This is a genomic window from Anoxybacillus sp. P3H1B (genome assembly GCF_001560855.1).
GTDB classification, from domain to species: Bacteria; Bacillota; Bacilli; order Bacillales; family Anoxybacillaceae; genus Anoxybacteroides; species Anoxybacteroides rupiense.
The window spans coordinates 57,672-113,464 of record NZ_LPUG01000018.1 but is presented as its reverse complement, the minus strand read 5'-3'; the positions used below and the strand labels follow the sequence as shown (position 1 = coordinate 113,464).

The following is a 55,793-nucleotide window of genomic DNA, read 5'->3' as shown; positions in this document are numbered from 1 at the left end:
ACGATAGCCGAGCCAATGAATCAGAAAACATTTTGCCGCCGATTACTTTCGGAATAATGGCATACCAAACCATATAGGCTGGCAACAGCCAGAAGTAAACGAGAGGGTGACCAAAATACCAAAACAAGGTTCGGCTGACAAGTACGTTGATTTGATCGACGAGTCCAAGGGACCATGGTAATAGTTGAATTAAAACAGTAGCTGCTACTCCAAGCGAACAAATCAACCATAGCATCATGTTGACAACAGCCATAAACGAGAGAAGCGGTCCGACCTGGCCTGGATTCGCTTTTTTCCAGCGAGCATAATGAACAAATAAGACGAATCCGCTGATCCAGCTGCCGACGACAACAAGGGTTAAGCCGAGATAAAAGCCAGGATGCGCCTGCAGCGGGGCATAAAATGTATATAAAACAGAGGCTTCCCCAATTAAGATAAAAAAGGCTGTTACGGCTGTACCGATGGTCATCAGCCAAAAACCAATCCATCCCCAAAAGCGGTTGCGGTCGGAAAATGCTCCAGTCGTTCGACTGACAGCGGCGAATTGAAATCCAATAATAAAGAATGTGGTTAAAACAAGACCAAGCAATACGCCGTGAGTGGTTAAAATGGTATAATAGCTAATATTTGCAGGTAAATTAAACTTTCCGGAACGAACTAGCGTCTGTAACAGACCCGCTAAGCCGCCGAGAGCTAGTGCGATAAATGCTACATAAATATGGGCCAGCGCCAATTTAGCGTCGCGACGATCGACCTTTAGCACATCGTTCATTACTTATCCACCACCTTGATTCGGGCTGTCATCATATGATGACCAGCTCCGCAATATTCGTTGCACAAAATGGTATATTCGCCGGTTTTGTCAAATGTTTTTGTGAATGAGTTCACATATCCGGGTTCTACCATCATATTTATATTTGTTCCCACTACTTCAAAGCCGTGAATGACATCTTTTGTTGTAATATTAATCGTCACTTTTGCTCCTTTTGGAATTTCAACCTGAGCCGGCGTATAAGCGAATGCTGATGCCACCATGTTGAGCTGATATTCATTATTTCCTGTTTTGACTAATCCCGGTTTATCAAATGGGGGCGTTTGATCCACTTTCTCTGGATCGATGGTTGTCAAACAGCTTGGCGGCTGGTTTCCTTTAGCGAATGCGCTTACGCCAAGGACGGTTAAAAACACGAATAAGCAGCCAATACCAAAAATCAGCCAAATTTTTTCATATTTGTGTATGTGCATGCCGTCCATTCTCCCCTTTCCCTTAAAGACGTTCTAAAAATAGAAAATAAACACTGACCCATGTGAAGATAAGGAAAAAACCTAGCAAAAACACAGCAGCCAGCGTTCCTTTTAAATGGCTGTCTTCTGTCGTTTTTCCTTTTGTCATCCTCCCATACCTCCTTTCCGCTGTATCCCCCAACAAGTGATTACACCTTCATAATACAAAACAAATGGTCATTTGGTAGGGGATTTTTGTCATTTCACAAATTGTTCATTCCTTGCTTTAGCACTATTGGAATAGTAAGAAATTAATAGATCCACCTTTTTAAGCAAAATCGTTCATAGGAAATATGACGATATTGTGAACATAGGTTTTCCAGCTGACCTATCATAGATGAACAGTGTTTGTAAAAAATGCACAGTCCGAAGAGTCTTGTGCCTTGCTTTTTCATTACACAGCTATGAGGCAAAAGTCGCGACGATGGAGCTTGCAGATCCTGTAAAGCAGCTCGACTGCCTTCCTTTGTTTTAGGGAAATGGACCGGGTTTTCTCTTGTTCATATGTCAAGTTAAAAGATAAAACGAATGATCTCTGGAAAATCAATGAACGGAGGCGAATCTGTCCCTTGTTTTGGCGCGTTTTTGTATAGGAAAAGGAGAGGAATGAATGATAGAAAAGGCCGAGGCAGTGAATGGAATTAGCCGAATAATTCATCTTGTTTTTGTTAAAATGTTCGCTTCTCTCTTGCGATCTCTTTTCAAACAAGGGAAATCATGCTATACTGCTAATAACTTGATATCGCTGACTCACTCATATAATAGCAGGGATATGGCCTGCTAGTTTCTACCGATCAACCGTAAATTGATCGACTATGAGTGGCAATGTCAGAAACGGACGGATGGAATAAATGAAGGCCTTCATTTTGCCGCATGACCCCATCCTTTGTTTTCTATTGGCTTAAAAGACATTGCCTTACTCATACAAAGAGTGGGGGCGATGTTTTTTAAGCTTTTTATTTTCAAAGGAGGAACAGCATGCGAGAATTAATGGAAAAAATCAGAGAAGAAGGAGAAGCGATTTCCGATCATGTGCTGAAGGTGGACCGCTTTTTAAACCACCAAGTTGACCCTGAACTGATGATGCGAATTGGCGAAAATTTTGCGGACGCGTTTCGGAATGAGGGGATCACTAAAGTGCTGACATTGGAATCATCCGGGATCAGTCCCGCTCTAATGACCGCATATATATTGAAGGTGCCGCTTTTATTTGCAAGAAAACGCAAATCTTTAACGCTGCAAAACGATTTGTATACAGCCAATGTCTATTCATTTACGAAGCAGGAATATACCGAAATTTCCGTATCCCGTTCGTTTCTTCAGAAAGACGATCGTGTTTTGATTATTGATGATTTTTTGGCAAACGGTCAAGCAGCATTAGGACTAACAGGAATTGTGCAGCAAGCGGAGGCAGAAGTAGCAGGAATTGGCATTGTGATTGAAAAAGCATTTCAAGATGGCGGAGAGCAGTTGCGCCGCTTAGGTTTTCGGGTGGTGTCTCTTGCCCGCATTACCTCTTTAAAAGAAGGCGTACAATTCGCAGAAGAGGTGATGTGCCAATGAATCCAATCAAATTAGGTTCTTTAGGCCTGCAGCATGTTTTGGCGATGTATGCCGGGGCCATTATTGTTCCTTTAACAGTCGGAGGAGCCTTGAAGCTGACATCAGAGCAGCTGACCTATCTTGTGGCGATTGATTTGTTAATGTGCGGGATTGCTACTTTATTGCAAGTATGGCGTACGGGGTTTTTCGGGATCGGCTTGCCGGTTGTATTAGGCTGTACCTTTACGGCCGTTGGCCCGATGATTGCGATCGGACAGCGGTACGGATTGTCAGCGGTATACGGCGCTATTATCGCTTCTGGAATTTTTGTTATCTTCATTGCCAAGTATTTTAGTAAACTGCGTGTTCTTTTTCCGCCGATTGTGACAGGTTCGGTTGTTACAGTCATCGGTTTGACTCTGATTCCAGCGGCCATGAACAACATGGCAGGCGGACAAGGGGCGAAAGACTTTGGTCATATTGATAATATTGCCCTTTCATTCGGTGTTCTGTTATTGATTATCGTGTTGTATCGGTTTTCTACTGGATTTATTCGTTCGATTGCGATTTTGCTCGGCATGATTGCTGGAACCATTGTGGCGGCATGGATGGGGAAGGTTGATATGAGCGCTGTTCAAGAGGCTTCGTGGCTTCATCTCCCTCATTTATTTTATTTTGGGATGCCTACTTTTAATCTAACAGCTGTCTTAACAATGATTTTAGTCGCAATTGTGAGTTTGGTCGAATCGACAGGCGTCTACTTTGCTTTGAGCGATATTTGCAAACAGCCGTTGACGGACAAAGACTTAGCAAATGGCTATCGCGCGGAAGGCTTGGCCATTTTGCTGGGCGGATTGTTCCAAGCGTTTCCTTACACCACTTACTCGCAAAATGTGGGCCTTGTCCAGCTTTCTGGAGTGAAGAAGCGCCGAGTCATTTATGTGGTGGGAACGATTCTGGTTGTGCTCGGATTGATTCCAAAAGTCGCCGCGCTGACCACGATTATTCCGGCTCCTGTGTTAGGCGGAGCGATGGTGGCGATGTTTGGGATGGTCATTGCTTATGGCATTAAAATGCTCAGCCAAGTGGAGTTTGCTTCACAAGAGAATTTATTTATTATTGCTTGTTCAGTTGGCGTAGGGCTTGGGGTCACAGCGGTGCCGAATTTATTTGCGGAGCTGCCGTCAAGCATTCGAATTTTAACCGATAGCGGCATTGTCGCTGGCAGCCTGACAGCCATTGTTTTAAATATCATTTTCCATGTCTGGCCCGCGAAAAAACGCAGCCATTCCGCTTCTCCCCTTCAAGAGCAGCAAGTATCATAAAGAATAACGAACAGCGCCGTCTCGTCTTTAGCAAAAGCGAGATGGCGCTGTTTTGTATTTTTCTATGCTTTTAAACACTGGACAGAAGGGAGTAAAACTAGCTAAAGATGGCTAACTTCATATATAATATAATGTTGTGGCTAGATAAAATGCCTTATGTGGTTTCAAAAGCGTCACAGATGGATCGATATGGCTTTGACAGATTCAAAATATAGAAAGAGAGTGAAGCGGAATGGGACGTAAATGGAACAACATCAAAGAAAAGAAAGCGTCGAAGGATGCGAATACAAGCCGTATTTATGCCAAATTCGGGCGGCAAATTTACGTGGCTGCTAAGCAGGGAGAACCAGATCCAGAGTCAAACCGGGCTTTAAAAATGGTGCTTGAGCGAGCCAAAACATATAGTGTGCCAAAAGCGATTATTGACCGAGCGATTGAAAAAGCGAAGGGAAGCTCGGACGAAAGCTATGATGAATTGCGTTATGAAGGCTTTGGACCGAATGGATCAATGGTCATTGTCGATGCGCTTACGAATAATGTGAATCGGACAGCATCAGAGGTGCGCGCAGCCTTCGGTAAAAACGGCGGCAATATGGGAGTAAGCGGATCGGTATCATATATGTTTGACGCCACGGCTGTCATTGGTGTCGAAGGGAAGACGGTGGATGAAGTGCTTGAACTATTAATGGAAGCAGATATTGATGCGCGCGATATTTTGGAAGAGGATGAAACGGTGATCGTTTACGCCGAACCCGATCAATTCCATGCGATGCAGGAGGTGTTTCAGCGCGCAGGAATCACGGAATTTACCGTCGCTGAGCTGACCATGCTCCCGCAAAATTATGTCACGCTTTCTGATGAAGCGCTGGCTCAATTTAAAAAAATGATCGACGCATTGGAAGATTTAGAGGATGTTCAGCGCGTGTACCATAATGTCGATATGGATGAATAATGGCTTAAGCTCCGAAGTGTGTTGAAATAGGAAAAATAATGAACGATCCGTGCTGTGAACGGGAAAGATGGCCGATGTGCCAATCATTTTATCTTTGAGCGGTAGACATGTTGAATAGATTTGATCTGTATGACAGACAGAAGAGGCTGTTTCTATGAGCAGCCTCTTTTTTATATAGAATCGCTTTTCTGTTTCATACGATTTTTCGATGATTTCCATGAATGATGTTCCAACAGCGATGGACGGCACGCTTTCCTGACCAGGTGGAAGAAGAAAAGGAAAGAATGGAATCATTTGCATTTTTTTTTAACACAAAGGGAATAGTACAGGTAGCTGATGAAAAAAGAGGTGGTTGTATGCCTGCGATTATTTCCGCTGGTCTTGCTTCATTGCCATTTACGGTTACGCAAGACGAGATACGTCAATATGTGAAACGGCTTTTTGCGTCCTCTGTTCCACATATCGAGCGGCTGCTGCCGGTCTTTGCGAACGGCGGCATTCAATCGCGATCGTTCGTTCAGCCGCTTGAGTGGTATGAAAAACGGCACGGCTTTTCAGAAAAAAACGAGCTATATATAGACCGCGCTGTCCATTATGGATGTGAGGCGATTGAAAAATGCTTAAGCAATGAGACCTTTTTGTCTAAACCGATCAACTATGAAGAAGTAGAAGCGATTTTTTATATTTCCACTACTGGCCTTGCCACGCCAAGTATCGAAGCAAGAATCATGAACCAACTGCCGTTTTCTCCTCATACGAAGCGTGTGCCGATTTGGGGATTAGGCTGCGCGGGTGGAGCGGCCGGGCTAGCGCGCGCTTATGAATATTGCTTAGCGTTTCCGAAAGCAAAGGTGCTGGTCGTCGCCGCTGAATTTTGCAGTCTCACCTTTCAGCCGCATGATACCGGAAAAAGCAATTTGATTGGCACATCGTTATTTGCTGACGGGGTTGCCTGTCTTTGTGTGGCAGGGGATGAAGCTGTCGATAACGTGCCTCGTCCGCATATTGTTGATGTGCAGTCGGTGCTTATGCCGCATTCTGAAGAGGTAATGGGGTGGAACATTCAGGATGATGGTTGGTTTGTCGTCTTTTCCAAAGATATTCCATCACTCGTTCGTTCATGGCTGAAGCCGAATGTAGAAGCATTTTTGCAAAGAAACAGCCTGGCGCTGCAGGACCTGCGCCATTTGATTGCCCACCCAGGAGGAAAAAAAGTCATTGAAGCCTATCAAGAAGCGCTTATGATGGATGAGTCAAAAACAAATGTATCATTTGAGATTTTGCGTCGATTTGGCAATATGTCTTCTGCTACGGTCTATTTTGTTCTCGAACAATTTATGCAGCAGCCCATTCCAAAAGGTGATTATGGTTTAATGATGGCCCTTGGCCCAGGATTTAGCGCGGAGCTCATTTTATTGTGCTGGGAGTGAATAACGTATGCTCATTTATGCCTTCTTTTGTCTTATTGTGTCCATGCGGGTGCTTGAATTATGGATCGCTAAACGGAATGAGCGGAGATTAAAGGCGATAGGGGCAAAGGAGTTTGGCCGTGCGCACTATCGTTGGATGGTCATTATGCATACGTTTTTTTTACTTTCTTTTTTGTTTGAGTCACTATACAAAGGAGGGCATCTTTCGCCATGGTGGCCATTCTTTTTTGGCGTGTTTCTTATTGTTCAATGGTTGCGCATTTGGTCCATTGTTTCATTAGGCCCGTTTTGGAATACTAAAATTTTGATCTTGCCTAACGCTCATGTCGTGGTAAAAGGGCCCTATCGCTTTTTGCGCCACCCCAATTATCTGGTTGTTGTTCTTGAATTTTTGCTTATTCCTTTGTTGTTTCAAGCGTACATAACGGCGGTTGTGTTTTCTTTTTTGAACGTTTGCGTCTTATTTGTCCGAATTTCGACTGAAGAAAAAGCGCTTGCCGCCATGACAGATTATGAATCTCGTTTTCGAAATCGCTCTCGTTTTTTTCCATTTCTCCCTGCCAAATAACGGCGGGAGATTTTTTTGCAATTTTTTATGTTGGGAAATGTGCGCAAATACAGTAAAATAGGTATATATGTTGCAAACGTAAGGGGTTTTGATACATGGTTCAGATAACACAACGTTCATCATTGCGTCCTTGGCTTGCCAAACTAGCTTATCTTCATGACGAATGGGTGAACAAGGGAGATCAAGAAAATGCCAAAAAAGTACAGCAGCTGCTGCGGAAAATAGCAGATGAGGAATTTTCCATTGCCTTTTGCGGCCATTTTTCTGCTGGAAAATCAAGCATCATCAATGAATTAATCGGTGAACCGCTGCTGCCGTCAAGTCCGATTCCGACAAGCGCTAACCTTGTCAAAGTGAAGGCTGGACGGGAATATGCCCGCATTTTTTATAAGAACGGACAGTCGGTCGAATATGCGTCTCCCTATGAATATGAACAAATTCGTGCATATTGCAAAAACGGAGAGGAAATTGAAGCGATCGAGATCAGCCGGAAAACGACGCACATCCCCGAAGGTGTGGCGATTTTGGATACTCCAGGCATTGACTCGACGGACGATGCGCATCGGCTTGCTACTGAATCAGCGCTTCATTTGGCAGATGTCGTCTTTTATATGATGGATTATAACCATGTTCAATCGGAATTAAATTTTCAATTTACAAAGGAATTGACAAGTGACGGAAAGGCATTGTATTTAATTGTCAATCAGATTGATAAGCACCGTGATGGAGAGCTTTCGTTTTCAGAGTTTCAGCAATCGGTGCGCGAGGCGTTTCGCCAATGGAATGTTCAGGTGGAGCGTATCTTTTTTACCTCTCTGAAAGAACGAGAACATCCATTCAATGAATTGAATGAGCTTGTCCATTTTTTCCAGCTGCTATTTGCCGAAAAAGAGGCGCGGCTTCTCTCCGGAGTCGAGGTGGCAGCTAAGCGGCTTGTCAGCGATCACCTTGCTTTTATAGAAAACCAGGATGCCAAAGAGGAAGAGGCCATTTATGCTCGTATGGAGCATTTAACGAAATCCAAGGAAGAAAGTGATATCGATGATCTTGAGAGCCGACTGCATGAGATTGATGCGCTTTGCGCGGAGGTGGAGACGAAGTTTCAGCAGGAGCTTGACAGCATTTTAGAGCATGCGTATGTCATGCCGTTTGAAACGAGAGAATTGGCGAAAGCTTATTTGCAATCGGTTCAGCCGGATTTTAAAATCGGGTTCCTGTTTAGTAAAGCAAAAACAGAGCAGGAGCGGAAAGCAAGGCTCACGGCATTTTACGAAAATGTGAAAGAAAAAGCGACATCACAAATCGAATGGCATGTACGCGACTATCTTGTTCGATTTTTAAAAGAGCATGACATTGGCGATGCCCAGTTAATGAGCCAATGCCAGCAGTTGTCTGCTGCCTGGAATGAGCAGCTGCTAGAGTCGCTTGTTAAAAAAGGAGCGGGGGTTACAGGAGAATCTGTATTAAATTATACAAATGATGTGGCGACGGAATTGAAAAAGCGGTATCGAAGCGAAGCGATGCACATCTTTGCCCCTGTTTTTTCCTTCTGGAAAAATACGGTGCAAGCAGAGCGAAATGAGCTTGCCGAGCAATTAAAAATAGAAAAGGAAAAGCAGCAGCTGCTTGATGAATTAGCGAAACGAAAGCAGCAGCGTGACGACCATTACGCCCAATTGCTAGCGCTGTTGGAATCCGAGGCTCCTAGCCATATACAGGAAGCGCGGGTTCAGGAGCTTGTCAGCGAATTAACGCCAATTCAAGTTGAGCAGGCTGTGCCTTCTGTCGGCAAAGAACAGCATTCGAACGCTGCGCGTCAAGCAGAAAAAAGTGAGGCGATTCACAGCGAATCGGTGTCATTAAGCAGTGATAAAACAAAAGAAAAAACAGCGAAAGCGATTGCCGATTTACGCCAAGCTGCCGAGCTTGTGTCTGGCATTCCAGGCATGACACGCTTTATTCATGGATTGACGGAAAAAGCGCGCCGCCTTGAAAACCGAACATTTACCGTGGCGCTGTTTGGGGCGTTCAGCGCCGGAAAATCATCGTTCGCCAACGCGTTAATGGGAGAGCAGTTATTGCCATCGTCACCGAATCCAACGACGGCAACCATTAATAAAATTGTGCCGCCGACTTCTAGCTATCCACATGGCACAGTGGTCGTTCAGATGAAAACAGCCTCACAGCTGTTAAAGGATTTGCAAAACTCGTTGCGCTATTTTCATTTGAAGGCGGAAACGATGGAAGAGGCGCTGGGAGCGTGCGAAAAAGCGCTGTTGATCGAAACGGTCGAAGCGAAGGAAAAGCCGCATTATACATTCCTGCAGTCGGTTGTCCACGGATACGCAGACGTAAAGGACGTGCTGGGAACCTCTTTGCAAATCGGTCTTGATGAATTCCAGCAATATGTAGCTGATGAGACGAAAGCCTGCTTTGTGGAGTGGATGGAGCTGTATTATGACTGTGCGCTCACTCGGCAGGGCATTGCGCTGGTCGATACGCCAGGGGCGGACTCCATTAATGCCCGTCATACAGGAGTAGCGTTTGAATACATTAAAAATGCCGATGCTGTTTTGTTTGTCACTTACTATAATCATGCCTTCTCGAAAGCAGACCGCGAGTTTTTAATCCAGCTTGGGCGCGTCAAAGACACATTCAGCATGGATAAAATGTTTTTTATCGTCAATGCTGCGGATCTGGCGAATTCACAAGAAGAGTTAGAAACGGTCACTTCCTATGTGAAAGAGCAGCTCGAGCATTTCGGCATCCGTTTTCCGCGCTTGTATGCCTTATCAAGCCGATTGGCTCTTGAGGAGAAAACAGAAAAAAAACAGCAGCACCATTACGGGATTTTGCGCGAATCTGGGATTCGCGCCTTCGAAGCGGATTTTATTCGCTTCATTATGGGAGAATTAACAAATGTAGCCGTAGCGGAGGCGTACGCTGAACTGAAGCGCCTGCGTGCGACTTTGCAAGACTATATGGTCCAAGCGAAACAAGGAAATGAAGAAAAGGCAGCGAAGCGGCAAAAGCTGGGCGACGAACAGGCTCGGATTCAGGCGCTGCTTCAATCCTCTGATCTTGCTATGGATAGGCAAGCATTAAAACAAGAAATTGCTGAATTAGTGTATTATATCAAGCAGCGTATTTCATTCCGCATGGGCGATTGGTTTAAAGAAGCGTTCAATCCGGCTGCATTGCGTGATGATGGCCGAGATATCCGTCAGGCGCTTTCTGGCTGCCTGCGCGAGCTGCTTCAATCTGTCGGTTTTGATTTGGCGCAAGAAATGCGGGCAACGAGCTTGCGCATTGAACGTTTTCTTACAAACAAGGCACAGGATCGCTTTCAACTGCTCGCAAATGAGATCGGCCGCATTCATCAGGGAATTACGCTATCGAAGGTCGAGCTTCCTGCATTTGCGACACTGGAGTTTTCTGAAGGGCTTGAGCAGCTGAATGAATCACACTTTAAAAAAGCGCTGTCGCTTTATAAAAATGCAAAAGCATTTTTTGAACGGGATGAAAAGCGGCTCATGAGAGAAGAAATTGAAAAGCAGCTGCAGCAGCCAATTCATGAATATGTGTCCGAAAATGAAGCGCGCCTCTTTGCATTTTATCAAGAAGAACACGAAAAGCGGATCCATCATTTGCTTTATGCGCTGCAGCAACAAATGGATGACTATTTTGCAGGCCTCATGACGGCACTTACCGAACAAGTGGATGTAGAACATCTCGGTAAAGTGGAGGAGCAGCTGTCGGCTCTCTTACCACAAAATGAGTAATTAGAAAAAACTGCAGCGGTGATTGAACGTGCGATTGAAGATAGGGGGAAGCGAACGATGACGCGGTTTCATGCTTGTGCCACGTGCATTCATTATCGGATGAAAAAAACAGAGAACGGAATGTACCGCTATTGTCAACGGCTCGGCTATGAAACGAAGCCGCATTATCAATTTCGCTGCTGGACGCCAAAGCCGCACGTTCGATCACTAATGGAAAAAGAACGAGCAAGAGAGGAGAAAAAAGATGAGTGAAGTTCATCATGCGATCACAGCACATTCTCATAAGCAGCATAGACTGATCAAGCAGTTTTTACAGCTCGATGCACAACGCGAGCGCTATATTGAGGAAGCGGTGGAGCATTGCCGAAATGGACAGACATTTACTGTTGAAAAGATTAATGAGACGACCAAGCAAATCAATGAGCTAGCTAAACAAGGAGTGGTTCCGCAGCGAAAATACGTGACTGTCGACATGGTCGCGGAATACGTAGAACGTCTAAAAATGAAAGGGGAACGTAAATGAAATATATCGTTTCGCCACAATGGGTGTCTGAAAGGCTCTCTCGCGATGATGTGCGGGTCATTGACTGCCGCTTTTACATGGGCGATTCTTCCCGCGGCATAAATGAGTACATACAATCTCATATTCCAGGCGCGCTTTATTTTGACTTAGAAAGAGATTTGTCCGGTCCTGTCCGTGAACACGGGGGACGGCATCCACTTCCTGATTTTGATGAATTGATGGAGAAATTATCAGCGGCAGGAATTGACCGTCATACGACGATTGTTGCTTATGACGATCAAGATGGTGCAATGGCCGCTCGTTTTTGGTGGCTGCTGCGCTATTTAGGGCATGAACGTATCTATGTGTTGGATGGCGGCTATACGAGATGGAAAGGGGCTGGATATCCGATAACCGAAGAAGTGGTTGCATTTCCGAAGCGCACCTTTATTCCAGCCTATCAGCCATCTCTTTTGGCGACGACAGAAGATGTAAGACGCGCAAGTGAACAGGATTCCGCCATTTTGCTGGATTCACGTGAGCCGAAGCGTTATTTGGGCATTGAAGAGCCTATTGATCGAATTGCTGGCCATATTCCTGGAGCAAAAAATTGTTTTTGGAAAGATGCACTAACAAGCGAAGGATATTGGAAGAAGCCGCATGAGCAAGCCGCGCGTTTTGCTTCCATTTCGAAGGACGAGAAGATTATCGTGTATTGCGGTTCAGGTGTCACCGCTTGTCCGAATGTTCTCGCGCTATCGGAAGCGGGCTATACGAATGTGCAGCTATATGTAGGCAGCTTTAGCGATTGGATTTCTTATTCGGATCATCCGATTGCAACAGGAGAGAATTAACAGCATACTTTCCATGCGGCTGACGGAAACTACATATGCAGTTCCTGATTTTCAAAAGAGGTGAAGCAAGTGGGCCGCACAAAGCTCGGAAACGCAAATGCACAGCGCAACAATAACGCCAAGCAAAAAAACGGATTCAACAACGAGTTTGCTTCTTATGCTGAAATAGAAGCGAAAAAAATGCAAAACGACCATAAAAACAGTCGCTAGCATGTGTATGTCTAAGACGGGATCAAGTGGAGCTATTTTTTATCAAGCGTTTGTGAAAGGAAAGGGCTGGGAAAATATACAGCCCTTTCTCTTTTTTTTCTTTTATGCTTAAATGATGATAGGAGGGAAAAGCATGAAAAAAATCGTTGCTATTGTTTTGCTGCTCGGTTTGACTGGATATGGGATTTGGCAGGCTTTGGCAGCCGAACAGCAAAATCGGAAAGCGGGGCTGGCCGTTGGTGATATCGCATATGATTTTGCATTAAAGACCCCAGAGGGTCAACAAATTCGTTTATCGGATTTGCGCGGCAAGCCAGTGATCATCAATTTCTGGGCAACTTGGTGCCCGCCTTGTCAGAAGGAAATGCCGGATATTGAGAAGTTTTACAAGCAGTACAAAGATGATGTGGAGCTTTTATCTGTTCATTTAACATCACAGGACCGCCGCGAAAACTTAAGCCCATTTATGAAAAAATATGGCTTAACCTTTCCGATTGTGATGGATGAAAAAGGAGAGGTATTAAAGCTGTATAACATTCAAACCATTCCGACGACCTATATTATTGATCGTCAAGGCGTCATTCGCAAAAAGGTAATCGGGCCGATGACATATAAACAAATGCAAGATATCATAAGCCGTCTTCCGTAAGAAGCATCCTTCAACATGGAGGAGCTTCTTTTTATTTTTTTCGAAAATTTGTAATAAATTTTGCTTATTTAGGAAATTATTAAAATTATAATAAAAATGAGAGGGGTTGGATCAAATGAGAAAGAACCGAAAGCTGACATTTGAACAATTAGTGTTGGAAAATAAACGGCAATTGTTAAATGATGAGAAAGCGATGGAGGAAATCGAGAAAAAATTAGAGGAACGGATGCTGAAAAAGGCAGAGTAAAATGATGCATAAGCCGATTTAAACCGAGCACACTAGATGGTGAGGAGGCGAGAGTCATGAGCAATCCAAAAGGAAGCAGAAAACATTTCGTTCCAAACCATCTAGGCACTCAGCCGCGTGCTGCGGGCGGAAATAAAGGAAAAAAAATGCAGGATCAATCAGGGCAGCACGCTCAAGTCATCCAGACAAAGGGTGAGTAATTTTTTGTTAACATAATAAAATTATTATAAAATTAAATCGACATCAAGGAGGAATTGAAGATGGCTTATCAACGTCCAAACCCAGATGATCGCAGTGATAATGTTGAGAAATTACAAAATATGGTGCAAAATACCATTGAAAATATAGAAGAAGCCCACGAAGCCATCCCTTTTTCTTCATCAGAAGAACGAAAACAGATCGAAGCCAAAAATAAACGGCGTGAAGAAGCCATTGCTGCGCTGCGTTCTGAAATTAAAGATGAAGCGGCAGCGCGCCAAAACGGTTATCAGTAACAATGAAAGAAGACGATCCCGCTGATGCTGCGGATCGTCTTGTTTGCTATTTACAGGACAAAAGGTCATTCATATGGTAAGATAAAGAAAAAAGTAAGTGGGGGAATGCCATGAAAATTGCTGAGAAACAAATCGAAGTACGCTATGCTGAAACGGACCAAATGGGAGTTGTTTATCACGCCAATTATCTGATTTGGATGGAAATTGGGCGGACCGAATTTATCAAACAGCTCGGATTTCATTATGCTGATATGGAAAAGGAAGATATCCTCTCTCCTGTAACCGATTTGCAAATTTCATATAAAAAGCCGCTTCGCTATGGCGATATGGCAACCGTTAGAACATGGATTGATGCCTATGATGGAATCCGTGTGACGTATGGTTATGAAATCTTTACATCAGACGGCGAGCTGGCGGCAACTGGAAAAACACAGCATGTGTGCGTCAGACGCGATTCCTTTCGACCGATTTTAATTCGCAAATATTTTCCGGACTGGCATGAAGCTTACGAGCGTGCCAAAAAGTAAGGCGATACATATGGCATTTGGCATTCGAAGGAATGAGCTGGAATTATGGAAGGAAAAGGTGATAAACGGAGAAATCGCTTTTCTCACTCACTTTTGGTATGATCAGCGCTTTCCGCATCATACGACAGTCACAAAAGTGGGGTGCGGCGATTTAGACAAGCTGCTGGCCTGGGGCGAAAAATATCAGCTTCGTCCTGAATGGGTTCATCAACGGGACTCTTTTCCGCATTTTGATTTATTAGGAGAGAAGCAGAAAGAAGTTTTGCGGCAGGAAGGATTGATGGATCATTTAGAACGATTTCATTTAGAAAAAGGGGATAAGTGCAATGAATGCAAATGAAATGGGGAAGGGAACGTTATTAGAAGTGCTTGGAATCGAAATTAAGGAAATAGGGCACGGACGTGTTGTCGCTACAATGCCGGTAGATCACCGGACGCATCAGCCGTTTGGTTTGCTTCATGGCGGAGCGTCGGTTGCCTTGGCGGAAACCGTTGCCAGTCTGGGCGCCTACGCATTGGTGGATCAAGATACAGAAAGTGTGGCCGGGCTGGAAATCAACGCTAATCACGTACGTCCAGTCCGAAGCGGAACAGTGACAGCGACTGGCACGGTCCTTCACCGCGGCAGAACAACGATGGTATGGGATATTCGCATCGTGGACGATCAACAGCGACTTGTTTGTGTCTCTCGCTGTACCATCGCTATTATAAAAAAAAGCTAGCTTTTTTAAGTCAGCTAGCTTTTTCGCTTTTTATTCAAGTGAAAAAACGGGTTCACTTGCTTGTTCATTAAAATCAACAATCAAATCATGCCCGTCAAAGTACCATATATCGTTGTCCTCAACAAAAAAGGTGATACCATCTATAGTCGTTTGCGCTTTTGGATCGGAAGGGACGCTTTTTTCCATGCCGAGTGAAAAGCCTTTCTGCACGGTGCTGCATCCACCATATCGTGCAAAAAAGCGAATAGAATCTCCTTCGCGTAAATCAAGCTCCTCTTTGTACCATGCTAACGCTTTTGGTTTGATAATAATTTCCATGATAAACCCTCCTTATTCACCATTATAAAGCATTTTTGGCAAAACGGGCGAATATTTGCTGCAGAAATCATTGACTAAACAGGGCGATGATTACATAAAGTAAAGATACATCATCCATGAAGGGGGAAAGGTTCATTGACAAAAAAACAAGCTGATTTTCCGTTAAGCTATGAGTCAGATGGGATCATGAAGAAAAAGCATCAGAAAAAGCCTTCGACACCTAAAAAAGAAAATAAGGATTTTTTCAATACGACGCAAGCAAGTGAATAAAGTAGCCATGCAGCAGGCTACTTTTTTATTGCAATAAACAAATTTTTACTATACAAATAGTTATTTCAACGCTATTATTAATAAGGACACATATTTTGGAGAAGGGGTGACGTTTTCGCATATGAGTAGTCGAAGTTCAAACGAACCTGAGCCGGAATACTGCGGGGAAGCATTGCCTTTTCCTTTGCGAATGAACGAGCTACTCGCCATCCGAAAACGGGCTCCATTCGAAAGGAAAAGATAGCAAGCCTTCCTCGCTTGGAAAAGGAGGAAGCGTGCATATGATGAAGATGTATTTGTCAAATGCTAATGGAAAAATTGAAGAAATTCATGAGCTTAAAAACGGTTGCTGGATTAAGCTAGTAGCTCCGACGGAAGAAGAGATTCGCTATATCGCTAACCATTTGGACATCCCGATTGATTCGATCAAAGACGCCCTCGATGATGAAGAACGTTCGCGTGTCGAAAAGGAAGATAATCATGTGTTAATTATCGTGGATATCCCGATCATTACTCATGATGAAGTGGATGGCCCTATTTATGAAACGATTCCGATCGGAATGATTATTACGAATACATGCTTTATTACGGTTTGCCTTCAAGAAAATCCGATTTTTGAAGAATTTGCGAACCACAAAATTAAAAATTTTTACACCTTTATGAAAACGCGTTTTGCTTTGCAAATGCTTTATATGATTTCGACTTACTATTTGCGGTATTTAAAGCAAATCAACCGCCGCACAAGCGAAATTGAAAAAGAGCTGCATCAATCGATGAAAAATCAGGAGCTGTTCTCGCTGTTAAGCATGGAGAAAAGCTTAGTGTATTTCATGACCTCGCTAAAAGCGAATAACATTGTCATGGAACGGCTTATGCGCCTTAATTACTTGCGAATGTATGATGACGATCAAGAGCTGTTGGAGGATGTGATCATCGAGAATAAGCAAGCGATTGAGATGGCTGAAGTATACAGCAGTATTTTGAGCGGAATGATGGATGCTTTTGCTTCGGTCATTTCTAACAACTTGAATATTGTGATGAAATTTTTAACAGCTGTGACGATTGTGATTTCACTGCCAACCATGGTTGCCAGCTTCTATGGAATGAACGTCCCAATTCCGTATCAGCATTCCCCATATGCGTTTATGGTGGCAATGCTTCTGGCCGCTTTGCTATCGAGCATTACCGCTTTTGTTTTTTGGAAAAAGCGATATTTTTAGCACAATAAAAACCGCCCTTGATAAAAGGGCGGTTTTTGTTCGGGATTAAAACGATCATTACGGCTATTCTACACGCTTTTCCTTGTTTTTGGACGCTGTCATCCCGCCAGAAAGGATGAATTTCATTGCTTCTTCCGGTTTGACGTTGATCACCTCAATCTGCGCTTTGGGCACGAGGACGGTGATTCCTGCTACTTGAAATGTCTGCGGAATGTAGACGGCTACGTACTCTTTAAGAGGATGAAAAAGCGATTCCACTTCTTCTGACGTAATAAAACCAATGCATTTTATTTCCGTGTGCGGCAGATCGATAAGGACGACCTTTGAAAACGACCGTTTTTCACCAATAAAGGAATAGATTGTATCTTTTAAAACCGAATAAACGGTTTTCATCAGCGGAATGCTTTCAAGCAGCCGATCGATCAGCTTAATGAGGCGGCCGCTAATATATTGGGTCGATAGCCATCCTAAAACGGTAATGAGAGCAATCGTGCATAAAATGCCGATGCCGGGTATGTATGTTTCATGAAGATACGGCTTGACATATTTTCCGAGCAGTCCATCGAAAAAAGTGAATATTTTAATAAACACATAGATGGCCAGCACAATTGGAACAACTGTCAATACGCCGTTCATAAAGTTTTTTGCAAGGGTCTTCATGCGTTTGCTCCTTTCTATGTGATCCTCTATCACCTTATCAAGTTTTCTCAGAAAAGACAAGGTTTATAAAAACGAACATTTTTATATTTTTTTATAAAAAAGTTCGTATTTATAATTGACGATTCATCTTATCCTTGCTATAGTTACAAATGGAAAAAAATGATGCGTTGGAGGACAGGATCATGAAGTCACATTATGATGTTATTGTCGTTGGTGCTGGACCGGCCGGTATTTTTACTTGCTATGAATTGACGTTGAAGCGAAAAGAAGCGAAGATTTTGCTCATTGATAAAGGTCACGATATTTATAAGCGGCGCTGCCCGATTCTGGAAAAAAGGATCGAAAAATGTCCACCGCCGATGGGAAAAAAAGATTATGCTGGCTGTGTGCCCGCCTGTTCGATCACGAACGGATTTGGCGGTGCAGGGGCGTACTCTGATGGAAAATTCAATATTACCAGCGAGTTTGGTGGTTGGATGACGGACTATTTACCCGCTTCGCTTGTGCTCGACTTGATTCATTACGTCGATGAAATTAATTTGCAGCACGGTGCCACGTCTACTATTACTGACCCGACGACAGAAAAGGTCAAGGAGATTGAACGGCGCGCGTATGCTGCTGGCTTAAAACTGCTAAGGGCGAACGTTCGGCATTTAGGAACGGAACAAAATCTCGAGATTTTAAAAAGCATTTATGAATATTTGCGTGAGCGCATTGACATGGCTTTTCAAATAGAAGTAGAGGATATCTTAACTGAGAAGCAAAACGAACGCCATACGGTCAAAGGAGTGGTTTTAAGGGACGGAACTTCCGTAATGGCTGAAAAGGTTGTGATTGCTCCGGGACGTGATGGCTCAGCATGGCTCACCAAAATATTGAAAAAACGCCGTTTGCGCATGCTGAATAACCAAGTGGATATCGGAGTGCGTGTGGAAACTGCCAATATTGTGATGGAGGAAATTAACGAACATTTATATGAAGGGAAATTTGTTTTCAACACATCGGTCGGTACACAAGTCCGTACATTTTGCAGCAATCCATCAGGTCATGTTGTCGTGGAAAACCATTCTGGAACGATGCTGGCGAACGGGCATGCGTATAAAGATCCAAAGTTGGGCAGCAATAATACGAATTTTGCCCTGCTTGTCTCACATAAATTTTCTGAGCCATTTGATCAACCAAATGAATACGCTCATAAAATTTCTCGGCTGGCCAATGCTTTATCGAACGGTGGCATCATTGTGCAAAAATACGGAGATCTTCTAAAAGGAAGACGGTCAACGGAAAAGCGCATCAAAGAAGGATTTATCGAACCGACATTAAAAGAAGCGGTTCCAGGCGATTTAGGTCTCGTGCTTCCTTACAATACAATGAAAAGCTTAATCGAAATGACGGAAGCGCTGAATCATGTGACACCTGGGCTTGCTTCTGAGCATACTTTGTTTTATGGAGTAGAAGCGAAATTTTATTCTGCGCGTCCGAAACTAACCGATCGTTTTGAAACAGAGATTACGGGTCTATATGTTGGAGGAGATGGCGCAGGAATTACCCGCGGTCTTGCTCAGGCAGGCGCATGCGGTGTTTGGATTGCCCGCGATATCGCGCAAAAGCTAGCAAAATAGCAGGATAGGCGTACGCCTATCCTGTTTTTTATGGTGATTTAACGGTATTTCTATTGAACTGGGAAAATGGAACCTCTGCAAAAAACTCACAGTCGCAAGCAAGCTGGTGGCTTACCTTGGTCACACCATAGTGCTCACGCGGGGATCTATGTCGACGCATCAAGCTATATGGATAAGCACTACGGGTATTTGTTTTCGTAAATGGAAAGAATACTCTCGATGAATGATTGTATTCTTATTGTCAACTTATTTATTAAAAAAGTTGACAATAAGAACCTTCTACCCTACGATAAATGTAATCGTATGGAAAGGGGAGAGAAAATATGAAAAACTGGTTGGAGTTAGCCGATCAAGTGTTGGCTGGATATGAGCTGAACGATGAAGAGGCGCTGGCGCTGTTAGACTGTCCGGATGAACAGCTTCTTCTTTTATTGCAAGGGGCCTATCATATTCGCTGCGCGTATTTTGGAAATAAAGTAAAGTTAAATATGATTATTAATGCTAAATCTGGATTATGTCCAGAAAATTGCGGGTATTGCTCGCAATCCTCGATTTCGACGGCACGTGTCCAACCGTACAAAATGGTAGATAAAGAAACGCTGATTCGCGGAGCGGAGGAAGCTTATCGTTTACAGGTAGGTACATACTGCATCGTGGCAAGCGGTCGCGGGCCAAGCGAAAAAGAGATAGATACGGTTGTTTCTGCTGTCAAAGAAATAAAAGAGCGATTTGGTTTAAAAGTGTGCGCCTGTCTCGGTATTTTAAAACCTCAACAAGCCCTCCGCCTTAAAGAAGCAGGAGTGGATCGCTATAATCATAATATTAATACATCGAAAGAGCATCATCCTAAAATTACAACCTCACATACATACGATGATCGTGTACAGACGGTACAAATCGTCAAGCAAGTTGGCATTTCCCCGTGCTCTGGCGTTATTATTGGCATGAAAGAAACGAAACAGGATGTCGTTGATATGGCCAGAAGTTTAAAGGTGCTAGATGCTGACTCCATTCCGGTGAATTTTCTGCATGCAATCGACGGCACGCCACTCGCGGGAACGGATGAGTTAGATCCGCGGTACTGTCTAAAGGTACTGGCTCTGTTCCGCTATATCAATCCATCAAAAGAAATTCGCATCTCCGGCGGACGAGAGGTGAATTTGCGATCACTCCAACCGCTCGGGTTATATGCCGCCAACTCCATTTTTGTCGGGGATTATTTAACAACGGCCGGTCAAGAAAAATCGGAGGACTATCGCATGATAGAAGATCTTGGATTTGAAATTGATTTTACTAGTCCCGAGCTTGTTGGTTAGGCTGATGCCGCTGACTTCGATAATGAGGGCAGCTTAGACTGTTAACGAACGCTTTCATTCTGCGTCACTGGCCTCGCTTATCCGCTCATGAACGTCTTTTGTTCGATTCGTTGTCTTCACTCAGCCGCGTTCCTTGTTTGCTTCAGTCTCAGGGGAAATCAACACCATGAATGGAGGTTATAGACAGAGGCCCTTTTGACTTTGTCTATCACCTTCGTTGCCGTTTGATGAATCAAAACGGAAAAAGTGAACGACAATAAAAAAGAATGACATCCTAGGGAAGTGAAACGATGAAGGACTATGAATGCATTATTATTGGCGGAGGAATTGCTGGGCTGCAGGCTGCCATCCAATTAGGCCGTTATCATCATCGCGTTCTTGTTATAGATGCTCAGAATGGCCGTTCCACACTGTGCCGAGCTTATCACAACTTGCTTGGCTGGCCGGATGGAGTCAGCGGTGAACAGCTGCGATCAAGCGGAAGGCAGCAGGCAGAACGGCTGAACGTTCACTTCGTAGACGACGAAATTGTCACTGCTTCCAAGGAGGAGGAACAATTTCAGCTTATGGGCAAAAGTGGACAACGGTACGAAGCAAAACGGATTTTATTGGCGACGGGAATAAAGGATCGTATTCCTCCGATTCCTAATCTGATTCCTTGTTTAGGGACGAGCGTTTACGTGTGCCCGGATTGTGATGGATATGAGGTGACCGATAAGAGGGTGATTGTACTTGGTGCCGGAATGGCAGGGGCCAATATGGCGTTGACACTCCTCTATTGGACGAAAGAAATCACTTATATCAATCATGATGGTGAGGATATGGCTCCAGAGCTAAAGAGAAAGCTGCAAGAACAAAATATTCGCTATGTACGCGAACCGATTGAAGCAGTGTTGGTGAAGGACGGTCCGCTTTTCGGCGGTGTCCGTCTGCAAAACGGCACTGTGATTGCAGGAGAGCGCGGATTTATTGCTTTTGGAAATAATCAGGTGAATACAAATTTAGCCAAACAGCTTGGAGTAGAAAGGTTGGAAAATCGGCACATTCCGACAGACGCGAGAACGAAACAGACAAATGTCCCCAATGTATGGGCTGCTGGCGATATCGGAGTTCATTCGGAGCAAGTAGCGATTGCTATGGGGGAGGGGGTTCAAGCGGCGATTTGGATTCATAAAAGCATTATGGCAGAAAAAAACGCGAGCCTTAGGTGAAAGGCTCGCGTTTTTACATGATGTAGCGCCGAGCATTTCTTTTCATGAAAAAGTTTTGATTCGCATAATATCTCAATACAGAGACAGAAAAGGGGGAAGCAGCTGTGGTGCCTACATATTTGATTAAACCGCATCTCCAGCGCCACTATCCGACCGTGCAGTACGCCAAAGGAATCTATGTGTATGATACGAATGGAAAAAAATATGTAGACGGCTGTTCCGGGGCCGTGACAGCCAATCTCGGGCATGGTGTTCCAGAAATTATTGAAGCGATGAAGGAACAGGCGAATAAAGTATCGTTTGTATACCGTTCCCAATTTACAAGCGAAGCGGCTGAAAAGCTTGCCGAAACGTTAAATGAGCGCATTGGCGGCGAAACTCGCTATTGGACGTTTCTTGTCAACAGCGGATCTGAAGCGACAGAAACGGCTATGAAAATCGCCATTCAATATTGGCAAGAGAAAGGAAAAAAGGGAAAAAATAAAATTTTATCACGTTGGCTTAGCTACCATGGCATTACGCTCGGAGCACTTTCCATGTCTGGGCATACAGCAAGAAGAGAGCGTTTTGTTCCTTTGCTCGAAGATTTTCCAAATGTGCCTCCTCCATATTGTTATCGTTGTCCCTATCAGTTAACTTGGCCATCGTGTCAATGGCGCTGTGCCGATGAATTGGAGGAAGCGATTATTCGCATCGGTGCCGAGCACATTGCTGCTTTTATTGCTGAACCGATTATCGGAGCAGCAGGCGCGGCACTAACTCCGCCAGAAGGGTATTATGAACGCATTCAAGCGATTTGCCGTCGCCATGAGATTTTATTTATTGCCGATGAAGTCATGACAGGGCTTGGCCGGACAGGAAAAATGATGGGGCTTGACCATTGGCAGGCAAAGGCGGACATTATTGCGCTTGGAAAAGGATTGGGGGCTGGATATACGCCAATTGCTGCTACGCTTGTCAGCGAGCACGTGATTGAGCCGATTAGAAATGGGTCAGGAGTGGTGATGAGCGGACATACGTTAAGCGCAAATCCGCTTTCAGCTGCTGTTGCTTTGGCTGTGCTTCAATATATTGATCAGCATCGTTTAGTTCAAAAAGCAGAGGAGATTGGGAGCGATTTATTTACGAAGCTATGCCGTTTGCAGCAGAAGTTTTCATGGATTGGCGACATCCGCGGCAAAGGATTAATGCTTGGAATCGAGTTCACCGTTCCCGATACCAAAACAATGACGCCCAATAAATGGGCATTTACGGATATTGTTGTGACGAAGGCCCAAGAAAATGGTTTGCTTGTGTATCCGTCTGCTGCGGGAAATGGAAAAGATGGAGCAGCGATCATCATTGCTCCACCGCTCACGATTGAGCGCGCACAACTCGATGAATTAGTAAGTTTGCTAGAGGAAGCCTTTCATCATATTGAAAAGCATTTTCCAATGAAAGGGAATGGTCGCAATGATGGTAGCCGGAAATGAGTATGGCAAAATCGTTTCTATTGAATATGCGATTGACAAAGTAATGGACGGCTGCACCTTGATGGTTGGCGGGTTTGGCGGTGTTGGTTCGCCTCCCACGCTGCTTCAGGAGGTGTTTGACAAAGGAGTGGAGCAGCTGACGCTCATCTGTAACGATACAGCCTTTCCTCATATCGGGGTTGGTCCACTTGTGAAAGAAGGAAGAGTAAAAAAAGCAATTGTTTCGCATATCGGCTCCAATCCGATTGCGGGTTCCTTATTTCAAGAAGGGAAGATGGAGATAGAGTTTTCTCCGCAAGGAATTCTGATCGAACGAATTCGCGCCGGAGGAGCTGGATTAGGAGGAATCCTTGTGGATATTGGCATGGATCATGAATGGTTGTCAAAAGGGAAGTCAATCGTTGAAGTAGATGGAAAGCGCTTTCTTTTGGAGCGTCCGTTGACAGCGGATGTATCGCTTGTATATGCGAAAAAAGCAGATCCTTTCGGCAATCTAGTATATGGCAAAAGTGCACGCAATACAAATCCGCTTGTCGCGATGGCCGGAAATATAACCATTGCTGAAGTTGAAGAGATTGTGCCGCTTGGCGAACTGAATCCGGAGGAAATTGTAACGCCAGGGATTTTTGTTCACTATATTGTGAAAAGCAGAGGAGTGAATTGGAAGTGGGCATGGGAATAAGGGAGCGTATCGCCAAACGGGCTGCGAAAGAACTCAAGGATGGAATGATCGTCAATCTTGGCATCGGTATTCCGTCACTTATTCCTAATTTTTTGCCGAAAGGGATGCGCATTATGTTTCAGGCGGAAAACGGCATTTTGGGCATGGGGGAAAGTCCGGACAAAGGCAAAGAGGATGCAAACCTTTGCAACGCTGCCGGCTATCCGGTCACGATTGTCGATGGAGCTTCTTATTTTGACAGTGCTACCGCTTTTGCCATGATTCGAAAGGGATTGATTGATGTTACAGTTCTCGGGGGATTGCAGGTAAGTGAACAAGGAGATTTAGCGAATTGGATGGTTCCGGGGAAACGTGTTCCGGGAGTTGGCGGAGGAATGGAACTGGCTCAAAAAACGAAAAAAGTGATTGTGGTGATGAGCCATGTTAGTAAAGATGGCGAGCCCAAAATTGTGACGGAATGCTCTTTACCGCTGACAGCTAGGCAATGCGTCCATTTGATTATTACGGATCAAGCGGTTATTGAAGTGACAAAAGAAGGGTTATTGTTAACAGAAGTGATGGCTCCGTATAATGTGGAAGATGTAGTGGCCAATACGGGAGCGTTTCTTCAGATTGCCCCGTCTCTTAAACGAATCGAATAAAAAAGAGGTGAAAGAATGAAAGATATACAGAATCAGCTTCATCAATGGATTTTAAAAAATCAGGATCAAGCCATCCAATTATTAAGGCGGCTTGTTCAAGAGGCGAGCACACAAAAAAATGAAGCAAACGCACAAGCGCTCATTATCGAAAAATGTCGGCAGCTGCAGTTAGAGCTTGATATATGGGAGCCGGATATCGAAAAGCTGCGACAGCATCCATATTTTGTATCAGCACGCACTAGCTTTAGAAATAGCCCGAATGTTGTAGCTATCTGGAAAGGAGCAGGCGGAGGGCGGTCTCTTATTTTGAATAGCCATATTGACGTTGTTCCTGAGGGAGATACGCAGCAATGGAAAGATGATCCATACAGCGGACAGATAAAGGAAGGAAAAGTATATGGACGAGGCGCCTCTGATATGAAAGGAGGAACCGCATCGCTCTTATTGGCGATCGAGGCACTGCAATCCCTTGGTATCAAGTTAAAAGGAAACGTGATTTTTCAAAGTGTGATTGAAGAAGAAAGCGGTGGGGCAGGCACTTTAGCTGCTGTTTTGCGCGGATACCAAGCGGACGGGGCCATCATTCCTGAACCGACAAATATGAAACTATTTCCAAAGCAGCAAGGTTCTCTCTGGTTCCGTTTGATCGTCTCAGGCAAATCGGCACACGGCGGCACACGTTATGAAGGAGTGAGTGCGATTGAGAAGGCATCGCTTATTTTAGCAAGGATTCAGCAGTTAGAAACAGAAAGAAATCAACGCATGGTCGATCCGCTGTACGAAAATATCCCGATTCCAATTCCAATTAATGTCGGTACGATCCATGGAGGAACATGGCCTTCATCTGTGCCTGATTGTGTGGTTTTAGAAGGGAGAATGGGGGTAGCGCCAAATGAAACGATTGAGCAGGCGAAGCAGGAGATGGCGCGCGCCATTCATGAATGCAATGAACAAGATGAATGGCTTCGAGAGCATCCTGTTCAGTTAGAATGGTTTGGCGCTCAATGGCTGCCAAGCGAGATTGAATCAACGCATCCGCTCATGCAAGCATTGAGCCGTTCGTATCGTCATGTGAAGTGGGAGGAACCGGTGATTGAGGCGGCACCATGGGGAACAGATGGAGGGCTTCTTACACAAGTCGGAAAGATCCCTACCGTTGTGTTTGGTCCGGGAACGACAGCAGTGGCCCATTATCCGAATGAATATATTGAAATATCGCAGATGCTGGAAGCGGCAGAAATGATTGCATTAACGATGATCGATTGGTGTGAAATGGACACATCAGTCTAAAATCTTTTGGCCATTTGTGAGGAAAGGGGAAGTGATATGAACGACTGGATTAAAGAAACGCAGTTTGCCGCTTCTGTCGTCTTTGATGATTTTAATGAACGGTTGCGCGTCGAAGATTATCGCGGGAGCGTTTTACCGCTTATTCATTCTATCAAAACCGCCGCTCAACAAAAGAAATATAGCAAATTAATTGTTAAAGCGAGAAACGAGCATGTGCCATTGTTCATTGAAAAAGGATTTCGCTATGAAGGATGGATTCAAGGATACTTTCATGGGAGTGACGCTCATATTCTTACCTACTATTTTCAGCAAGAGAGGCGCATGAGCGGGCATGAATGGGCAGAGGATCAAATGGTGGCAGACATTCAGACAAAATCGCCTCTCTCTTCCTTGTCGCCGCTTCCTGACCTTTATAAGCTGCGGAACGCGCAAGAAGCGGACGCTGTGGCGCTTGTCGAGCTATATCGAACAGTCTTTAAAATTTATCCCTCTCCATTGCACGAGCTCGGATATATGGAGAGCATTTTGAAAAAAGGCGCGCTCTTTTGCCTGATCGAGCATGACAAGCAAATTGTCAGTGCGGCATCTGCAGAAGTGAATCGGATGTATTACAACGCAGAGCTTACGGATTGTGCTACGCTTCCTGAGCATCGCGAGCATGGACTTATGAAGCATTTGCTTCGCTTTTTAGAAATGGAACTGAAAAAACAAGGCATTTTTTGCGCTTACTCGCTGGCCCGTGCGCAATCGTATGGAATGAACGCTGCCTTTCATCAGCTAGGCTATCGTTATAGCGGCCGGCTGATTAATAATTGCTATATTTTTAATGATTTAGAAGATATGAATATATGGGTAAAAGATTTGTCGGCGACATGATGCCTTTTTAGTAAAAACGCATAAATATGGTAGCAAGCCAAAAAAGGCAGCACGACGATCAAATAAAGGAGGGTTTACTACCTATGAGTCTATATCGGCCGAAACGCCATTGGAAGGAAATCGAGCTTTGGAAGGATGTCACAGAAGAGCAGTGGAATAATTGGCTTTGGCAATTAACGAATACGATTCGTACGCTTGATGATTTGAAAAAGGTCATTCATTTAACACCAGAGGAAGAAGAAGGGGTGAAAATTTCTGCTAAAACCATCCCGTTGAACATTACTCCTTATTACGCCTCATTGATGAATCCAGATGATCCTCGCTGCCCGATTCGCATGCAGTCTGTGCCAATTGGAAAAGAACAGTATAAAACAAAATACGACCTTGAAGATCCGCTGCATGAGGACGAAGATTCTCCCGTTCCGGGACTGACTCATCGCTATCCGGACCGTGTTCTCTTTTTAATTACGAACCAATGCTCGATGTACTGCCGCTACTGTACGCGAAGACGTTTTTCCGGCCAGGTCGGTATGGGGGTGCCAAAAAAGCAGTTGGATGTTGCCATTGATTATATCGCACAAACTCCGCAAGTGCGCGATGTTTTATTGTCAGGTGGCGATGCTTTATTAGTCAATGATCAAATTTTAGAGTACATTTTAAAAAAACTGCGAGCCATTCCCCATGTTGAAATTATTCGCATCGGCACAAGAGCTCCGGTGGTATTTCCGCAGCGGATTACCGAAAATTTATGCAACATCTTAAAAAAATATCATCCAGTATGGCTGAATACCCACTTCAATACTTCCATTGAGATTACGGAAGAATCAAAACGTGCCTGTGAAATGCTGGTTGATGCCGGCGTTCCTGTGGGGAATCAAGCCGTCATTTTAGCGGGAATTAACGACAGCGTTCCAATCATGAAAAAACTAATGCATGATTTAGTGAAAATTCGTGTGCGTCCGTATTACATTTATCAGTGTGATTTATCAGAAGGAATTAGCCATTTTCGCGCTCCTGTATCAAAAGGGTTAGAAATCATTGAAGGATTGCGGGGACACACCTCGGGATATGCCGTGCCGGTTTTTGTGGTTGACGCTCCTGGCGGCGGCGGGAAAATTGCCTTGCAACCGAACTACCTCATTTCACAAACGCCAGAAAAAGTGATTTTGCGCAATTATGAAGGCGTGATTACGTCCTATCCGGAGCCGAAGGGTTATGTTCCCAATCGAGCGGAGGCCTATTTTCAAGAAATTTTTCCGGATATGGATCAGAAGCAATCAACGGCGGGTATTTCCGGCATCGCCAATGACACACGATTTTCGATTGTTCCTGAAAAATTAGAGCGCATTGAACGGCGAAAAATGTATGAATCAGATCCTGCTCATAAATCATTAAAGGATTTGCGGGAAAAAAGAGATGAACTGAAAGAGAAAAAATATCAAGCGATGTTGAAAAAAACAAATGAAACGGAGATGAAGAAGGAATGACTACATGCCTTTGGTGCGGGTTTTCACAAGCTCAAGAAACGAAACAAACCGTTTATTGGGAGCTGCCAGACGGGCTTCGGGCTATTGAAATTACCCATACTCCAAGCATTTCCTGTCCGGACTGCCAAATGGTGTATCAAGAAGATGATGTGGTTGAAGAGATTGAGGATCAGCTCTTTTTAATTGATACGAGCCGTTTGTCCAGTACCGTCACTTATGAAGAGCTAATGAGCCAGCCGCGCCGTTTAAAAAGAAATTATTTTAAATAACATCAGATGTGTGGATGATTCACTAAAAACCTATGGATGTCGCTTGATTCCTCGCTTTTCTGCCTTAGACGCAAGCCCTTCTCGAACAACAAACGTTGGCGAAACGGATATGTCTGCTGCTGTTCTTATTCGAAGGAAGAGGAAGAGAAGCCAATGTTTAACCAGATCGTTCTCTGTTTTTGTAAAATAATGGATCATTCACACTTATGAAATGAAAATATCTCTTCACAAATATCATGAAACCCATTAAAATGACAAGCAGCAGAAGAATGAATAAAAAAGAGGATGAGAGAAATGGAGCGTTCATTTTATCGATATTTGCTGAGATTTCGCGATGGAAAAAAAGATGACCCATTTGTTCGCTTGGCGAATGGGGTTTATCATGATCACGGTTTTCCAAAAGCTTCAGCTGATTACGATGAAATCAGTCGTTATTTAGAATTGAATGGGGATTATGTAGAAAGCATGACGGTGTTTGATGAAGTATGGGAGCGTTTTTTGCAAGAAGCGTAAGCGCGTTCAAGCAAGAACGCTCTTTTTTCATTCGATCGCTTACGAAATTGGATTTCTGCATATTCCTTGGATAATGAGTGTCCGCTTGTTTCTATCTGCATATAATTTACTATAGCACTTGATCGAAGGGAGGGAAACTTGATGAAGACGCCAAAATTTGCGCTTGGCGATATTGTTGTCAATACGTTGTATGGAACGGTAGGGATGGTGACTGACATTCAGCATGTTGATGATATGTTTTTGTATGAAGTAAATCATAGTCAAAGCTTATTTATGGAACAATCGCTTGTATTGCTATCAGAATTTTCCGGTGATGTGCTCATTGCGGAAGAAATTGAAATTGAACTTCCTTTCTTTCTTGGTGAGCTTGTGCATGTCCACAATTATGATCACGATTTATTTAAAATTATTGGTGTACGGACGGAGATCTATCGTTATCAAGAAGAAAGCTGGGAGGAAATTGTATATGAGCTAAAGCGCTTAGAGGACGGTTTAGAAATCGAGGCGAATATTGAGGATGTCATTTCCATCGCGTCTTCAGAAGAAACATCGGTAACGGTTTTACAAGATATCACACTCCTTGGGTATCTTGGTGAGCATCAATTGCTTTCTTCGTATTTACCGCTTCCAGAACGCCTGACAGAGGATGGATCAATCGATCAACTGTTAGATGCTTATAACGATTATCAACGGCTATATGAATGGTTTGGCGACGAACAGTATAAGAGCATGATGGAAATGACAGTCATTCGTTTACAAAAGCTTGTCCAAAAGAAAGATTTACCATCATAAAAATTGGATAAGTATATAGAAAAAATAAGGGATACCTAAGCAAACAATCGCTAAAAATAGGCTGTTTGTGACGGTTTCCATGACATGATCAATGATTTCGTCCATTTTATTCAAAGCAACCCCTCCTTTGTTTTGCTATTTCTAATGTATGAGCGACTCTTTTTTTGCATACATACGGATGAAAAAATCTTTTGACATAAATCGGAGTTTTGCCACATACAACAATACAAAGGGGGCGATAGGATGAAAGAAATCGAGGTCGTCATTGATACAGAAGAAATTGCGGAATTTTTTTTAAAAGAACTGATTCGCCGCGGTTTTGTTCCATCGCGGATGGAGCTTGAGGAGATGGCGGATATTACGTTTGACTACTTAATTGAGAAATGCATTATTGATGAAGAAATGGATGATGATGAATAAGAAAAGAAAAAACGACGAGATGACCTCGTCGTTTTTAGTTTGTTAACTTTGTGGCAGCAAGTAGCTTTTTGAGATTTTGCTTATAATGACTGGTGATTTCTGGCGCTTTGACGAATGGAAGTTGTTTGATTTCTTGTAGGATTGCGAGATCGTGAAACCAATCGCGGCGATCAGAAAAACGATGCGTCACATCAGCCCACGCTTCTTGTAAGTGCGGGCTGTAGATATGAGCGGCTTTTGTATGGTTGATCGCCGAAAAAATATGCGGCCAAAAATCAGCGCGCGATCCTGTATGCTTGGTTTGGCTAACAAAACGGCCCACGCCTCTTAAAATACGCTTTCGGTAAAACAGCATGCCATAAAGAGCTTTTCCTATCTGAATGCGGTGATATACATCAGCGAAGTCACGAGCCGTGATCCCAGCAAGATGGATTCGCTCGTTATGCACATAAGGAATCAATAAATCATTCAATCCGAGCCATTGCTGAATGAGAAATGGAAAAGAATCAAGAACGTGCCGTTGATAGAACGGATGGTCAACGACCCGCTGTTGAATATATTGCTGCTCGTTAATAATGAGTGCTACGGTCAATAGTGGAGAATCCTTTGTTTGATAAAAATACTCCCAAAACGGGCGCATAAATGAAGAAACAGAGAAGGCGGGAAGCAGATGAAACAGCGCTTTGTTATGTTGCCTGCTTGCTTCATATAGCAAAAGCTGAGGATAAGCATCGTGGAAGATTAAGGCATTGGCTCGTTCTAAAAATAAAAAAAGCGGCTGAATTTGCTCATGGCCAATAATCGATGGGATTAACCCGCCTTTGAGATCAGTCATATTCCAGCCTCCATTACGCGAAACGAGATGTGCTACAAGCGCCCAATGAATCTCGGGAAAGCGTGTGAAAAAAGAAAGATACGCTTGTGTACGTGTAACGTTATTGCGGTTATGATGTTTTGTTTGTTGGCGAATCCAGGAGATAAGACGCTTTTCTTCGTCCGTGAACGGCTGGCTTTTTTCTGGCTTCTCCCACTGTCGGCATAAGTATTCACATATAGAAGATGAGGCAATCGGAATGGACTCCCGATATAAAAGATGTCGATATAGTGATTGGAATGGGTGAGAAATCTTGGCGATCCAATTGTGAAAACTGTCCATTGCAAGTATCTCCTTAAAACTTTTTGAAACTTCCTTTGCCTTTTGACGTATATATAAGGGACTATGGATCAAAGGGAGCGATGGCAGTGTTAAGAAAAATCATGAAGTCGATTCTGAAAGAAAACCTTTCGCGCCGCCACCATAAGCCACATTATTCGAGCAGCGATCATTATTCAAAATATCGTAAGCATATTCATCCATCTCATTACGGTCATGGGCATTATAAAAAGAAGCATCGCAGCGGAAGCTTTTTTTCCAGCTTCTTTAGCAGCTAACCATGAATCTTTCTTATTTTTTCACGAACATTCAGCGAATATTCGAACGGCGCTATAAAAAAGGGGCTGTTTTGTATGGCCGCTACGAAATCATACAGGAGCTAGGGATGGGAAGCTATGGCATCACGTATTTGGCGAACGATTTGCACACAAATAAACAAGTCGTGATCAAGCAAATGCGAAAGCGGAAGCGGAAAACAAGAGAAGATTCTTTTAGAAGAGAGGCCGCTATTTTAAGGCAACTCAATCACTCGCAAATTCCTGCTTTATACGACACGTTTACTGTGCGTCATACTCCCCATCTCGTAATGGAGTATATGGAGGGGGACACGGTAGAATCGCTTATCTTCGCAAAGGGAAAAGTATTTACGGAAGAAGAAGCCTTTCAATTATTAAAACAAGTATTAACGATTGTTGAGTATATTCATGCAAAAGGAATTGTTCATCGTGATTTGCGAATCCCGAATATCTTGCTGCGCGATGAGGATGTTTGCATTATCGACTTTGGTCTGGCGCGCTTTTTATCCGAACAGGATCCTCATATAGAAACATATATTCTGGAAAAAAAGCTACGCCGGCAGATTGATGTGAAAAGCGACATTTATGCATTGGGACACTTTTTATTGTTTTTGCTCTATTCTTCCTATGAGCCGACGACGAAAGAGGAAAGAAGCTGGGAAGAAGAATTGGAAATATCGAATTTCGCTCGCACCATTTTGCGAAGGATGCTGCAAATTACGGAGCCTTATGACGAGATCGCGTCATTAAAGGAGGATATTGATTGCATGCTCAAACGGAAGGAGAGGAACAAGCATGTCATTGTTTCATAAAATGTTGGCAAGCATCGGAATAGGAGCGGCTAAAGTAGATGCCAAGCTGATATCTGAAAGGCTTATGATCGGCGACGATGTTCAGGGAGTGGTCGATATCATAGGAGGCAGCAGCGCGCAAGAAATTGATCATATTTATATTTCTCTCTATACTACGTATACAGTGGAGATTGATGATCGAAAAAGCACGCGCCATGCGTTGATTGGCAAATGGCGCATCACTGACAAGTTTACGATCGGAGCTCATGAGAGGCGGCAAATCCCTTTTCGTTTTACTCTCCCGATTGAGACACCGATTTCTGTTGGAAGGACAAAGGTATGGATTCATACAGGATTGGATATCAAGCAAGCGCTTGACCCAACAGATGAAGATTATATTCGCGTTGAACCGTCTCCGGTCATGACCGCTGTATTAGCGGCTGTGGAACAGCTTGGATTTCGATTGCGTGAGGCGGAATGTAAAAAAGCGCGAGGTGCGAACGGTCTTCCTTTTGTTCAAGAATTTGAGTATGTTCCGAAAGCCGGATCATTCCGTAGTAAATTGGATGAGATTGAACTTGTATTTTCGCCGATTTCGAAAGATGAAGTCGAAATATACATGCAGATTGATCGTCGGGCGCGTGGATTGGGCAGCTTGCTGGCAGAAGCGATGGATTTAGATGAATCGCATGTTCGGTTTCGCGTCACCACTGCTGAAATTGCCCAGCTTCCTCAAAAGCTTTCCCGTTTGCTACAATCGTATTGCTAAAAATGGAGCGACAAGCAGACGATGAACAAACGCTTTCATACTGTGCCACTTGCCTCGTTGATGAACGTCTTGATTCGATTCGCATCTTTGCTCAGCCGCGTTTCTTATCTGAAAAGCGTCAAGACAGTTGAAGATGGAACATTCGAAATGAGTGGATGTCGGAGAGATAGGGAAAGTCAAAATGAATTTTGTCTGAAATCTGAAAGATTGGGCTACAAGCCCGATCTTTTTTTAGTTCGACAAAACAACTGTTATTTTGCTAAAGGAATCGACAGTCAACATGACTAATAAATTGATAAAAGAAAAGAAAGGGAGATGTTATATGGTTCGGCTTTTAGTGAAAAAAATGTTGAAATCACGGCAAATCTACGATGCGACACTGCTGCAGACGCCAAGATACGGACAGGTGAAGGGATATGAGCCTGTTTATCGTTTAACGGTCAATGCTACTACGCATGATGAAGCACTGGCGATGATTTATCGCATGTTTAACGTAGCGGATTTGCTTCCAAAAGACTATAAGGCGCGGTATGTTAGTACAGGAGATGTTGTCCTCATTGATGAAGGAACGTACGGAAAAACGTATTACAAGCTTTGCGCAGAAGGATGGAAAAAAATCAATCGTGTCCACATTCGATAATGATTAATTTTTGAAAATTCTAAAAAATTATTTTGTTTGTTGAGAAAGTATGCTACAATGAAAAAAATCGAATAGTTTCGTGGACACAAGGGAATGGATAAAAATAAAAAAGGAGGCGAGGATTTGAAACGGCAACAAGAGCCACCGACTGTGGCGCCGGGAATAGACGATGATGAAGAATTGAGACAAAAAGCTTCAAAAGAGGAAATTGCGCGCGGAGACTATACGAAGGTTGTGACGCTCGCGCTGGATGAAGTAGATTCATCGTCGTAAAAACAAACCCTTGTGTTCAGCAAGGGTTTGTTTCGTTTTACCGTTAAATTTTGTAAGACGTATTAGCTGTCAGGATTGTCGTGATGGCCGGGACCGTTTTTTCGTCCGGTTGCTGAATACTCCTTAGCATGTGCTGCGTTTTCTGACTGTAGCGCCTCTTTTGGAATATGATTATTCTTCTTCTGTCCGTTTATTCGGTTTCGATGTTTTTTCCCCATTGTTTCGCCTCCTTTGTGTTGTTTGCCTATTAGTATGTGCCGCTTCTATTAGGATTATCGTTGGAGATTTTTTGCAGGGTTTTGACTTTAAATGCTAAATAAAGGAAGGAGATTGAAGAATGATGACGGCATTAATCGCTTCCGCTTTTCTTTCGGTAATATTGACAATGGTTTTATTGTCTATAAAAGCAGTCATAGAGAGAAAGTTTAACCGGCGCAGAAAAATTTCGAGTTTGCATGTTGCCAATGTGCTGCTGCTCGGCATAATCATTGCTGGCTTGTATTATATATTAAGCGAAGCGAATAGTCGGCCCTCGTTTCCGTCATTCTTTTATGTATATTTTGGAGCCATTCAACTGCTGTTGCCAATCTATGCCCTTGTTTGCATCGGATTTTCAAAATACGAAAGAAAAAGGAAAAAATATATAATAAGTCCTGATAAAAAGGTATTGTATATTAAAGAGGAGTATTTAGCTCGGGGGCGGCATGATAACTATCAATCGAAGACTTCCTAGCTTTTTGGCTATCGTTGCTTTTTCTTCTATATGAATGTGGTCAGTAGAGAAAATAGGGAGGACACTCCCTACCTTTTTTGTGCTTCTGATCTTTTCCTACGAAATCTTCTTCTAACTGTACCTACTAATAAAATTTTTTAATCATGAATTAAATAAAAAGATGTTCATAATATAAAAAAAAGGGCCGCTCGTTGCACGGATTGGGACAGATGTAACTGGAAATGTTTATATTTGTATCAATATGGATTTATAGTTGGGCTTTTATGGCATCAATAGCATAGACAGGTCCATAGAATGGTCTCTTGCCGTCGATTTTTCAAAGATGATTCATTCCGTCTTCCGTGTGTGGAACGATCCATCATTCTTACCATTGTGCATATTCAGTAAAGAGTGTACAATGGTTGAGTAAAACGATATTTTTGAAGGAGGACATGGAATGAGTATCCATATCGAAGCGAAAGAACATGAAATTGCTGAGAAAGTTTTGCTGCCAGGAGATCCGCTTCGAGCACAATATATCGCAGAAACATTTTTAGAAGGAGCAACGTGCTACAACCGCGTACGCGGCATGTTTGGTTTTACAGGTACATATAAAGGACACCGAATTTCTGTTCAAGGAACGGGAATGGGGGTACCGTCTATTTCGATTTATATAAATGAACTGATGCAAAGCTATAACGTCCAAACGCTGATTCGTGTAGGCACATGCGGAGCGATTCAAAAAGATGTAAAGGTGCGCGACGTGATTTTGGCCATGAGCGCATCAACTGATTCACAAATGAACCGTGCCACGTTTGGGGCTGTGGACTATGCGCCAACAGCGAACTTTGATTTGCTGCGAACAGCATATGATATTGGCGGTGAAAAGGGCCTGCAGCTAAAAGTAGGGAACGTATTCACAGCCGATATGTTCTATAACGAAAATGCAGAGTTTGAAAAATGGGCGCGTTACGGAGTGTTGGCGGTTGAGATGGAAACAGCTGCACTTTATACATTAGCCGCTAAATTTGGCCGTAAAGCCCTTTCGATTCTAACGGTGAGCGACCATATTTTAACTGGCGAAGAAACAACAGCGCAAGAGCGTCAAACAACGTTTAATGATATGATCGAAGTCGCTTTAGAAGCGGTGATCCGTTCTTAATCCGTACAATTCGAAGTGAGCCAAGAATGCTCAAAAGCAAGGTGAAAAACATGCAAAAAGTAATCATCACAGCCATAGCGGCAGCGTGTCTGCTCGGTGGTTGCGCAACGCAAAAAGAACATATGCAGCATCAGTCGCAAGAACAAACGGAGCCGACAGATCAGCATCCGGAAAAAGTGAATACAAAGGAACAAGGCAATGAGACGAAAGCGCCAGTGACCGAGCAAGAAACAAAGCCGCCAACAGATCCGGATCTAGTGCTTGAATCGCAATATTGGAATGTAGTTGAAGTAAAAAACGGCATGAAGGTCATTATGAACCCTGCTAATATATTGGCGATGGTGAACAAGGAACAGAGTTTGCCATCTACCTATAAACCAAGTGACTTAGTGATTCCAAATGTACCGTTTTCTTTTTCTGAAACGAATGTCGAAAAGCGGCATATGCGCAAAGAAGCGGCAAACGCGCTCGAACAATTATTTACAGCTGCCCGTCAAGCGAGTATCCAGCTTGTAGCCGTATCGGGATATCGATCTTATGATCGGCAAAAGGTTTTATTTGATGAAGAAGTGCGAAAGAATGGGAAAGCGAAAGCGGTTCAAGCTGTGGCGATCCCAGGACAAAGCGAACATCAAACAGGGCTGGCTATAGACATTTCAAGCCCGAGCGTCCGCAATGGCTTGACGGAAGCTTTTGGCCAAACGAAAGAAGGGAAATGGGTAGCAGCCCATGCTCATGAATACGGATTTATTGTTCGCTATCCAAAGGGCAAGGAATCGATTACCGGATATGAGTATGAGCCATGGCATTTGCGCTATGTCGGAACAAAAGCCGCTAAAGTCATTTTTGAAAAAGGAATTACGCTAGAAGAATATTTCCGGATTGTAAAAAAAGTATAGCGTTTTCTTATGCTTTCATCATGCAAAACAAAAGCAGCGGATCTACCATGGATCCGCTGCTTGCTCATTTAGGGAGTTCTGGAACTCACGAGAATCGCTAGGAATGAATCACATTTAGCAGATGGCGATCTTCTCCTTGTGTTTGAACGCTAAAACGGAAGCGAAGTTGCGTTTTTATCCTTCTAACCGTACAGGCAACTAAACTGAAGCGCAGATGTTTTCGACTCATTAGTGAATAGGGAAATCTGCGGAGCAGATGGAGAAGATTCATGAGCAAGGATACTGTACGGTTTTTTAGGAAGGAAAAAGAGAAAGCCTACCAGAATAATCCGACTAATGCGATTCCTGCAATTGCACCGAGTGCAATTCCATAGCCAAATCCCCAACCCCAGCCCCAACCCCAGCCTGGATATCCGTATCCAAATCCGCCTAAATTTCGTTGGTTATTAGGGCTGATATAGACACGATTGGGCGTGACGCGAGTAATTCGGCCAACATGAACATTGCCGGATCGATCATGAATTCGCACCACTTGACCGCGATAACGGCAGCAGACATCGTACCATTGTTGTGACATGTATAGTCCTCCTTTTTATTGATATATTTATAGGGTATGTGTCGAAAAAAAAGAGGTTTGTACCAATGTCTACTTTTGGCACGAAAATATGCAATAACCAAGCTGAGTTCCATATCGTTTTTTCATATATTCATGTGTGTTTAAGATCGCCATTGTCTCAGCAGATAAACGAGTCTCCAGTGTAAAGATCGTTTGGTCGGCAGGATATTGGGTGGCGGAATAGGCAGCCATTTGAATTGCACGAAATCCGTATTGGCGTAAAAGAAGATGCCACTCTTTTTTTGTAAGAAGCTGTCGAAATTGATAAAACGAACAAATTTCCTTTTTGTCGCTTTCGGACAACTGCGCATGAGCCGCTTCAATACCAATGAGCTTCCCATGTGGTTTTAACGCTCGATAGATTTCTTGTAACGCTTTTGGCAGTTTGACGAAAGAAAGAACAGATTCGCATAATACAATATCAAATTGCTCAGGTTGAAATGGTAAAGATTCAACGGAAGCTTGATATAGATGAACCGGCTGCGGAAGGGAAGAAAAGCGGCTTTTGGCTTTTTCAAGCATTTTAGGATGAATATCAATAGCGGTTACGTGAGCGCCGTATGTTTCGGAAATGTAAGCAGCCGTTTGTCCGGTTCCGCATCCGACATCGAGAATTCGGGTTGTTGGTTGTATATTAAGTTTACGTAATATTTCTTTGGTTAACAAAGGCCCACCGGGATGTGCACTATCGATTCCTAACTCTGCTAAAACATCAAGATATGTTTTCAATTTTTCGTCCTCCAATGATTCTTTTTTATAATTTATGCGCAATGAGTGAATTTTGCCTTTATGCAATAAAGTTCCCTCAATAGGAAAAAGTTTGTCTTACTCTATAGTCCTTCTGTACGCCAATTTTGTTGTTGTAGACCCACATGGTGTTATGCTGATAAACTATTACATGCAAATAGAAAAAGAAAGGTGAAATGCATGAAAGCAGAAGTTGGGGCTTGGGTGAGTATAGGGAGCTATCTGATCTTAGCGGCAGCGAAGCTTGCTATTGGTTATATTGCTCATTCGGATGGAGTGACGGCCGATGGATGGAACAATTTTACGGATATTGTTGCTTCTGTTGCCGTTTTAGCGGGAATAAAAATTGCGCAGAAACCGAGAGATCACAATCATCCATATGGACATTCGCGGGCAGAAAACATTTCATCGCTGATTGCCGCCTTTATTATGATGTCTATTGGAATCGATGTTGCTCTGAAGGGGGCTTTGTCGCTTTTTCATCAAGAACAAAATGAACCGCCGCAATGGCTGGCTGCATGGGTAGGAATCGTTTCAACTTTGGTGATGATGCTAGTGTATCGATTTAATTATCGTCTTTCTCAGCGTGTCAATAGCCCGGCATTGGCGGCAGCGGCAAAGGATCATTTATCGGATGCGCTCGTCAGCATCGGGACGGTCGTTGGGATTATTGGTGCGCAGTTTCATCTTTTTTGGCTTGATCCATTAGCGGCCTTTATGATTGGGATCATGATTTGTAAAACGGCTTGGCACATTTTTGCTGAAACCTCGCATTTGTTGACGGACGGATTTGATGAACAGACTTTAGCTGTGTATGAGCAAGAAATTGCTGAGATTGAAGGGGTTAAGCATGTTTCAGATGTGAAAGCGCGAATGGTGGGCAATCAAATCATTTTGGATGTGACCATTCATGTTGATGCAGCGCTGACAGTGGCGAAAAGCCATGAAATCGCTGATGAAGTGGAACGGATGATGCGGAACAAGCATCAAATTGAAATGACTCATGTTCATATTGAGCCAGCCTTCAACCTTAATCGTTCATAAATGATTAAGGTTTTTTTCATACTATAGAATAAATGCCGTAATGAAGAAAGGATTGTATCGATGCGACACGATGGAATAGCAGAGAAATGCTGGATTCATTTTACCGAGAGAACAAAACACGAGTTGAAATTGCTGGCGGAACAATTGAAGCTTCATCCACTCGCAACGCAATCTCTTTTGAGCGAGAGCCATTTACCGAAAATTGACGTATATGATGATAGTCTTTTTATTTCGCTGGCTTGGATCCAGGAGGAATGGCGTGTAAGCCGCTTACAGCTTATTATCACCAAGCAATATGTGATTAGCTATACAAAGAATGATGAGCCAATGATTGAGCAAGTAGAGAAAAAGCTGCTTCATCATCCCGAAGAAGCGGTTGATCCGTGCTTTGTTTTTTATCGGATGTTAGATGTAGCTACGTTTCATTTTTTACATGTGATTGATGAAATAGCCAATAAAATTCAAGCGCTTGAAAAACAAGTATTTAAAACCCCTTTTGAAAATGAGATTGGCCATAGCGTATATCGCTGGAAAGTAAAAATTCACGAGCTCCGCCAAACGATTGAAGCTCAAGAAGAAATGATGAAAACGTTAAACCATCCAGAAATTCCGCATATAAACGAAAAAATCCGTCCTTACCTTCAGGATGTGTCAAGCCGATTCTCAAGGAGTACAGCCGCACTTGATGCGTTTAAGGAAACGTTATCAGATATTTTTAATTTACAGCTTTCATTGAAATCAGACCATATGAATACGATTATGAAGACGTTAACATTAGTTAGTGTGATTTTTATGCCAATGACCTTTGTTGCTGGTGTGTATGGGATGAATTTTAAATGGATGCCAGAGTTAACATGGACATATGGGTACATTTATGCATTGGGATTAATGGGCGGATTAGGAATAGCGATTGCATTTTATTTTAAGAAAAAAGGCTGGTGGGGAAAAAAGAAGGACGGCTCTATATAAGCAAAAGGACCATTAGTGTAAAAAGAAAAGGAAGGACGGGTGCTGCATCGATAGATGATATAACTGGATAGTTGTATGAATATGGAGCTATGCTGGTTCCATGACGAAGGCAAATCTGCCGATGACCGTGGTGATTTTGATCCAATAACGGTCTCCGCCCTAAGAGAAGAAGAGAGAGAAATTTTCTGTAAAAGATCTTTTGCTTGGAAAGCTATGTAAAACGATTTATAATAGTAGCATTATGATAGCTGTTTGGTCTGGAAGCTGTCAGGCAAGACAAAGGGGGGATTGTTTTTTGAAGGGAGGTCAGATTTGCCTGCTCTTCGGTGGTTCTTAGTAGATACTTTGAAACAGACAGAGAGTGGATAGCTGATTCTGAGCCTACGAAAGCGGAAGCACAAAAAGGGGATAAGCAAAATGAAGCAACACAATGAAAAAGTAGGTATCCTGTATACGGCTGCAGCCTATTTGATGTGGGGAGTTTTACCTCTTTATTGGAAATTGCTCGATGAGCGTCAAGCGAGTGAAATTTTAGCGCATCGCATTGTTTGGTCATTCGTTTTTATGATTGCGTTGTTGACGTTAACAAAACAAATGCGTTCATGCTGGAAGCAATTTTTTGAGATGGTAAAGCAGCCAAAACAAGCATGGGGGATCATTGCGTCTTCATGCTTAATTAGCGGCAACTGGTTTATCTACATATGGGCGGTGAATCACGGACATATTGTGGAAGCAAGTCTTGGCTACTATATCAATCCGCTCATTAGCGTTGTTTTAGGCATGATTGTGCTGAAAGAGCGTTTAAACACATGGCAGTGGCTCTCTTTTTTACTCGCGTCTATCGGTGTTGGTCTCATTACTCTTCAATATGGAAAGTTTCCTTGGGTTGCGTTATCGCTTGCGTTGTCGTTTGGATTTTATGGATTGGCGAAAAAGTTGACATCGTTTGATTCCGCCATCGGTTTGACGATTGAAACGATGATGGTGACACCGTTGTCCTTTATTTATCTCATTTTTTTATATGCCCAGTCTCAAGATTTGCCTTCCTTTTCATGGTGGCAAACGCTTTTGTTAATCGGTGCAGGTCCAGTTACAGCGTTGCCGCTGTTGTATTTTGCGAAAGGTGCCAAACGCATTTCATTGACAATGCTCGGTTTTCTTCAATATATCTCGCCAACGTTAAGCTTATTATTTGGGGTTTTTCTGTTTCACGAAGCATTCACTAAGACGCATGTCTATGCATTTAGTTGTATTTGGTGTGCCCTGCTTATTTTTTCGTTTGCAAATGTGAAGCAGCTGCAACTGCCAAAGCGAAATTCAATGAAAATATAAACGAAATAAAAAATAGTCTTCGCCATGCGAGGACTATTTTTTTATTTATGAAAGCTCATAATACTCAGATCCAATCGATTCACTGATGATCCTCGATACATATGATGAATGAACAGTATATGTAAAAAATGACGGACGGTCGCCTAACCGTCAAAGGCGGATCATCCCCCACTCACATAGAAAGTGATATCGATCAGCGTTGCATGTAAGGATGAACGAGCGTTACGGGTTCATGGAATGATATACAAATACCCATTTTTATAAAAAAGTCTAACCATTTTCACCTAAAGTGAATAGTCTACTAGTACAAAAGCGAAGGAGGTGCTCAAAGATGGGTGCAGCTTATGGCGGCGGTTTTGCGTTAATCGTTGTATTGTTTATTCTGTTGATTATTGTAGGTGCAGCATTTGTTGGTGGCTGGGTGTACTAATTCACCCTGCCATCATAACATGGCAATAAAAGGAGGGGTGTAGCATGTCATTTGGATACGGATGGGGCTATGGCGGCTTCGGTGGTTGCGGCGGCTATGGTGGCTACGGCGGCTTCGGTGGCTACGGATATGGACGTGGCTTTGTGCTTATCGTCGTCTTGTTTATCCTGTTAATTATCGTTGGTGCAGCTTGGTGCTAACGAAAGCCAGTTAAAAATAAAAAATAAAAAAAGATAAAACGGAAGAAGCCGACTAAGCTTCTTCCGTTGCTTTTTTATGATGATTGTATTTTTTTTGGATCAGTACGAGCCGGCATGAAAGAAAGATTGCGCCAGCAGCCAATCCAGTAATTAATCCGATCCAGTATCCGAACGCTCGGGCAGCGGTAAAATTGGCGAGAATATATCCGACTGGCAATCCGATAGCCCAGTATGATAAGAAAGCAGCAATAAACGTGGCATTTACATCCTTATATCCCCGTAGTGCTCCTTGGATAGGGGCAGCTACTGCATCAGAAAACTGGAAAAAGATTGCATAAAGTAAAAATTGTTTGGTTAACAGCAGCACTTCTTGTTCACTTGTATATAAAGCGGCCACTTCGCCGCGGAAGAAATAAAGCAGCAAAGAAGTAATGACAGCAATGGCGACCGCCATTCCAACACCAAGTGCGCTATATTGCTTAGCATCGCGCTGCCGCTTTGCCCCGACTTCAAAACCCACGGCAATGGTTAAAGCCATAGAAACGCTTAGGGGAATCATATAAAGGAGCGATGCAAAATTGATGGCACTTTGGTGCGCAGCAATGGTCATTGTACCGAATTCGCTCATTAGTAAAGTTACAGCGGAAAAGATACTGGTTTCAAAAAAAATCGAAAATCCGATGGGAATTCCTATTTTCAGTAGTTCCTTCCATGCCAAAAGGGATAGCCGATATAATCTCTGAAAAATGTGATATCGCGAAAAGCGTTTTAATTTGTAAACCATAAAAAAAGAAAGAAAACAGCAAAACCAATATGTAATGGCTGTAGCGTATCCCGCTCCGACACCACCTAATTTTGGAAAACCTAAGCGTCCGTAGATCAGCAAATAGTTAAACACAATATTAACGGGCAAAGCGGATAACGTAATCAACATGGTGATTTTCGTTTGACCGAGCGCGTCCATAAAGCAGCGAAGAACATAATAAATGAACAGCGGCACAATTCCCCAAGCAAGAGCGAATAAATAGCGGGAAGCAATGGCTTGCACGCTGCTTTCTAGTTTCATGCTTGTCAAGAGTCTCTCCACTCCTAGTGCGCCGATCAAAAGCACGAAGACAGCGATGGTAGCAGCTAAATAAACCGCTTGAATGACATAATAGGGAATTTGCTCATGCCGTTGGGCGCCAAGATGTTGAGAGATAATGGGGGTTAGGGCTAATAGGATTCCACTAATTCCAGTAAAGACAGGGACCCAAATATTTGAACCGATGGCTACTCCAGCTAAATCTTGGGCGCTGGCATGCCCCGACATGGTCACATCAGCAAAATTCATGGCATAAAGGCCGATTTGAGTGACGAAAACTGGAAAGAGAAGATGAAAAAATTGAATCATTTTTTGCTTGAGAGTAAAAGTTTGTTCCATAAAAGTCCCTCCCTCTTAGTGACGAAGCGGTATCAATCGCACAGGGGCCTTTACTTGATGGGCTGCTTCGTTAGTGTGATGGTTGCAATATCAATGCTTCAATGAAATTGCTGGAAATAGACCTTGCAGATTAAAGGATTTTTGAGAAAGTCAACGGGCGAATAACATCGCTTTCCGACAGATTCGCGAATCTATGGAGTAGCTGTTGTTTCATTGGCCGATAAAAAGCGGCCGAAAAATCATGAAAAATAAACAAAATAAGAAACTACCCCCCATGTTAAGAGGCAGCTTCCCGTTGATTGATCGGCAATTCAATGATAAAGCATGTTCCGTCTTCGCCGCTTTGCACTTTCATTGTGCCTTTATGCAATTCCACAATTTTTCTTGAGAGAGAAAGACCAAGTCCTGTTCCCGCTTCTTTTGTTGAGAAAAATGGATCAAAAATATGCTCAATAATCGTCGGCGGAATTCCTGGACCGTTATCTTGAAAATAAATTTGCACAATATTATTGTGCAGCTTGCTCGAAATAGCAATGCATAATGTTCTTTCTGTCTTTGCTTCAATCGCGTTGCGAAATAAATTGAGAAATACCTGCAGCAATTGATTTTTATCGGCTTCGACATCGTACATACCCAATCGTTCATCTAAATCAAAATGAACCTTAATATTGTGAAGCAGCGCTTCGCTTTGCAGTAGAATGCCTAAATCTTCAGTGATAAACTGATTAATGTTGATGTTATTTGTTTTTACTTCCGCTGGTTTAGCGATGTTTAGAAAGTCGGTGATAATGCCGTTTGCCCGATCCAGTTCGGGAATCAGCAGCTTATCAATCAGCGCAATAATTTTATCTGGAAGATCGTTTTTAAAAAATTGCAAATATCCCCGTACAGTCGTAAGCGGGTTGCGAATCTCATGAGCAATTCCAGCTGCAATGCGTCCTGCTACGGCCAGTTTTTCTGTTTCCTTCATCAAGTTAAGCGACTGAAACATGCTGATAACCCGTTTAATCGATCCATCGGCGTTATGAATCAAACGCGTATTTATAATGCCGTAATAGCGGTCAAGCACTTCCTGATTATAAATAGGTTCATTTTTTTCGATGGATTTAAGCGTCACAATGAGTTCATCAGGCAATTGCAGCAATTCGCGTATATGTTTGCCGATGACTGAGTCGCGGTTCACTCCTGTATCGTTGGCCGCCTGTAAATTACAAAGTGTGATCATACCGTTACCGTCCACAAAAACGATATGATGCGGAACAAGATCAAGGATCGGCGACAAAAACGCCTCAATTTGCTCAAATGGCAAGTCATTGCTTAAATCAACATCCAACTGCAGATGAGCGCCATTTTCATGTTGAACAGGGAGGAAGCCGATGATGGGCTCTGTTTGACCCCGTTTTTTTTCCATCGTCATCCCTAATGTATAGTCAGTAAATTCAAAAGGAAACGTTAATTCTTTGATAAAATTTTTATAGAATTGCAATTCTTTTTCTAATTGAGCAATCCGTTTATTTAATTGTTGATGAGATGTATTTAGCATAATTAGCCACTACTCCTTAATGAAAACAGCCTTCGTTAAGTAGTGTACAGAAAATTTTTTGTTTTCGCCAGAGGAAATCATAAATTTTGTAACAATTTTGTAATATAATATTTGGTTGTATGACAAAAAGATCTGGTCCAATAAATGATGGTGATCATGTATGGGTCGATAACCCATTTTGCAGCTGCTGGATAAAGGAAATTAACTCATCGTTAGTCGGAAAGACAGCCTGCGCTTGTCGGTCATTGCCGCCTCCTTTGCCATTTGTGGCTTCAAGCTGTTGTTTTAGCACATTTCCAGCATGAAAAGAATGGCTAGGGGATTTGACAATAATCAAACGAGATTCGGCTTTTGTTGCTAAGATGGCCGTTTTTTGATAATAAGTAACCACTTCGCTGGCAATGATTTGCAAGTCTTTGCTTGGAAGATCCTCATAGATGCGAAAAACAATGGAAGAATCATTCGCTTCTTGAACGATTCCTTCTGCTTCTATGCGGGCCATCATTTGTTTCATGTGCTGCAGCTGCTTTTGGTATTCCTTATTTTCTGCTTCTAGCTTGTATAGAACATTGGCAAGCATCTCTCGATGAGCGCCGAAATGCTGGCTTAATGATGTTAAGAGGCGATGGGATGTTTGATAATCGTCAAGCGCTCGCCTTCCACATTTAAAGAATAGGCGCGTCATCCCGCGATGCTTTTCGGTTTTAAGCAGTTTAATGATGCCAATTTCTCCTGTTCTTGAGACATGGGTGCCGCAGCAAGCGGAAATGTCAATTCCTTGAATTTCTACGACCCGAATATCTCCGTCCAGCTCTGGCAGCTTGCGGAATGGCAGCTTTTTTGCTTCTTCCTGTGATACGTAATAGGTTTTAATAGGGATGTTGTTATAAATCAACATATTGGCCCGATCTTCAATAGCGAGTAATTGCTGCTCTGATAAAGCAGGGGTATCTAAATCAATCGATACGATATCACGGCCAAGATGAAAGCTTTTGGTATGCGCATCTAGTAGCTCTATGCAGACGGCCGAAAGTAGATGCTGGCCGCTATGCTGTTGCGTGTGATCCCACCGGCGCTGTGCATCTATTTCACAGTGAACAGATGATGAGGCCGGGAGCGACGATAAGCGATGATATACTTCACCGTTTTCCTCAAACACATCCATGACAGGAATCGCTTCAATGGTTCCACAATCAGAAGGCTGTCCGCCTCCTTCAGGATAAAAAGCTGTTTCTGCTAGAGTCACAATGTATGTATCTCCGTCCTTTTGGCTGCTTGTAATCGTTGTTTTCCAGCTTGTTATAGAAGGGGAAGTATAATAGAGCTTGACTGTCATATAGGTCACCCTTTCTCTCTTATTTCTTTCTCATCTTAACCATATAAGATGGGAGTTTCAACAAAGATATTTCCAATTCTAACATATTCATCGAGAAGTTTCCTGCCTTTAACCTAAAAATCAATTCAAAAAAGAGCAGCGGATAGAAAAAAGCCCGTTGCTAAACACGACTTAAAGATTGAGAGAACAGAATCCGTAAAAAATCACGGTCAGAAGGCAGCTCCTCAAGCTTGCCTTTTCGTTACATATCGGCTGACAAAGGTAGGAACCCGTTGTTTTCAGGCCTATTCTTAGTTCTATGAAGCAGCGTTGTTCGCTTCCGACTGTCAACGGTGAAAAAAAGTGTAAATTCCAGATCGATGCAAGTGCTAGCAAGATAAGTTCTAAAGGCGGCTGGGCCTTTTATATGGTTCGCTTCAACTCTTATCCATAACAATCTTTCTATTCTACCATATCACAAACAATAATACAGAAGTTTATTTAATTTAATTAAACTATGTTCTAAATAATCAATATAAATTTATGAAAAAAGGATCATTAAGAAGTAGTTTGCTAGTTGAGAAAATTATGATAAAATGTCAATGGAAAAGAAAGGGAGATATGGACATGTGGAGAAACAGAAATGTATGGATCATTTTGTCAGGAGAATTCATAGCAGGGCTTGGGCTATGGGTCGGCATTATCGGAAATTTAGAGTTTTTACAGAGGCACGTCTCTTCTGATTTTTTCAAATCGCTTATTTTATTTATAGGGCTGTTAGCCGGTGTTTTAGTCAGCCCGATGGCCGGGAAAGTGTGTGACCGTTTTCCTAAAAAAACCGTTTTATTATATTCAGGGTTATTGCGGATGATTAGCGTTATTTTTATGATGCTCGCCCTTCATTTTTCTTCCATTGGCTGGATGATTATGTTTACCATTGTCATTCAAATCGCCGCCGCTTTTTATTTTCCAGCGCTTCAATCAACCATACCGCTCGTGGTGGAGGAGAGACAGCTTCTATCTATGAATGGCGTTCATATGAATGTATCGACCATTTCTCGTATTCTCGGTACAGCTTTAGGCGGCCTGCTGTTAGCGGTCGTTAGTCTTTATTTTTTATATATTGCCAGTTTTATCGCATATGGCTTGCTTCTTGTAGCGACCTGCTTTTTACAAGTGAGCGAAGAAAAAAGCCTCACTGGCCGTCAGCAAGGCAAAAAGGCCAATTTTAGCGAGATGATCCCTATATTAAAGCAATATCCGCTCGTCAAAATTTCCTTATTGCTGACGATTATCCCGACCTTATTCCTAGGAGGATTTAATTTAACGGTCATTAATATAAGTGAATTGCAAAATGATAGCACGATCAAAGGCTTGCTATATACAGTAGAAGGAATTTCGTTCATGGTAGGGACGTTCGTTTTAAAACGGATTGCCGCAAAGTATGATATGCAAAAAATGCTATACGCCTTCTCTTTATTGATTGCTTTTGCGCATGTGTCCTTATATTTTGCCGATATCAAAATAACATCGCTTCTTTCCTTTGCTTTGTTTGGATTTAGTGTCGGCTGCTTTTTTCCAACAGTCGCTACCATTTTTCAAAAAACGATTCCGAAAGAATATCATGGCCGTTTTTTCTCATTAAAAAATATGCTGGATCGTATCATGTTTCAAATTGTTCTTCTTGGAACAGGATTTTTGCTTGATATGATCGGATTGAAAAATATGATGGTTGTATTCGGTGCGGTTTCTTTCATATTAGTCATTTATTTTTTTGCAAAAGAATCGCGACAATCGGTCACTGTTCAAGGCCACGATTCATCTCTGTAAAGCTTGTTCTTTTTAGATCTAGAGGCGAGTTTTGCTGACAAATGGCTATGTTGGAATAGCCATCTCTTATTAATAAAGAAAGATGTCCCAAAACCAAATGTTTTGGGACGTTTTTTTATGAAGCGGTTTGGTGCTTCTCTTTTTGCTTATACACAAATAAATAGTAGCAAGAGAGGGCCAAAACAGACAGGATCACTCCAGATATATAAGGAAGGGTGATGGTAATTGTAAATAACCATCCTGCCACTGGAGGACCGATAATGCGTCCTAACGAGTCGAAAGAGGAGAGAAATCCTGTTGCGCTCCCTTGACCTCCGTTTGTCTGTTTCGTAATAAGGGAGGAAAGACAAGGGCGAATCATGCCATTTCCGACACCAAAAATGGATAAATATAGAGCGGCTGTCCAAAAGTCATGAATCAGTAAAATCAGGGCAAAGCCAGCTGCCGAAATCACAATGCCTGCTTGAATGACTCTTCCCTCTCCAAAGGCGCGAATCAGCTTGCCGATGAGTCCTCCTTGAATAAGAGCGCTGGCAAGTCCCATGATCATAAAAATATATCCAAGCTCCGTCGAGTGAAGATGGGCCCGTTTTGCTGCGAAGTAAGCAAAAGTGGCTTCAAGACCTGATAATGAAAAAGAAATAAACCATTGTAGAATATATAAGAGTAGGATCGGACGGTTAAGATCTTGCCAAATGGAAGCCGATGGGGCCGCTCGATTTGCTTGTGCTTGCTCCTTCGTAAGCGATTCTTTTAAAAACAAAAACACGAATAATGAAGTAAGCAAAGACAGGGTTCCAGCTATGAAAAACGGCGTATGTAAGCTTATTTTTGAAAAAATTCCCCCGATGGCTGGTCCAAAAATAAATCCAAGTCCAATGGCTGCACCGATCATTCCCATTCCTTTCCCTCTCTCCTCAGGGGAAGTAATATCAGCCACATAAGCCATTGCGGTTGGCATCGTAGCGGAAGAAAGAATCCCGCCGACGATGCGGGCTATAAACAGCAGGGAAAGAGTTTTCGCCACAGCGAATAAAAAAAAGGAAAGAGATAAACCTATAATTCCTACAAGTAAAATCGGTTTGCGGCCATATTGGTCCGAAATGCGTCCCCAGATGGGAGCGAACAGAAATTGCATCAAAGAATAGATAGACATAAGCAGTCCAAGTTCCGTTGGGGTGGCACCAATGCTTTCGGCAAAAAACGGAAGAACCGGGATGATAATGCCAAACCCGCACATGACTAAAAACATAACAGAAAATAAAAGTGCTAATGATGTTTTCAATAAGCTTCCGTTACGCAAAACTTACAAAACTCGACAAAAACCTTGTGAAAGTTTCTGTTTGCTTCCTCATTCATCGCGCCCGATTTCGCCAAGGCTGCTCTCGTTTGGTGTAACGCTCCAGAGGCTTCACTTCCCGCGTAACTCGCGGTACGAAACAAATGCAGTATATTTCGATAAATTTATGCTCGCATTCAAATCTCTGTCGATACTTATTCCGCAAGCATCACATCTAAATGTTCGTTCAGATCATTTCAATGATTTCTTTAAATATCCGCATGAACTACACATTTTTGAGGATGGATACCATTGGCTTGCTTCGATAAACTCAATGCCATATGCCTCGCACTTATGTTTTAGCTTTTGCTTAAAAAAGCATACAGGCGTTGTTGTTGTATCGCTTTTGATCAATGGCGGTTTTTCTTATCCCTTTAATGTTTAGATCTTCCATTATGATTCGAGTGGGCTTGGTTCTCACCAGCTCATTTGAACCTTTTATTTTCATAATCCTCGCGGATATTTTTCATCTGAATGCGCAATTTCTGCATTTCAAGTTTTGTCATGTTGCGTGTTTTGACGTAACGGATTACACCTCCTTCTTCTTGGATTTTGTTCCTTTCATACTTTCTCGAACATTTCCGTTGCAACCGACGGAAACGCTTCTCTAACCGCTTTAATCGTTTTGATTGGGTTACATGGGGGTATATTGTACCATTTGAACAAACAATGATTGAACAGGAATTTTTCCTTTTTCTGACAGAAGGGGATCCATCCGACTTTTTCAATATACACATGTGTATCGCTGAATTTAATTTTGGCTGTATCTTGATAGAACGATGGTTTGTTTTGTTTCTTGCTTTTAAACTTTGGCTTATTTGCTTTTCTATTAAAAAACTTCTTATATGCATATGCATCACATAAATCTTTAATCGCTTGCTTGGCAATATTGTTGCTATAATCATACAACTATTTGTAATCAGGATTTGTCTGTTTTAATGCCGTTAGCTGTTTGCGCACATCTCCATCTTTGATGAAATTCCCGCCGTTTTTATCGTTATTTTCTTGCTGTTCTAATGCCCAATTGTACGCCCATCGAGCAACACCAGCGCAACCAAACAGCTTGGTGCGCTGTTTATTATTTGGTTCTAATCTAAATTTTCCTAGTTCGTATCATCATGAAGCAACTCTTTTATTATTTTCTTGGCTCTGTTTGCTCGTTTCCCTTGAAGCTTACAACTAAAAACGGTGATCATTTGTACTAAATCCTCTACTAACTCTTGTTCTTCTGTCTTTTTGGTGCTGTCAATAATTTCAATCTCTACGCTATAGCAAGCACATATATGCTCCATCAATTCAAAACCAAATCGAACCAACCTGTCTTTATAAAGAACAACGATTTTTTCCACCCTATTGCTACATATTAAATCAATTCATTTCTTTAACCCTTGTTTCGAATAGTTCATCCCGCTACCGATGTCCTCGATGATTTCAAAAGAATAACCTTTTGCCATCATATATGTCCGAACAGCTTCAACTTGACGCTCTAGGTCGTCTTTTTGCTTTTTGCTGGGGACTCTGCAATACCCAATTCCTTTTTTCTGCACTTTTTGTTTCCTAATACTTGATTCAATTGCTCGTCGGAATAGTATCTAAATCCAGACGGAGCAATATATGCAGGTTTTAATACTCTTTTTTTATCCCAATTCCTTAATGTCCGTTCGCTTTTTCCGATTAACTCCGCAAATTTTCCTATGCTATAATACGCGCCATAAAAATCACCTCTATATACAACTTACCAAAAGTGAGTAAAATGTATATAGTTTTATAAAAAATTATAGAAATATTTTAATTGTTTACGCCCTCCTTATCATCATCAAGCTATTTGTAAAAACGAAGAGCCAGTTCTTGGCATGTCTCATGTCGCAACAAGATCACGGATGTTGACATCAACCTGTCGTCTCCAATGATGAAATGCCGCAGAGGTTAGTCTCTTTTCTTAAAGCATGAGGGCTTGATTTTTTCTCAGCGAACAACAACGAAAGGATGAGTCATGATTGATTTGCCTCTTTCATCATAAAGGAATGAATGGTTATTTGCCAAGTAAAGGCGAAAGAAGAAAAGCAGATGCAAACAGGTAAAAGTACGGGCTTTTCATCACTCATGATAGCATATCGCTTAGAGATTCGATATAATGACAATGCGTGGATTAAACGATAAATAGTTAGGTGATGAAAGGATGCTAACACTTCAAGATGTTTTACAGGCAAGGGAAAAAATGAAAGGGACTGTTCATCACACTCCGTTGGAGCATTCCCAAACATTCAGTCAATTTTCTCAAAACGAAGTGTATATGAAATTGGAGAATTTGCAAAAAACGGGATCTTTTAAAGTACGGGGGTCATTCAACAAGATTATGACATTAAGTGAAGAGGAACGGAAACGAGGAGTGGTGGCGGCATCGGCGGGAAATCATGCTCAAGGAGTCGCCTATTCAAGTGCGATGATTGGCATTCCTTGCACGATTGTCATGCCGAAAGGGGCGCCTTTAAGCAAAGTACAGGCGACACAAGGATATGGAGCCGAAGTCGTTTTGCATGGCGATGTGTTTGATGAGTCGCTGGAATATGCTTTACAATTGCAAAAAGAACGTGAAGCGACATTTGTCCATCCCTTTGATGATTTAGCGGTCATTGCTGGTCAAGGCACGATTGGTTTGGAAATTATCGAGCAGCTGCCTGATGTGGATGTGGTGCTGTGTCCAGTAGGAGGAGGGGGGTTGCTCGCTGGATTAGCCTTTACATTGAAGCAACTAAAACCATCGATTCAAGTATACGGAGTGGAATCATCGGCATGTCCCGGCATGACGGAAGCGCTTCGCCAAAAAAAACCGGTGACGATCGTCTCTGCTGACACGATTGCTGATGGGATTGCCGTCAAAAAGCCAGGTGGCATCACATACCAATACATTGAAAAATATGTCGACGGAGTGGTTTGTGTAGAAGAAACAGAAATTTCAAGAACGATGCTTTATTTACTTGAACGGAACAAGCTGCTTGTAGAGGGATCGGGCGCTTGTCCGCTTGCGGCGTTATTATATCATAAAGTCCCATTCAAAGGAAAAAAAGTTGTCGCGGTATTAAGCGGAGGAAATGTGGATGTTACATTAATTTCTCGGATCATTGAACGCGGTTTAGTGGAGTCAGGACGGTTTGTCACATTCACCACGATCATTTCCGATAAACCTGGACAGCTCAATAAACTGCTTCGCATTATTGCGGAATTGGAAGCTAATGTCATGTCCATTCATCATCAGCGCATTGGAGCAAAGGTATTGCCGGGTCAAGCAGAGATTCACTTTTCACTTGAAACGAAAAATCAAGACCACATTCATCGCGTCCATCAAGTGTTGATCAATGAAGGATATGATGTAGAGTTTTTTCAATAAAAATAAAAGGGTGGCGGCAAGCCATCCTTTTTAATGAATAATAGAGGAGGAAGACCACTTTGTTTGTCCGACTCCTTCATTGGCCATTTTTGCTTTCAGACATTCAAGAATGTAAAGGCCGACCATGCCGACCAATTCGGTTTCGTCCATATCTTCAATCAGTTGCAGCAAATCTTTTCGACTCAACTCTTCTAAAATAGACATGGTCATGATTTCTGCGTCTTCTTCGTCTCCAGTCAGCCGATCTTTATAATATTCATACAATTCATCAACAAATTTCATCAATAAGTCCTCCACAAGGCTAATGGCCCTTCATTTATTGCGCCCCTCCTCCCCATGAATACTCCTATCAGGAATTGTCTATTTCTTGCTTATTTCGTTATGGTTGATCAATGTTTTTTAGTGATTTCTGATCAAGAGGAGGGCTCTTCTTTTTACTTCATGTCAGAAAAATGCTGTGCATGCTTAATGAACATTTCCTGATTTTCAATGAGTCCGCATGCGGCACATTGAACACGATAGCTCGGTCCGCGGTAAGGCAGATGGAAAGGATCAAGGGAATCATTGGTATATTCTTGTTCAATTTCACCTGTTTGCGGATGGAGCTTGACTGCCACGGGACGCTGTTCAATTAAGTTAAAGCGTGTTCGATTCGTTTTGCAATTTGGACATAACATTGGTTCCAAATGGCTCACCTCCGTTTATTATCTTTTAAAATAAAAGCATATATTATACATAAAATCACTCATTTTTCCTATCTACATAAAAAATTGACAAGACAAGGAACGAATATAAAGATAAAGGGGAAGAGAAGATGCAAAAGGCCATTACGTTAGTGCATCGCGGAATGACACTTCGCGGAATGGAACATATTCCTCCACGAAAGGAAGGTGAAAAAGTTCCGGCGGTCATTTTATTTCATGGTTTTACAGGGACGAAGCTTGAGCCGCATCGATTGTTTCTTAAGTTGTCGCGGGCGCTAGAGAAGCAAGGAATAGCGAGCTTTCGTTTTGATTTTCTCGGAAGCGGGGAAAGCGACGGGAATTTTGAAGATATGACTGTATCAAGCGAAATAGCAGAAGCGCACGCCATTCTTGATTTTGTAAAAAAAGATGGGCGCATTGATGCGACGAAGATTTGTTTGCTTGGTCTTAGTATGGGAGGGCTCGTAGCGAGTGTTTTAGCTGGAGAAAGAGCGGCTGAAATTCATAAGCTTATTTTACTAGCGCCGGCAGGAAACATGTATGAGCTGATGATGTATATGGTTAAGCAAAACAAGATTGATATCACTGCTCCTTATTATGACCATGCGGGTAATTTAGTCGGTCGCTCATTTTTAGAAGATTTGAAAACGATCAATGTATTCGAACGAGCGAAGCCGTATAGAGGTCCAGTCTTACTGATTCATGGCACGAATGATGATGTTGTCCCTTATCAAGTAAGCAGCCAGTATCAGCAGAGATGTTATGGAGAGCAAGCAACCATTCACTGGATTAACGGTGCAAATCATACGTTTGATCGGCATGAATGGGAATGTGAAGTGCTTGATAAGGTTCTGCAATTTGCCTCGATTTATTAAACTTATTGTTTATTTTGTCAGGATGGTCTAGCTTCCCACAAAAACAGTGGGTACTTATTGAATGTTTCGTCGCCTGCTCCTACCGTAGAAAAAGCCTTGATGTTCATCATCGATGCCGAATGGTATCACAAATTGTATCTTCATACTCGTGGTGCTAGTTGGGTAGATGATCCTGATCCCTTCCATATTTGCTCTCATGTGAACCGCCGAGAGGTCGGCACGCGGTCACGCTTTGATGTGACCAAGGTAAGCCACCGACTTGCTCTCCGGCGGATGTGTGAAAAAGTTTATTTTTAGAAAACAACGGAACTAAAGCGAACGAAAAATCTTATTCCAATATTTTGCTTCACTTAGGGCTCGCTGGTCGGAAAGAATTTCATCAGGTGCGTTTCCTTGACCGATTACGTAACCGATATACGTCAAGCCAACAAACTGGAAAATGTACTGGAATTGCTGGATAAGCGGCAGTCCTTTTATATACGGATCATCTCCGCCAACAGCCACAACAAACGCTTTTTTTGATTTCATTTCCTCCTTGAAGGAAAAATGAGGATCTCGCAAGCTTTGTGACCACCGATCAATAAACAGCTTCATTTGTCCACTCATTCCATACCAATAAATCGGTGTGGCAAAAATCAAAATATCATGTTCGCGAACAAGACGAATGATTTTTTCATAGTCATCTGCCACAGGAGTAAATCCTTCTGGATCATGCCGTTTATCAATAATCGGTGTAATCGAAAAATCTTTCATATAGATCTGTTGATGAGCGATCCCCTCTAGCACAATTTGCGCTAATCGTGCTGTATTCCCGTTTTCGCGTGAACTGCCATTCATGAGAAGAATATTAGCCATTGAACTTACCTCTTTCTTTTTTTTATCAACGCTTATTATAAACAATTATTGACATCTGGGTCATTTATTACGTATTTTATAGATAGCAACTACAAAATATTTAACTTTTCTAAAAATTATGTTAATATAAACGATAAAGGAGATTTTCAATGGCAAATAAAACGTTAAAAGAAAGAATTATCGATACGGCTCTACATCTTTTTGAACAATATGGCTATCATGGAGTTACCGTCGATCGGATTGTCACAGAAATTAACGCATCAAAAGGCGGTTTTTATCATAATTTTAAATCAAAAGATGAACTTCTTTATCACATTCACGATGTGTTTATTACTTACGTG

The 55,793-nt window shown here is 42.6% G+C and carries 65 protein-coding genes, 2 pseudogenes and 1 riboswitch (2 of these 68 cut by a window edge); of the genes and pseudogenes, 48 read left to right on the top strand and 19 right to left on the bottom strand.

All coding sequences use genetic code 11. The features are described from left to right. The 3 genes in view from AT864_RS11775 to AT864_RS11765 are tightly spaced (at most 22 nt apart) and all read right to left on the bottom strand, a layout consistent with a single transcriptional unit that may run on beyond the window. Positions 1–772: the beginning of a b(o/a)3-type cytochrome-c oxidase subunit 1 gene (locus AT864_RS11775; RefSeq protein ID WP_066149100.1), read on the bottom strand. It extends 875 nt beyond the left edge of the window; the window shows 772 of its 1,647 coding nt (coding positions 1–772); the start codon lies at positions 770–772; its stop codon lies beyond the left edge, outside the window. Then, on the bottom strand, positions 772–1,245 hold the full coding sequence (locus AT864_RS11770; protein ID WP_066149131.1) for a cytochrome c oxidase subunit II: 474 nt from the start codon (positions 1,243–1,245) through the stop codon (positions 772–774). Before AT864_RS11770 ends, AT864_RS11775 begins: the two co-directional genes overlap by 1 nt. Positions 1,246–1,267: 22 nt before the next feature. Continuing rightward, positions 1,268–1,393 (bottom strand): subunit I/II of b(o/a)3-type cytochrome C oxidase, encoded by a 126-nt coding sequence (locus tag AT864_RS11765; protein WP_066149097.1) that lies wholly within the window; start codon positions 1,391–1,393, stop codon positions 1,268–1,270. Positions 1,394–2,018: 625 nt separating this feature from the next. After that, a riboswitch (purine riboswitch) is annotated at positions 2,019–2,120 on the top strand. Positions 2,121–2,262: 142 nt separating this feature from the next. On the opposite strand from AT864_RS11765, the gene AT864_RS11760 reads away from it, so the two are divergent. The 17 genes from AT864_RS11760 to AT864_RS11690 all read left to right on the top strand — a co-directional run bounded on the left by AT864_RS11760 (position 2,263) and on the right by AT864_RS11690 (position 15,088). After that, on the top strand, positions 2,263–2,847 hold the full coding sequence (locus AT864_RS11760; RefSeq protein ID WP_066149095.1) for a xanthine phosphoribosyltransferase: 585 nt from the start codon (positions 2,263–2,265) through the stop codon (positions 2,845–2,847). Beyond that, complete coding sequence (locus tag AT864_RS11755; protein WP_044746037.1) at positions 2,844–4,151, top strand: nucleobase:cation symporter-2 family protein; 1,308 nt, start codon at positions 2,844–2,846, stop codon at positions 4,149–4,151. The genes AT864_RS11760 and AT864_RS11755 overlap by 4 nt, the downstream gene beginning before the upstream one ends. Before the next feature lie 232 nt (positions 4,152–4,383). Beyond that, a complete protein-coding gene (locus AT864_RS11750; RefSeq protein WP_044746036.1) occupies positions 4,384–5,103 on the top strand; it encodes a YebC/PmpR family DNA-binding transcriptional regulator in 720 nt (239 codons plus the stop codon). A gap of 356 nt (positions 5,104–5,459) precedes the next feature. After that, on the top strand, positions 5,460–6,533 hold the full coding sequence (locus AT864_RS11745; RefSeq protein ID WP_066149129.1) for a type III polyketide synthase: 1,074 nt from the start codon (positions 5,460–5,462) through the stop codon (positions 6,531–6,533). Positions 6,534–6,540: 7 nt separating this feature from the next. After that, entirely contained in the window at positions 6,541–7,101 is a 561-nt protein-coding gene (locus tag AT864_RS11740; RefSeq protein WP_044746034.1) for an isoprenylcysteine carboxyl methyltransferase family protein, read from the top strand. A 95-nt stretch (positions 7,102–7,196) separates the two neighbouring features. After that, positions 7,197–10,883: a dynamin family protein gene (locus tag AT864_RS11735; RefSeq protein WP_066149094.1), complete on the top strand. Its 3,687-nt coding sequence runs from the start codon at positions 7,197–7,199 to the stop codon at positions 10,881–10,883. A 57-nt stretch (positions 10,884–10,940) separates the two neighbouring features. Continuing rightward, the gene (locus AT864_RS11730) at positions 10,941–11,135 is read left to right on the top strand and encodes a hypothetical protein (protein ID WP_044746032.1); all 195 of its coding nucleotides are present in this window, start codon (positions 10,941–10,943) and stop codon (positions 11,133–11,135) included. Then, positions 11,128–11,406: a YpbS family protein gene (locus AT864_RS11725; RefSeq protein WP_066149092.1), complete on the top strand. Its 279-nt coding sequence runs from the start codon at positions 11,128–11,130 to the stop codon at positions 11,404–11,406. Before AT864_RS11730 ends, AT864_RS11725 begins: the two co-directional genes overlap by 8 nt. Then, positions 11,403–12,239, top strand: a complete 837-nt coding sequence (locus tag AT864_RS11720; protein ID WP_066149090.1) for a sulfurtransferase — start codon at positions 11,403–11,405, stop codon at positions 12,237–12,239. The genes AT864_RS11725 and AT864_RS11720 overlap by 4 nt, the downstream gene beginning before the upstream one ends. Before the next feature lie 69 nt (positions 12,240–12,308). Further along, positions 12,309–12,449, top strand: coding sequence for a hypothetical protein (locus tag AT864_RS18185; protein ID WP_172798632.1), 141 nt, complete (start codon positions 12,309–12,311; stop codon positions 12,447–12,449). A 133-nt stretch (positions 12,450–12,582) separates the two neighbouring features. Beyond that, complete coding sequence (locus AT864_RS11715) at positions 12,583–13,098, top strand: TlpA disulfide reductase family protein (protein WP_066149088.1); 516 nt, start codon at positions 12,583–12,585, stop codon at positions 13,096–13,098. Positions 13,099–13,213: 115 nt separating this feature from the next. Continuing rightward, a complete protein-coding gene (locus tag AT864_RS17635) occupies positions 13,214–13,345 on the top strand; it encodes an FbpB family small basic protein (RefSeq protein WP_080861042.1) in 132 nt (43 codons plus the stop codon). A 56-nt stretch (positions 13,346–13,401) separates the two neighbouring features. Continuing rightward, complete coding sequence (locus tag AT864_RS11710; protein ID WP_044746028.1) at positions 13,402–13,545, top strand: acid-soluble spore protein N; 144 nt, start codon at positions 13,402–13,404, stop codon at positions 13,543–13,545. Between the two features lie 60 nt (positions 13,546–13,605). Continuing rightward, entirely contained in the window at positions 13,606–13,839 is a 234-nt protein-coding gene (gene tlp, locus AT864_RS11705) for a small acid-soluble spore protein Tlp (RefSeq protein WP_044746027.1), read from the top strand. A 110-nt stretch (positions 13,840–13,949) separates the two neighbouring features. Beyond that, positions 13,950–14,366 (top strand): thioesterase family protein, encoded by a 417-nt coding sequence (locus tag AT864_RS11700; RefSeq protein WP_044746026.1) that lies wholly within the window; start codon positions 13,950–13,952, stop codon positions 14,364–14,366. A gap of 10 nt (positions 14,367–14,376) precedes the next feature. Beyond that, on the top strand, positions 14,377–14,706 hold the full coding sequence (locus tag AT864_RS11695; RefSeq protein ID WP_066149086.1) for a hypothetical protein: 330 nt from the start codon (positions 14,377–14,379) through the stop codon (positions 14,704–14,706). Then, positions 14,693–15,088 (top strand): hotdog fold thioesterase, encoded by a 396-nt coding sequence (locus AT864_RS11690; RefSeq protein ID WP_066149084.1) that lies wholly within the window; start codon positions 14,693–14,695, stop codon positions 15,086–15,088. Before AT864_RS11695 ends, AT864_RS11690 begins: the two co-directional genes overlap by 14 nt. 30 nt (positions 15,089–15,118) lie before the next feature. On the opposite strand, the gene AT864_RS11685 is transcribed toward AT864_RS11690, so the two are convergent. Beyond that, the gene (locus AT864_RS11685) at positions 15,119–15,406 is read right to left on the bottom strand and encodes a HesB/YadR/YfhF family protein (protein ID WP_044746023.1); all 288 of its coding nucleotides are present in this window, start codon (positions 15,404–15,406) and stop codon (positions 15,119–15,121) included. A 135-nt stretch (positions 15,407–15,541) separates the two neighbouring features. Here AT864_RS11685 and AT864_RS18525 point away from each other — a divergent pair, with 135 nt between their 5' ends. Together AT864_RS18525 and AT864_RS11680 are read left to right on the top strand one after the other, a co-directional pair. Further along, on the top strand, positions 15,542–15,676 hold the full coding sequence (locus tag AT864_RS18525) for a hypothetical protein (protein WP_255357507.1): 135 nt from the start codon (positions 15,542–15,544) through the stop codon (positions 15,674–15,676). Between the two features lie 281 nt (positions 15,677–15,957). Further along, positions 15,958–16,896, top strand: a complete 939-nt coding sequence (locus AT864_RS11680) for a magnesium transporter CorA family protein (RefSeq protein WP_044746022.1) — start codon at positions 15,958–15,960, stop codon at positions 16,894–16,896. 63 nt (positions 16,897–16,959) lie between these two features. On the opposite strand, the gene AT864_RS11675 is transcribed toward AT864_RS11680, so the two are convergent. Beyond that, on the bottom strand, positions 16,960–17,556 hold the full coding sequence (locus tag AT864_RS11675; RefSeq protein ID WP_066149083.1) for a DUF502 domain-containing protein: 597 nt from the start codon (positions 17,554–17,556) through the stop codon (positions 16,960–16,962). A 182-nt stretch (positions 17,557–17,738) separates the two neighbouring features. Here AT864_RS11675 and AT864_RS11670 point away from each other — a divergent pair, with 182 nt between their 5' ends. The 13 genes from AT864_RS11670 (at position 17,739) to AT864_RS17630 (ending at position 30,147) form a co-directional block, all read left to right on the top strand. Beyond that, positions 17,739–19,178 (top strand): NAD(P)/FAD-dependent oxidoreductase, encoded by a 1,440-nt coding sequence (locus AT864_RS11670; protein WP_066149082.1) that lies wholly within the window; start codon positions 17,739–17,741, stop codon positions 19,176–19,178. A gap of 323 nt (positions 19,179–19,501) precedes the next feature. Next, entirely contained in the window at positions 19,502–20,494 is a 993-nt protein-coding gene (bioB, locus tag AT864_RS11665; protein ID WP_066149081.1) for a biotin synthase BioB, read from the top strand. 290 nt (positions 20,495–20,784) lie between these two features. Further along, the gene (locus AT864_RS11660) at positions 20,785–21,705 is read left to right on the top strand and encodes an NAD(P)/FAD-dependent oxidoreductase (RefSeq protein WP_066149079.1); all 921 of its coding nucleotides are present in this window, start codon (positions 20,785–20,787) and stop codon (positions 21,703–21,705) included. A 104-nt stretch (positions 21,706–21,809) separates the two neighbouring features. Beyond that, positions 21,810–23,177, top strand: a complete 1,368-nt coding sequence (locus AT864_RS11655) for an aspartate aminotransferase family protein (RefSeq protein WP_066149077.1) — start codon at positions 21,810–21,812, stop codon at positions 23,175–23,177. After that, the gene (locus AT864_RS11650) at positions 23,158–23,859 is read left to right on the top strand and encodes a CoA transferase subunit A (protein WP_066149076.1); all 702 of its coding nucleotides are present in this window, start codon (positions 23,158–23,160) and stop codon (positions 23,857–23,859) included. Before AT864_RS11655 ends, AT864_RS11650 begins: the two co-directional genes overlap by 20 nt. Beyond that, complete coding sequence (locus AT864_RS11645; RefSeq protein WP_066149075.1) at positions 23,838–24,500, top strand: 3-oxoacid CoA-transferase subunit B; 663 nt, start codon at positions 23,838–23,840, stop codon at positions 24,498–24,500. Before AT864_RS11650 ends, AT864_RS11645 begins: the two co-directional genes overlap by 22 nt. Before the next feature lie 15 nt (positions 24,501–24,515). Further along, on the top strand, positions 24,516–25,790 hold the full coding sequence (locus AT864_RS11640; protein WP_066149073.1) for a peptidase: 1,275 nt from the start codon (positions 24,516–24,518) through the stop codon (positions 25,788–25,790). Between the two features lie 36 nt (positions 25,791–25,826). Next, positions 25,827–26,666, top strand: coding sequence for a putative beta-lysine N-acetyltransferase (gene ablB / locus AT864_RS11635; protein ID WP_044746013.1), 840 nt, complete (start codon positions 25,827–25,829; stop codon positions 26,664–26,666). An 83-nt stretch (positions 26,667–26,749) separates the two neighbouring features. Then, the gene (gene ablA / locus AT864_RS11630) at positions 26,750–28,153 is read left to right on the top strand and encodes a lysine 2,3-aminomutase (protein WP_044746012.1); all 1,404 of its coding nucleotides are present in this window, start codon (positions 26,750–26,752) and stop codon (positions 28,151–28,153) included. Continuing rightward, positions 28,150–28,422, top strand: a complete 273-nt coding sequence (locus AT864_RS11625; protein ID WP_066149071.1) for a YokU family protein — start codon at positions 28,150–28,152, stop codon at positions 28,420–28,422. The genes ablA and AT864_RS11625 overlap by 4 nt, the downstream gene beginning before the upstream one ends. Before the next feature lie 294 nt (positions 28,423–28,716). Beyond that, positions 28,717–28,935: a YozE family protein gene (locus tag AT864_RS11620; RefSeq protein WP_066149070.1), complete on the top strand. Its 219-nt coding sequence runs from the start codon at positions 28,717–28,719 to the stop codon at positions 28,933–28,935. Between the two features lie 141 nt (positions 28,936–29,076). Continuing rightward, entirely contained in the window at positions 29,077–29,727 is a 651-nt protein-coding gene (locus AT864_RS11615; RefSeq protein ID WP_066149068.1) for a hypothetical protein, read from the top strand. A gap of 243 nt (positions 29,728–29,970) precedes the next feature. Next, positions 29,971–30,147, top strand: coding sequence for a YozD family protein (locus AT864_RS17630; RefSeq protein WP_082741686.1), 177 nt, complete (start codon positions 29,971–29,973; stop codon positions 30,145–30,147). A gap of 34 nt (positions 30,148–30,181) precedes the next feature. On the opposite strand, the gene AT864_RS11610 is transcribed toward AT864_RS17630, so the two are convergent. Beyond that, on the bottom strand, positions 30,182–31,303 hold the full coding sequence (locus tag AT864_RS11610) for a DUF2515 family protein (RefSeq protein ID WP_066149066.1): 1,122 nt from the start codon (positions 31,301–31,303) through the stop codon (positions 30,182–30,184). A 277-nt stretch (positions 31,304–31,580) separates the two neighbouring features. On the opposite strand from AT864_RS11610, the gene AT864_RS11600 reads away from it, so the two are divergent. From AT864_RS11600 to AT864_RS11585, 4 genes are all read left to right on the top strand, one after another. Next, complete coding sequence (locus tag AT864_RS11600) at positions 31,581–32,408, top strand: serine/threonine-protein kinase (RefSeq protein WP_044746006.1); 828 nt, start codon at positions 31,581–31,583, stop codon at positions 32,406–32,408. Continuing rightward, on the top strand, positions 32,392–33,156 hold the full coding sequence (locus tag AT864_RS11595; RefSeq protein WP_066149065.1) for a sporulation protein: 765 nt from the start codon (positions 32,392–32,394) through the stop codon (positions 33,154–33,156). Before AT864_RS11600 ends, AT864_RS11595 begins: the two co-directional genes overlap by 17 nt. A gap of 322 nt (positions 33,157–33,478) precedes the next feature. Beyond that, a complete protein-coding gene (locus AT864_RS11590) occupies positions 33,479–33,796 on the top strand; it encodes a YodL domain-containing protein (protein ID WP_066149063.1) in 318 nt (105 codons plus the stop codon). A 93-nt stretch (positions 33,797–33,889) separates the two neighbouring features. Further along, positions 33,890–34,069: a hypothetical protein gene (locus AT864_RS11585; RefSeq protein ID WP_044746003.1), complete on the top strand. Its 180-nt coding sequence runs from the start codon at positions 33,890–33,892 to the stop codon at positions 34,067–34,069. A 62-nt stretch (positions 34,070–34,131) separates the two neighbouring features. Here AT864_RS11585 and AT864_RS18180 read toward each other — a convergent pair whose 3' ends face one another. Next, on the bottom strand, positions 34,132–34,287 hold the full coding sequence (locus AT864_RS18180) for a hypothetical protein (protein WP_172798633.1): 156 nt from the start codon (positions 34,285–34,287) through the stop codon (positions 34,132–34,134). Between the two features lie 119 nt (positions 34,288–34,406). Here AT864_RS18180 and AT864_RS11580 point away from each other — a divergent pair, with 119 nt between their 5' ends. From AT864_RS11580 to AT864_RS11570, 3 genes are all read left to right on the top strand, one after another. Beyond that, positions 34,407–34,802 carry a hypothetical protein gene (locus tag AT864_RS11580; RefSeq protein ID WP_080861063.1) on the top strand — a complete coding sequence of 132 codons (396 nt, stop codon included), beginning with the start codon at positions 34,407–34,409 and terminating at the stop codon, positions 34,800–34,802. Positions 34,803–35,238: 436 nt separating this feature from the next. Next, positions 35,239–35,943 carry a purine-nucleoside phosphorylase gene (gene deoD, locus AT864_RS11575; protein ID WP_066149061.1) on the top strand — a complete coding sequence of 235 codons (705 nt, stop codon included), beginning with the start codon at positions 35,239–35,241 and terminating at the stop codon, positions 35,941–35,943. 50 nt (positions 35,944–35,993) lie between these two features. Further along, on the top strand, positions 35,994–36,842 hold the full coding sequence (locus AT864_RS11570) for a D-alanyl-D-alanine carboxypeptidase family protein (protein ID WP_066149128.1): 849 nt from the start codon (positions 35,994–35,996) through the stop codon (positions 36,840–36,842). 316 nt (positions 36,843–37,158) lie between these two features. Here the strand turns inward: AT864_RS11570 and AT864_RS11565 are convergent, their stop codons facing one another. Both AT864_RS11565 and AT864_RS11560 read right to left on the bottom strand, forming a co-directional pair. After that, positions 37,159–37,419: a hypothetical protein gene (locus tag AT864_RS11565; RefSeq protein ID WP_066149060.1), complete on the bottom strand. Its 261-nt coding sequence runs from the start codon at positions 37,417–37,419 to the stop codon at positions 37,159–37,161. A 69-nt stretch (positions 37,420–37,488) separates the two neighbouring features. After that, positions 37,489–38,187 (bottom strand): class I SAM-dependent methyltransferase, encoded by a 699-nt coding sequence (locus tag AT864_RS11560; protein WP_066149126.1) that lies wholly within the window; start codon positions 38,185–38,187, stop codon positions 37,489–37,491. A gap of 198 nt (positions 38,188–38,385) precedes the next feature. Between AT864_RS11560 and AT864_RS11555 the strand changes: the two genes are divergently transcribed. The 5 genes from AT864_RS11555 to AT864_RS18520 all read left to right on the top strand — a co-directional run bounded on the left by AT864_RS11555 (position 38,386) and on the right by AT864_RS18520 (position 42,180). Continuing rightward, the gene (locus tag AT864_RS11555; protein ID WP_066149058.1) at positions 38,386–39,249 is read left to right on the top strand and encodes a cation diffusion facilitator family transporter; all 864 of its coding nucleotides are present in this window, start codon (positions 38,386–38,388) and stop codon (positions 39,247–39,249) included. A 60-nt stretch (positions 39,250–39,309) separates the two neighbouring features. Further along, positions 39,310–40,218 (top strand): magnesium/cobalt transporter CorA, encoded by a 909-nt coding sequence (gene corA / locus AT864_RS11550; protein ID WP_044746000.1) that lies wholly within the window; start codon positions 39,310–39,312, stop codon positions 40,216–40,218. Between the two features lie 417 nt (positions 40,219–40,635). Further along, positions 40,636–41,550 carry an EamA family transporter RarD gene (gene rarD, locus AT864_RS11545; protein ID WP_066149057.1) on the top strand — a complete coding sequence of 305 codons (915 nt, stop codon included), beginning with the start codon at positions 40,636–40,638 and terminating at the stop codon, positions 41,548–41,550. 331 nt (positions 41,551–41,881) lie between these two features. Next, positions 41,882–41,980 (top strand): YjcZ family sporulation protein, encoded by a 99-nt coding sequence (locus AT864_RS17625; RefSeq protein ID WP_080861071.1) that lies wholly within the window; start codon positions 41,882–41,884, stop codon positions 41,978–41,980. 44 nt (positions 41,981–42,024) lie between these two features. After that, positions 42,025–42,180, top strand: a complete 156-nt coding sequence (locus AT864_RS18520; RefSeq protein ID WP_082741685.1) for a YjcZ family sporulation protein — start codon at positions 42,025–42,027, stop codon at positions 42,178–42,180. Between the two features lie 52 nt (positions 42,181–42,232). On the opposite strand, the gene AT864_RS11540 is transcribed toward AT864_RS18520, so the two are convergent. From AT864_RS11540 to AT864_RS11530, 3 genes are all read right to left on the bottom strand, one after another. After that, complete coding sequence (locus AT864_RS11540; protein ID WP_066149056.1) at positions 42,233–43,603, bottom strand: MATE family efflux transporter; 1,371 nt, start codon at positions 43,601–43,603, stop codon at positions 42,233–42,235. 277 nt (positions 43,604–43,880) lie between these two features. Then, positions 43,881–45,146: a nitrogen regulation protein NR(II) gene (locus AT864_RS11535; protein ID WP_066149055.1), complete on the bottom strand. Its 1,266-nt coding sequence runs from the start codon at positions 45,144–45,146 to the stop codon at positions 43,881–43,883. Positions 45,147–45,300: 154 nt separating this feature from the next. Then, a complete protein-coding gene (locus AT864_RS11530) occupies positions 45,301–46,482 on the bottom strand; it encodes a DHHA1 domain-containing protein (protein WP_066149054.1) in 1,182 nt (393 codons plus the stop codon). Positions 46,483–47,088: 606 nt separating this feature from the next. On the opposite strand from AT864_RS11530, the gene AT864_RS11525 reads away from it, so the two are divergent. Beyond that, entirely contained in the window at positions 47,089–48,291 is a 1,203-nt protein-coding gene (locus tag AT864_RS11525; RefSeq protein WP_066149053.1) for an MFS transporter, read from the top strand. A gap of 115 nt (positions 48,292–48,406) precedes the next feature. Here AT864_RS11525 and AT864_RS11520 read toward each other — a convergent pair whose 3' ends face one another. From AT864_RS11520 to AT864_RS17610, 4 genes and pseudogenes are all read right to left on the bottom strand, one after another. Continuing rightward, the gene (locus AT864_RS11520; RefSeq protein WP_066149124.1) at positions 48,407–49,543 is read right to left on the bottom strand and encodes an MFS transporter; all 1,137 of its coding nucleotides are present in this window, start codon (positions 49,541–49,543) and stop codon (positions 48,407–48,409) included. 159 nt (positions 49,544–49,702) lie between these two features. Continuing rightward, positions 49,703–49,984, bottom strand: a pseudogene (locus AT864_RS18720) (zinc ribbon domain-containing protein). 555 nt (positions 49,985–50,539) lie between these two features. After that, positions 50,540–50,692 (bottom strand): helix-turn-helix domain-containing protein, encoded by a 153-nt coding sequence (locus AT864_RS18715; protein WP_369815545.1) that lies wholly within the window; start codon positions 50,690–50,692, stop codon positions 50,540–50,542. Between the two features lie 41 nt (positions 50,693–50,733). Then, positions 50,734–51,326, bottom strand: a pseudogene (locus AT864_RS17610) (IS607 family transposase). Between the two features lie 483 nt (positions 51,327–51,809). On the opposite strand from AT864_RS17610, the gene ilvA reads away from it, so the two are divergent. Then, on the top strand, positions 51,810–53,018 hold the full coding sequence (gene ilvA / locus AT864_RS11505) for a threonine ammonia-lyase (RefSeq protein ID WP_066149051.1): 1,209 nt from the start codon (positions 51,810–51,812) through the stop codon (positions 53,016–53,018). A gap of 30 nt (positions 53,019–53,048) precedes the next feature. Here the strand turns inward: ilvA and AT864_RS11500 are convergent, their stop codons facing one another. Both AT864_RS11500 and AT864_RS11495 read right to left on the bottom strand, forming a co-directional pair. Then, complete coding sequence (locus AT864_RS11500; RefSeq protein ID WP_066149050.1) at positions 53,049–53,300, bottom strand: DUF6154 family protein; 252 nt, start codon at positions 53,298–53,300, stop codon at positions 53,049–53,051. A 152-nt stretch (positions 53,301–53,452) separates the two neighbouring features. Next, positions 53,453–53,704 (bottom strand): hypothetical protein, encoded by a 252-nt coding sequence (locus AT864_RS11495; protein ID WP_044745992.1) that lies wholly within the window; start codon positions 53,702–53,704, stop codon positions 53,453–53,455. Between the two features lie 128 nt (positions 53,705–53,832). On the opposite strand from AT864_RS11495, the gene AT864_RS11490 reads away from it, so the two are divergent. Then, on the top strand, positions 53,833–54,597 hold the full coding sequence (locus tag AT864_RS11490; RefSeq protein WP_066149049.1) for a S9 family peptidase: 765 nt from the start codon (positions 53,833–53,835) through the stop codon (positions 54,595–54,597). Between the two features lie 309 nt (positions 54,598–54,906). Here the strand turns inward: AT864_RS11490 and AT864_RS11485 are convergent, their stop codons facing one another. Beyond that, the gene (locus tag AT864_RS11485; RefSeq protein ID WP_197431018.1) at positions 54,907–55,443 is read right to left on the bottom strand and encodes a flavodoxin family protein; all 537 of its coding nucleotides are present in this window, start codon (positions 55,441–55,443) and stop codon (positions 54,907–54,909) included. Between the two features lie 158 nt (positions 55,444–55,601). Between AT864_RS11485 and AT864_RS11480 the strand changes: the two genes are divergently transcribed. Continuing rightward, positions 55,602–55,793, top strand: the start of a protein-coding gene (locus tag AT864_RS11480; protein WP_066149047.1) for a TetR/AcrR family transcriptional regulator. It continues 456 nt past the right edge of the window; the window shows 192 of its 648 coding nt (coding positions 1–192); its start codon is at positions 55,602–55,604; its stop codon lies off the right edge, out of view.

Bases quoted from the DNA above. Each gene is read 5' to 3' on its own strand.
- AT864_RS11490 (WP_066149049.1), top strand. From the start codon at position 53,833: ATGCAAAAGGCCATTACGTTAGTGCATCGCGGAATGACACTTCGCGGA.
- AT864_RS17630 (WP_082741686.1), top strand. From the start codon at position 29,971: ATGAAAGAAATCGAGGTCGTCATTGATACAGAAGAAATTGCGGAATTT.
- AT864_RS11555 (WP_066149058.1), top strand. From the start codon at position 38,386: ATGAAAGCAGAAGTTGGGGCTTGGGTGAGTATAGGGAGCTATCTGATC.
- AT864_RS11660 (WP_066149079.1), top strand. From the start codon at position 20,785: ATGAAGGACTATGAATGCATTATTATTGGCGGAGGAATTGCTGGGCTG.
- ablB (WP_044746013.1), top strand. From the start codon at position 25,827: ATGAACGACTGGATTAAAGAAACGCAGTTTGCCGCTTCTGTCGTCTTT.
- ilvA (WP_066149051.1), top strand. From the start codon at position 51,810: ATGCTAACACTTCAAGATGTTTTACAGGCAAGGGAAAAAATGAAAGGG.
- AT864_RS18520 (WP_082741685.1), top strand. From the start codon at position 42,025: ATGTCATTTGGATACGGATGGGGCTATGGCGGCTTCGGTGGTTGCGGC.
- AT864_RS11770 (WP_066149131.1), bottom strand. From the start codon at position 1,245: ATGCACATACACAAATATGAAAAAATTTGGCTGATTTTTGGTATTGGC.
- AT864_RS11520 (WP_066149124.1), bottom strand. From the start codon at position 49,543: ATGTTTTTAGTCATGTGCGGGTTTGGCATTATCATCCCGGTTCTTCCG.
- AT864_RS11590 (WP_066149063.1), top strand. From the start codon at position 33,479: ATGGTTCGGCTTTTAGTGAAAAAAATGTTGAAATCACGGCAAATCTAC.
- AT864_RS11500 (WP_066149050.1), bottom strand. From the start codon at position 53,300: ATGAAATTTGTTGATGAATTGTATGAATATTATAAAGATCGGCTGACT.
- rarD (WP_066149057.1), top strand. From the start codon at position 40,636: ATGAAGCAACACAATGAAAAAGTAGGTATCCTGTATACGGCTGCAGCC.
- AT864_RS11580 (WP_080861063.1), top strand. From the start codon at position 34,407: ATGATGACGGCATTAATCGCTTCCGCTTTTCTTTCGGTAATATTGACA.
- AT864_RS11745 (WP_066149129.1), top strand. From the start codon at position 5,460: ATGCCTGCGATTATTTCCGCTGGTCTTGCTTCATTGCCATTTACGGTT.
- AT864_RS11535 (WP_066149055.1), bottom strand. From the start codon at position 45,146: ATGCTAAATACATCTCATCAACAATTAAATAAACGGATTGCTCAATTA.
- AT864_RS11525 (WP_066149053.1), top strand. From the start codon at position 47,089: ATGTGGAGAAACAGAAATGTATGGATCATTTTGTCAGGAGAATTCATA.
- AT864_RS11755 (WP_044746037.1), top strand. From the start codon at position 2,844: ATGAATCCAATCAAATTAGGTTCTTTAGGCCTGCAGCATGTTTTGGCG.
- AT864_RS11530 (WP_066149054.1), bottom strand. From the start codon at position 46,482: ATGACAGTCAAGCTCTATTATACTTCCCCTTCTATAACAAGCTGGAAA.
- bioB (WP_066149081.1), top strand. From the start codon at position 19,502: ATGAAAAACTGGTTGGAGTTAGCCGATCAAGTGTTGGCTGGATATGAG.
- AT864_RS11735 (WP_066149094.1), top strand. From the start codon at position 7,197: ATGGTTCAGATAACACAACGTTCATCATTGCGTCCTTGGCTTGCCAAA.
- AT864_RS11685 (WP_044746023.1), bottom strand. From the start codon at position 15,406: ATGGAAATTATTATCAAACCAAAAGCGTTAGCATGGTACAAAGAGGAG.
- AT864_RS11570 (WP_066149128.1), top strand. From the start codon at position 35,994: ATGCAAAAAGTAATCATCACAGCCATAGCGGCAGCGTGTCTGCTCGGT.
- AT864_RS11565 (WP_066149060.1), bottom strand. From the start codon at position 37,419: ATGTCACAACAATGGTACGATGTCTGCTGCCGTTATCGCGGTCAAGTG.
- AT864_RS17625 (WP_080861071.1), top strand. From the start codon at position 41,882: ATGGGTGCAGCTTATGGCGGCGGTTTTGCGTTAATCGTTGTATTGTTT.
- AT864_RS11615 (WP_066149068.1), top strand. From the start codon at position 29,077: ATGAAGACGCCAAAATTTGCGCTTGGCGATATTGTTGTCAATACGTTG.
- AT864_RS11765 (WP_066149097.1), bottom strand. From the start codon at position 1,393: ATGACAAAAGGAAAAACGACAGAAGACAGCCATTTAAAAGGAACGCTG.
- AT864_RS11640 (WP_066149073.1), top strand. From the start codon at position 24,516: ATGAAAGATATACAGAATCAGCTTCATCAATGGATTTTAAAAAATCAG.
- tlp (WP_044746027.1), top strand. From the start codon at position 13,606: ATGGCTTATCAACGTCCAAACCCAGATGATCGCAGTGATAATGTTGAG.
- AT864_RS11670 (WP_066149082.1), top strand. From the start codon at position 17,739: ATGAAGTCACATTATGATGTTATTGTCGTTGGTGCTGGACCGGCCGGT.
- deoD (WP_066149061.1), top strand. From the start codon at position 35,239: ATGAGTATCCATATCGAAGCGAAAGAACATGAAATTGCTGAGAAAGTT.
- AT864_RS11695 (WP_066149086.1), top strand. From the start codon at position 14,377: ATGGCATTTGGCATTCGAAGGAATGAGCTGGAATTATGGAAGGAAAAG.
- AT864_RS11595 (WP_066149065.1), top strand. From the start codon at position 32,392: ATGTCATTGTTTCATAAAATGTTGGCAAGCATCGGAATAGGAGCGGCT.
- AT864_RS11620 (WP_066149070.1), top strand. From the start codon at position 28,717: ATGGAGCGTTCATTTTATCGATATTTGCTGAGATTTCGCGATGGAAAA.
- AT864_RS11680 (WP_044746022.1), top strand. From the start codon at position 15,958: ATGATGAAGATGTATTTGTCAAATGCTAATGGAAAAATTGAAGAAATT.
- AT864_RS11540 (WP_066149056.1), bottom strand. From the start codon at position 43,603: ATGGAACAAACTTTTACTCTCAAGCAAAAAATGATTCAATTTTTTCAT.
- AT864_RS11715 (WP_066149088.1), top strand. From the start codon at position 12,583: ATGAAAAAAATCGTTGCTATTGTTTTGCTGCTCGGTTTGACTGGATAT.
- AT864_RS11750 (WP_044746036.1), top strand. From the start codon at position 4,384: ATGGGACGTAAATGGAACAACATCAAAGAAAAGAAAGCGTCGAAGGAT.
- AT864_RS11740 (WP_044746034.1), top strand. From the start codon at position 6,541: ATGCTCATTTATGCCTTCTTTTGTCTTATTGTGTCCATGCGGGTGCTT.
- AT864_RS11720 (WP_066149090.1), top strand. From the start codon at position 11,403: ATGAAATATATCGTTTCGCCACAATGGGTGTCTGAAAGGCTCTCTCGC.
- AT864_RS11625 (WP_066149071.1), top strand. From the start codon at position 28,150: ATGACTACATGCCTTTGGTGCGGGTTTTCACAAGCTCAAGAAACGAAA.
- AT864_RS11610 (WP_066149066.1), bottom strand. From the start codon at position 31,303: ATGGACAGTTTTCACAATTGGATCGCCAAGATTTCTCACCCATTCCAA.
- AT864_RS11650 (WP_066149076.1), top strand. From the start codon at position 23,158: ATGATGGTAGCCGGAAATGAGTATGGCAAAATCGTTTCTATTGAATAT.
- AT864_RS11600 (WP_044746006.1), top strand. From the start codon at position 31,581: ATGAATCTTTCTTATTTTTTCACGAACATTCAGCGAATATTCGAACGG.
- AT864_RS11710 (WP_044746028.1), top strand. From the start codon at position 13,402: ATGAGCAATCCAAAAGGAAGCAGAAAACATTTCGTTCCAAACCATCTA.
- AT864_RS11700 (WP_044746026.1), top strand. From the start codon at position 13,950: ATGAAAATTGCTGAGAAACAAATCGAAGTACGCTATGCTGAAACGGAC.
- AT864_RS11585 (WP_044746003.1), top strand. From the start codon at position 33,890: ATGGATAAAAATAAAAAAGGAGGCGAGGATTTGAAACGGCAACAAGAG.
- AT864_RS17635 (WP_080861042.1), top strand. From the start codon at position 13,214: ATGAGAAAGAACCGAAAGCTGACATTTGAACAATTAGTGTTGGAAAAT.
- AT864_RS11760 (WP_066149095.1), top strand. From the start codon at position 2,263: ATGCGAGAATTAATGGAAAAAATCAGAGAAGAAGGAGAAGCGATTTCC.
- AT864_RS11730 (WP_044746032.1), top strand. From the start codon at position 10,941: ATGACGCGGTTTCATGCTTGTGCCACGTGCATTCATTATCGGATGAAA.
- AT864_RS11725 (WP_066149092.1), top strand. From the start codon at position 11,128: ATGAGTGAAGTTCATCATGCGATCACAGCACATTCTCATAAGCAGCAT.
- AT864_RS11690 (WP_066149084.1), top strand. From the start codon at position 14,693: ATGAATGCAAATGAAATGGGGAAGGGAACGTTATTAGAAGTGCTTGGA.
- AT864_RS11675 (WP_066149083.1), bottom strand. From the start codon at position 17,556: ATGAAGACCCTTGCAAAAAACTTTATGAACGGCGTATTGACAGTTGTT.
- AT864_RS18180 (WP_172798633.1), bottom strand. From the start codon at position 34,287: ATGGGGAAAAAACATCGAAACCGAATAAACGGACAGAAGAAGAATAAT.
- ablA (WP_044746012.1), top strand. From the start codon at position 26,750: ATGAGTCTATATCGGCCGAAACGCCATTGGAAGGAAATCGAGCTTTGG.
- corA (WP_044746000.1), top strand. From the start codon at position 39,310: ATGCGACACGATGGAATAGCAGAGAAATGCTGGATTCATTTTACCGAG.